At 38.9% G+C, this 57014-nt stretch carries 59 protein-coding genes and 1 pseudogene (2 of these 60 cut by a window edge); 27 read left to right on the forward strand and 33 right to left on the reverse strand.

Features of this window, described 5'->3' with window-relative positions; genetic code table 11:
* Positions 1–388: the 5' portion of a sensor histidine kinase gene (locus DSM03_RS04385; protein WP_128759782.1), read on the reverse strand. It extends 770 nt beyond the left edge of the window; the window shows 388 of its 1158 coding nt (coding positions 1–388); it begins with the start codon at positions 386–388; the stop codon falls past the left edge of the window.
* A 288-nt stretch (positions 389–676) separates the two neighbouring features.
* On the opposite strand from DSM03_RS04385, the gene DSM03_RS04390 reads away from it, so the two are divergent.
* The 3 genes from DSM03_RS04390 (at position 677) to aat (ending at position 2870) form a co-directional block, all read left to right on the forward strand.
* The gene (locus DSM03_RS04390) at positions 677–1558 is read left to right on the forward strand and encodes a flavin reductase family protein (RefSeq protein WP_128759783.1); all 882 of its coding nucleotides are present in this window, start codon (positions 677–679) and stop codon (positions 1556–1558) included.
* Between the two features lie 34 nt (positions 1559–1592).
* Positions 1593–1970 carry a DUF3127 domain-containing protein gene (locus tag DSM03_RS04395; RefSeq protein WP_128759784.1) on the forward strand — a complete coding sequence of 126 codons (378 nt, stop codon included), beginning with the start codon at positions 1593–1595 and terminating at the stop codon, positions 1968–1970.
* A gap of 261 nt (positions 1971–2231) precedes the next feature.
* Complete coding sequence (aat, locus tag DSM03_RS04400; RefSeq protein WP_128759785.1) at positions 2232–2870, forward strand: leucyl/phenylalanyl-tRNA--protein transferase; 639 nt, start codon at positions 2232–2234, stop codon at positions 2868–2870.
* Here the strand turns inward: aat and DSM03_RS04405 are convergent.
* The gene (locus DSM03_RS04405) at positions 2862–3437 is read right to left on the reverse strand and encodes a DNA-3-methyladenine glycosylase I (protein ID WP_128759786.1); all 576 of its coding nucleotides are present in this window, start codon (positions 3435–3437) and stop codon (positions 2862–2864) included. The genes aat and DSM03_RS04405 overlap by 9 nt on opposite strands.
* 93 nt (positions 3438–3530) lie before the next feature.
* Here DSM03_RS04405 and DSM03_RS04410 point away from each other — a divergent pair, with 93 nt between their 5' ends.
* On the forward strand, positions 3531–4169 hold the full coding sequence (locus DSM03_RS04410; RefSeq protein ID WP_128759787.1) for a thioredoxin family protein: 639 nt from the start codon (positions 3531–3533) through the stop codon (positions 4167–4169).
* Here DSM03_RS04410 and DSM03_RS04415 read toward each other — a convergent pair.
* The 5 genes from DSM03_RS04415 to DSM03_RS04435 form a co-directional block, all read right to left on the reverse strand.
* Positions 4147–4881 (reverse strand): hypothetical protein, encoded by a 735-nt coding sequence (locus DSM03_RS04415; protein WP_128759788.1) that lies wholly within the window; start codon positions 4879–4881, stop codon positions 4147–4149. The two genes, DSM03_RS04410 and DSM03_RS04415, sit on opposite strands and share 23 nt — an antisense overlap.
* A gap of 70 nt (positions 4882–4951) precedes the next feature.
* Positions 4952–5656: a tRNA pseudouridine(55) synthase TruB gene (gene truB, locus DSM03_RS04420; RefSeq protein ID WP_128759789.1), complete on the reverse strand. Its 705-nt coding sequence runs from the start codon at positions 5654–5656 to the stop codon at positions 4952–4954.
* Between the two features lie 40 nt (positions 5657–5696).
* Positions 5697–6494 carry an undecaprenyl-diphosphatase UppP gene (gene uppP, locus DSM03_RS04425; RefSeq protein WP_128759790.1) on the reverse strand — a complete coding sequence of 266 codons (798 nt, stop codon included), beginning with the start codon at positions 6492–6494 and terminating at the stop codon, positions 5697–5699.
* Positions 6495–6514: 20 nt separating this feature from the next.
* A complete protein-coding gene (locus tag DSM03_RS04430; protein WP_073096283.1) occupies positions 6515–6790 on the reverse strand; it encodes a DUF3098 domain-containing protein in 276 nt (91 codons plus the stop codon).
* A 46-nt stretch (positions 6791–6836) separates the two neighbouring features.
* Complete coding sequence (locus DSM03_RS04435) at positions 6837–7715, reverse strand: cell division protein FtsX (protein WP_128759791.1); 879 nt, start codon at positions 7713–7715, stop codon at positions 6837–6839.
* A gap of 173 nt (positions 7716–7888) precedes the next feature.
* On the opposite strand from DSM03_RS04435, the gene DSM03_RS04440 reads away from it, so the two are divergent.
* From DSM03_RS04440 to DSM03_RS04455, 4 genes are all read left to right on the forward strand, one after another.
* A complete protein-coding gene (locus DSM03_RS04440; RefSeq protein WP_128759792.1) occupies positions 7889–8815 on the forward strand; it encodes a ketopantoate reductase family protein in 927 nt (308 codons plus the stop codon).
* A 66-nt stretch (positions 8816–8881) separates the two neighbouring features.
* Entirely contained in the window at positions 8882–9412 is a 531-nt protein-coding gene (locus DSM03_RS04445) for a hypothetical protein (protein ID WP_128759793.1), read from the forward strand.
* 90 nt (positions 9413–9502) lie between these two features.
* Positions 9503–12499 (forward strand): leucine--tRNA ligase, encoded by a 2997-nt coding sequence (locus tag DSM03_RS04450; protein WP_128759794.1) that lies wholly within the window; start codon positions 9503–9505, stop codon positions 12497–12499.
* Between the two features lie 243 nt (positions 12500–12742).
* Positions 12743–13450 carry a zinc metallopeptidase gene (locus DSM03_RS04455; RefSeq protein ID WP_201740404.1) on the forward strand — a complete coding sequence of 236 codons (708 nt, stop codon included), beginning with the start codon at positions 12743–12745 and terminating at the stop codon, positions 13448–13450.
* A gap of 82 nt (positions 13451–13532) precedes the next feature.
* On the opposite strand, the gene tyrS is transcribed toward DSM03_RS04455, so the two are convergent.
* Positions 13533–14831 (reverse strand): tyrosine--tRNA ligase, encoded by a 1299-nt coding sequence (gene tyrS / locus DSM03_RS04460; protein WP_128759795.1) that lies wholly within the window; start codon positions 14829–14831, stop codon positions 13533–13535.
* A gap of 142 nt (positions 14832–14973) precedes the next feature.
* Between tyrS and DSM03_RS04465 the strand changes: the two genes are divergently transcribed.
* Complete coding sequence (locus tag DSM03_RS04465; RefSeq protein ID WP_236638706.1) at positions 14974–16035, forward strand: NAD-dependent epimerase/dehydratase family protein; 1062 nt, start codon at positions 14974–14976, stop codon at positions 16033–16035.
* Here DSM03_RS04465 and DSM03_RS04470 read toward each other — a convergent pair.
* The 3 genes from DSM03_RS04470 to DSM03_RS04480 are packed head-to-tail and all read right to left on the reverse strand — an operon-like array spanning position 16015 to position 18570.
* Complete coding sequence (locus DSM03_RS04470) at positions 16015–16500, reverse strand: DUF4296 domain-containing protein (protein ID WP_128759796.1); 486 nt, start codon at positions 16498–16500, stop codon at positions 16015–16017. The two genes, DSM03_RS04465 and DSM03_RS04470, sit on opposite strands and share 21 nt — an antisense overlap.
* The gene (locus DSM03_RS04475) at positions 16497–17837 is read right to left on the reverse strand and encodes a dihydroorotase (protein ID WP_128759797.1); all 1341 of its coding nucleotides are present in this window, start codon (positions 17835–17837) and stop codon (positions 16497–16499) included. The genes DSM03_RS04470 and DSM03_RS04475 overlap by 4 nt, the downstream gene beginning before the upstream one ends.
* A gap of 1 nt (position 17838) precedes the next feature.
* Positions 17839–18570: a polyprenol monophosphomannose synthase gene (locus DSM03_RS04480; RefSeq protein ID WP_128759798.1), complete on the reverse strand. Its 732-nt coding sequence runs from the start codon at positions 18568–18570 to the stop codon at positions 17839–17841.
* A 108-nt stretch (positions 18571–18678) separates the two neighbouring features.
* Between DSM03_RS04480 and DSM03_RS04485 the strand changes: the two genes are divergently transcribed.
* Positions 18679–19338 carry a DUF4271 domain-containing protein gene (locus DSM03_RS04485; protein ID WP_128759799.1) on the forward strand — a complete coding sequence of 220 codons (660 nt, stop codon included), beginning with the start codon at positions 18679–18681 and terminating at the stop codon, positions 19336–19338.
* 42 nt (positions 19339–19380) lie between these two features.
* The gene (locus DSM03_RS04490) at positions 19381–20127 is read left to right on the forward strand and encodes a uroporphyrinogen-III synthase (RefSeq protein ID WP_128759800.1); all 747 of its coding nucleotides are present in this window, start codon (positions 19381–19383) and stop codon (positions 20125–20127) included.
* 71 nt (positions 20128–20198) lie between these two features.
* Here the strand turns inward: DSM03_RS04490 and pckA are convergent, their stop codons facing one another.
* Together pckA and DSM03_RS04500 are read right to left on the reverse strand one after the other, a co-directional pair.
* Positions 20199–21809 (reverse strand): phosphoenolpyruvate carboxykinase (ATP), encoded by a 1611-nt coding sequence (gene pckA / locus DSM03_RS04495; RefSeq protein WP_128759801.1) that lies wholly within the window; start codon positions 21807–21809, stop codon positions 20199–20201.
* Between the two features lie 71 nt (positions 21810–21880).
* Entirely contained in the window at positions 21881–22267 is a 387-nt protein-coding gene (locus tag DSM03_RS04500) for a DUF423 domain-containing protein (protein WP_128759802.1), read from the reverse strand.
* Positions 22268–22330: 63 nt separating this feature from the next.
* Between DSM03_RS04500 and DSM03_RS04505 the strand changes: the two genes are divergently transcribed.
* Both DSM03_RS04505 and DSM03_RS04510 read left to right on the forward strand, forming a co-directional pair.
* Positions 22331–23695, forward strand: a complete 1365-nt coding sequence (locus DSM03_RS04505) for a saccharopine dehydrogenase family protein (RefSeq protein WP_128759803.1) — start codon at positions 22331–22333, stop codon at positions 23693–23695.
* A 183-nt stretch (positions 23696–23878) separates the two neighbouring features.
* A complete protein-coding gene (locus DSM03_RS04510) occupies positions 23879–24349 on the forward strand; it encodes an Lrp/AsnC ligand binding domain-containing protein (RefSeq protein WP_128759804.1) in 471 nt (156 codons plus the stop codon).
* A 154-nt stretch (positions 24350–24503) separates the two neighbouring features.
* Here the strand turns inward: DSM03_RS04510 and DSM03_RS04515 are convergent, their stop codons facing one another.
* Entirely contained in the window at positions 24504–25481 is a 978-nt protein-coding gene (locus DSM03_RS04515; protein WP_128759805.1) for a LuxE/PaaK family acyltransferase, read from the reverse strand.
* A 160-nt stretch (positions 25482–25641) separates the two neighbouring features.
* On the opposite strand from DSM03_RS04515, the gene DSM03_RS04520 reads away from it, so the two are divergent.
* Together DSM03_RS04520 and DSM03_RS04525 are read left to right on the forward strand one after the other, a co-directional pair.
* Positions 25642–26325 carry a response regulator transcription factor gene (locus DSM03_RS04520; protein ID WP_073096317.1) on the forward strand — a complete coding sequence of 228 codons (684 nt, stop codon included), beginning with the start codon at positions 25642–25644 and terminating at the stop codon, positions 26323–26325.
* On the forward strand, positions 26325–27410 hold the full coding sequence (locus DSM03_RS04525; protein ID WP_128759806.1) for a sensor histidine kinase: 1086 nt from the start codon (positions 26325–26327) through the stop codon (positions 27408–27410). The genes DSM03_RS04520 and DSM03_RS04525 overlap by 1 nt, the downstream gene beginning before the upstream one ends.
* 90 nt (positions 27411–27500) lie before the next feature.
* Here the strand turns inward: DSM03_RS04525 and DSM03_RS04530 are convergent.
* Positions 27501–28418, reverse strand: a pseudogene (locus DSM03_RS04530) (glycosyltransferase); the annotation flags it as partial.
* A gap of 316 nt (positions 28419–28734) precedes the next feature.
* Here DSM03_RS04530 and trmB point away from each other — a divergent pair.
* The 7 genes from trmB (at position 28735) to DSM03_RS04565 (ending at position 33447) form a co-directional block, all read left to right on the forward strand.
* Positions 28735–29409, forward strand: a complete 675-nt coding sequence (gene trmB / locus DSM03_RS04535; protein WP_128759807.1) for a tRNA (guanosine(46)-N7)-methyltransferase TrmB — start codon at positions 28735–28737, stop codon at positions 29407–29409.
* 6 nt (positions 29410–29415) lie between these two features.
* Entirely contained in the window at positions 29416–30048 is a 633-nt protein-coding gene (locus DSM03_RS04540) for a LysE family translocator (RefSeq protein WP_128759808.1), read from the forward strand.
* A complete protein-coding gene (locus DSM03_RS04545; protein WP_128759809.1) occupies positions 30035–30394 on the forward strand; it encodes an MGMT family protein in 360 nt (119 codons plus the stop codon). The genes DSM03_RS04540 and DSM03_RS04545 overlap by 14 nt, the downstream gene beginning before the upstream one ends.
* A gap of 135 nt (positions 30395–30529) precedes the next feature.
* Entirely contained in the window at positions 30530–31666 is a 1137-nt protein-coding gene (locus DSM03_RS04550; protein ID WP_128759810.1) for an Mrp/NBP35 family ATP-binding protein, read from the forward strand.
* Between the two features lie 3 nt (positions 31667–31669).
* Positions 31670–31915 (forward strand): NifU family protein, encoded by a 246-nt coding sequence (locus DSM03_RS04555; RefSeq protein WP_128759811.1) that lies wholly within the window; start codon positions 31670–31672, stop codon positions 31913–31915.
* Positions 31916–32132: 217 nt separating this feature from the next.
* Positions 32133–33044 (forward strand): hydroxypyruvate isomerase family protein, encoded by a 912-nt coding sequence (locus DSM03_RS04560; RefSeq protein ID WP_128759812.1) that lies wholly within the window; start codon positions 32133–32135, stop codon positions 33042–33044.
* 82 nt (positions 33045–33126) lie between these two features.
* A complete protein-coding gene (locus DSM03_RS04565; protein WP_128759813.1) occupies positions 33127–33447 on the forward strand; it encodes a 2Fe-2S iron-sulfur cluster-binding protein in 321 nt (106 codons plus the stop codon).
* Between the two features lie 46 nt (positions 33448–33493).
* Here DSM03_RS04565 and DSM03_RS04570 read toward each other — a convergent pair whose 3' ends face one another.
* The 8 genes from DSM03_RS04570 to DSM03_RS04605 form a co-directional block, all read right to left on the reverse strand.
* Positions 33494–34288 carry a GDSL-type esterase/lipase family protein gene (locus DSM03_RS04570; RefSeq protein ID WP_128759814.1) on the reverse strand — a complete coding sequence of 265 codons (795 nt, stop codon included), beginning with the start codon at positions 34286–34288 and terminating at the stop codon, positions 33494–33496.
* A gap of 9 nt (positions 34289–34297) precedes the next feature.
* Complete coding sequence (locus DSM03_RS04575; RefSeq protein WP_128759815.1) at positions 34298–35023, reverse strand: SGNH/GDSL hydrolase family protein; 726 nt, start codon at positions 35021–35023, stop codon at positions 34298–34300.
* A gap of 9 nt (positions 35024–35032) precedes the next feature.
* Positions 35033–35929 (reverse strand): metallophosphoesterase, encoded by an 897-nt coding sequence (locus DSM03_RS04580; protein WP_128759816.1) that lies wholly within the window; start codon positions 35927–35929, stop codon positions 35033–35035.
* A gap of 85 nt (positions 35930–36014) precedes the next feature.
* Positions 36015–36791 (reverse strand): DUF3050 domain-containing protein, encoded by a 777-nt coding sequence (locus DSM03_RS04585; RefSeq protein ID WP_128759817.1) that lies wholly within the window; start codon positions 36789–36791, stop codon positions 36015–36017.
* An 80-nt stretch (positions 36792–36871) separates the two neighbouring features.
* Positions 36872–38050, reverse strand: a complete 1179-nt coding sequence (locus tag DSM03_RS04590; RefSeq protein WP_128759818.1) for an acyl-CoA dehydrogenase family protein — start codon at positions 38048–38050, stop codon at positions 36872–36874.
* Between the two features lie 143 nt (positions 38051–38193).
* A complete protein-coding gene (locus DSM03_RS04595; RefSeq protein ID WP_236638708.1) occupies positions 38194–38922 on the reverse strand; it encodes a tRNA1(Val) (adenine(37)-N6)-methyltransferase in 729 nt (242 codons plus the stop codon).
* Positions 38923–39066: 144 nt separating this feature from the next.
* Positions 39067–39591, reverse strand: coding sequence for a ribosome maturation factor RimM (gene rimM, locus DSM03_RS04600; protein ID WP_128759819.1), 525 nt, complete (start codon positions 39589–39591; stop codon positions 39067–39069).
* An 11-nt stretch (positions 39592–39602) separates the two neighbouring features.
* On the reverse strand, positions 39603–40145 hold the full coding sequence (locus tag DSM03_RS04605; RefSeq protein ID WP_128759820.1) for a 30S ribosomal protein S16: 543 nt from the start codon (positions 40143–40145) through the stop codon (positions 39603–39605).
* Positions 40146–40321: 176 nt separating this feature from the next.
* Between DSM03_RS04605 and DSM03_RS04610 the strand changes: the two genes are divergently transcribed.
* Complete coding sequence (locus DSM03_RS04610; RefSeq protein ID WP_128759821.1) at positions 40322–41164, forward strand: DUF6252 domain-containing protein; 843 nt, start codon at positions 40322–40324, stop codon at positions 41162–41164.
* On the opposite strand, the gene DSM03_RS04615 is transcribed toward DSM03_RS04610, so the two are convergent.
* The 5 genes from DSM03_RS04615 to DSM03_RS04635 are packed head-to-tail and all read right to left on the reverse strand — an operon-like array spanning position 41151 to position 46454.
* Positions 41151–42710, reverse strand: coding sequence for a PepSY-associated TM helix domain-containing protein (locus tag DSM03_RS04615; RefSeq protein WP_128759822.1), 1560 nt, complete (start codon positions 42708–42710; stop codon positions 41151–41153). The genes DSM03_RS04610 and DSM03_RS04615 overlap by 14 nt on opposite strands.
* Before the next feature lie 3 nt (positions 42711–42713).
* A complete protein-coding gene (locus DSM03_RS04620; RefSeq protein ID WP_128759823.1) occupies positions 42714–43016 on the reverse strand; it encodes a hypothetical protein in 303 nt (100 codons plus the stop codon).
* Between the two features lie 3 nt (positions 43017–43019).
* Positions 43020–43301 carry a DUF3325 family protein gene (locus DSM03_RS04625; protein WP_128759824.1) on the reverse strand — a complete coding sequence of 94 codons (282 nt, stop codon included), beginning with the start codon at positions 43299–43301 and terminating at the stop codon, positions 43020–43022.
* Entirely contained in the window at positions 43298–44017 is a 720-nt protein-coding gene (locus tag DSM03_RS04630) for a DUF4198 domain-containing protein (RefSeq protein WP_128759825.1), read from the reverse strand. The genes DSM03_RS04625 and DSM03_RS04630 overlap by 4 nt, the downstream gene beginning before the upstream one ends.
* A 10-nt stretch (positions 44018–44027) precedes the next feature.
* Entirely contained in the window at positions 44028–46454 is a 2427-nt protein-coding gene (locus DSM03_RS04635; protein ID WP_128759826.1) for a TonB-dependent receptor, read from the reverse strand.
* 265 nt (positions 46455–46719) lie between these two features.
* On the opposite strand from DSM03_RS04635, the gene mgrA reads away from it, so the two are divergent.
* The 3 genes from mgrA to DSM03_RS04650 all read left to right on the forward strand — a co-directional run bounded on the left by mgrA (position 46720) and on the right by DSM03_RS04650 (position 49692).
* On the forward strand, positions 46720–47721 hold the full coding sequence (gene mgrA, locus DSM03_RS04640) for an L-glyceraldehyde 3-phosphate reductase (protein ID WP_128759827.1): 1002 nt from the start codon (positions 46720–46722) through the stop codon (positions 47719–47721).
* A 110-nt stretch (positions 47722–47831) separates the two neighbouring features.
* Entirely contained in the window at positions 47832–48707 is an 876-nt protein-coding gene (locus tag DSM03_RS04645) for a phosphatase PAP2 family protein (RefSeq protein WP_128759828.1), read from the forward strand.
* A gap of 187 nt (positions 48708–48894) precedes the next feature.
* Positions 48895–49692: a DUF1206 domain-containing protein gene (locus DSM03_RS04650; protein ID WP_128759829.1), complete on the forward strand. Its 798-nt coding sequence runs from the start codon at positions 48895–48897 to the stop codon at positions 49690–49692.
* Between the two features lie 41 nt (positions 49693–49733).
* On the opposite strand, the gene DSM03_RS04655 is transcribed toward DSM03_RS04650, so the two are convergent.
* A complete protein-coding gene (locus DSM03_RS04655; protein WP_128759830.1) occupies positions 49734–52106 on the reverse strand; it encodes a S9 family peptidase in 2373 nt (790 codons plus the stop codon).
* Between the two features lie 164 nt (positions 52107–52270).
* On the opposite strand from DSM03_RS04655, the gene DSM03_RS04660 reads away from it, so the two are divergent.
* On the forward strand, positions 52271–52882 hold the full coding sequence (locus DSM03_RS04660; protein ID WP_128759831.1) for a DEAD/DEAH box helicase: 612 nt from the start codon (positions 52271–52273) through the stop codon (positions 52880–52882).
* A gap of 208 nt (positions 52883–53090) precedes the next feature.
* Here DSM03_RS04660 and DSM03_RS04665 read toward each other — a convergent pair whose 3' ends face one another.
* From DSM03_RS04665 to bglX, 4 genes are all read right to left on the reverse strand, one after another.
* The gene (locus tag DSM03_RS04665) at positions 53091–53930 is read right to left on the reverse strand and encodes an endonuclease/exonuclease/phosphatase family protein (protein WP_128759832.1); all 840 of its coding nucleotides are present in this window, start codon (positions 53928–53930) and stop codon (positions 53091–53093) included.
* Positions 53931–54010: 80 nt separating this feature from the next.
* Positions 54011–55654, reverse strand: coding sequence for a sulfatase family protein (locus tag DSM03_RS04670; protein ID WP_128759833.1), 1644 nt, complete (start codon positions 55652–55654; stop codon positions 54011–54013).
* 3 nt (positions 55655–55657) lie between these two features.
* Positions 55658–56563, reverse strand: coding sequence for an alpha/beta hydrolase (locus DSM03_RS04675; RefSeq protein ID WP_128759834.1), 906 nt, complete (start codon positions 56561–56563; stop codon positions 55658–55660).
* Positions 56564–56574: 11 nt separating this feature from the next.
* Positions 56575–57014: the 3' end of a beta-glucosidase BglX gene (gene bglX, locus DSM03_RS04680; RefSeq protein WP_128759835.1), read on the reverse strand. Its footprint extends 1837 nt past the window's final position; the window shows 440 of its 2277 coding nt (coding positions 1838–2277); its start codon lies off the right edge, out of view; it ends in the stop codon at positions 56575–56577.

Genomic DNA, 57014 nt, shown 5'->3' on the forward strand with positions numbered 1-57014 from the left:
CATACCAAAGTTCTCCACCCAATATGTCAATGCGTATAGGATCGTTTTCTGCGGCCATTTCCATCAAAATTTCCTGGGATTGAACAGGATCGTCCAGAACGCCTTCAGGAATGTTGATGCTGTTTACAATGCTATCCTTATAATCGGTTATGATTATGGGTATATACTGATTTTTGGAGTTGATTTTCTGACTTAGTGCATAATACTGGTTGATGTCCTCGGTATTAAAAGCTTCCATTGATGAAGCCCATACTTCCATGCGGTCACGCTCTGCCTGTTTGAGTTGGTCAAAAAACAAGGAGACATTCCAGAGAATTAATGCAGTGATGACAACTGCCGCAAAAATGATAAACCAGCGTATAAAGCGCTGATCTGTATTAAAATTCATAGGAATATGTTCTTTTTACTCGATAATCGAGATTACAATCTTTCGAGGAATACCTCAAAGTTTAAAGTCATTACAGCATTTATTGTTACCACCAAAAGGGTTAAAACTCCGAGGCTTGTCGCGAAATTGAAAATTTGTTTCTAAAGAGTGCCTCGTTAGCTCGCCCAGAGGCAGTATACAATGGCCCCAAATTACAAAGTTGCCCCAATTTAAATATAAAGTATTTCTTAAAGAATTATTGTATTCAAAACGGTTTTAAGTATTGAAGTGGTTGACTACCTTTGCGACATGAGTACAGAAACCTTAAGTATAGACCCTAAAGTAACTGATAATTCGCAAATTTATAGCGTGTTATCTGGTTCTGTAGGGCCTAGACCCATTGCTTTTGCAAGCACTTTAGACGCTAAAGGTAGTCCTAATTTGGCGCCTTATAGTTTTTTTAATGTGTTTAGTTCTAATCCACCGGTTGTAGTTTTTTCTCCTGTAAGAAGAGGGAGAGACAATACTACAAAACACACGTTAGACAATATTTTAGAAACAAAGGAAGTGGTAATCAACATCGTTAATTATGCGATGGTACAACAGATGTCACTGGCAAGTACAGAATATGATGCCGGCGTAGACGAATTTATAAAAGCGGGTTTTACTAAAGAAACTTCAGAGCTGGTTAAGCCTTTTCGAGTAAAAGAATCCCCGGTTCAGTTAGAATGTAAAGTAAAAGATGTAGTGGCTTTGGGTACTGAAGGCGGTGCAGGAAATCTGGTGATTTGTGAGATCGTAAAAATTCATATTCAAAAAGCGGTGTTAACAGAAGTCAATACTTTAGACGAGCATAAACTAGACCTCGTTGCGCGTATGGGTGGTAACTGGTATACACGTGCAATAGATGGAATGTTTGAAGTGCCAAAGCCCTTGCGTAATTTAGGTGTAGGCGTTGATGCCTTGCCAGAAGCAATACGTATGAGTACCATTCTTACCGGAAATGACCTGGGACGTCTGGGAAATGTAGAACTAATGCCTGATGCTGATGCTGTGGCAAAATATTTAGATGAAAACTCATCGCTACAAAATTTGGTAACTAATGGTGATACGGTAGCTTTGCATAAAGAGATTCAAAAACTGATTCAGCAAGATAATACAGGCGATGCCTGGAAATTAATTTTAGCCTAAGAGAAAAGGCATATAAAACATCAAAACAACAGAAATGGAAGTACAGGGAAAAATTAAATTGATAGGAGAAACACAAACCTTTGGAAGCAATGGTTTTAGAAAGCGAGAGGTTGTTGTAATTACCGAAGAGCAGTACCCACAAACTATAATGGTTGAGTTTGTACAAGATAAAACAGACTTACTTAATAACTTTAATGTAGGTCAGAATGTAAAAATTAGCATCAATCTACGTGGAAGAGAATGGGTAAACCCACAAGGAGAGACTAAATATTTTAACAGCATCCAAGGTTGGAGAATAGAAAATCTTCAGGCGGGAGCTCCTGCAGCAGGTATGCCACCGGTTCCACCGGCAGACCAGTTTGAGCCTGCATCAGACTTTAGTGATGATGATCATGATGATCTGCCTTTCTAAAAAGCACGTTAAATACAGCGAATACCCCGGGTACTTTTTATAAGTTTCCGGGGTATTTTTTGTTATTAAAGTTTGTGAGTTTAGCTTTTGTAAAAAGAAAAAAGCTCTGGTTAAAGAGCTTTTTAATTGGTTTTAGGTTAACCTATTTAATAAACTAAAAAAGCAATGATGAACAAAAATATCGAATAGGTTGCTATAAATTTCCAAAAAAAACAGCAATTAAACAAAGTAATCTGCAATTTTTTATTAAAATCATAAATTATCATTTTCATAACTCCAGATCAGCCATTTCCAGATTACAGCCTTGCAGATGCAGACGGACTGCTGGCAGTGGGTGCAGATCTATCGGTAAAGCGTTTGGTTGATGCTTATTCTAAAGGAATCTTCCCGTGGTATAATGATGGTCAACCTGTTTTATGGTGGTCTCCAGATCCCCGAATGGTTCTGATTCCTGAAAATATTCACGTGTCTAAAACCATGCGAAAGGTCTTACGGGAAGAACGGTTTAAAGTGACTTTCAATACGGCTTTTTTAGATGTGATCTTAAATTGTAAGCGTATTGAACGCGATGGTCAGTACGGTACGTGGATTACTAATGAAATGGTTGATGCTTATCTAGAACTCTATAAACAAGGTTTCGCAGAATCTGTTGAGATATGGGAAAGCGGCACATTAGTAGGCGGTCTTTACGGAATCAATTTAAAAGAAAAGAAGGTCTTTTGTGGCGAAAGTATGTTTGCAAAAACCAGCAATGCTAGTAAAGTAGCTCTGATTACTTTGGCACAAAATCTTCAGAAAAACAATTACAAATTAATAGATTGCCAGGTTTATACAGAGCATCTTGAAAGTATGGGAGCAGCTGAGATATCCAGAGCAGAATTCTTATCTGTTTTAACCTAGTGCTTTCACTTCAGCATATCTAAAGCAATTCACCTCATGGTCGTTTACCATTCCGGTAGCTTGCATATGCGCATATATAACGGTAGAACCGGTAAACTTGAACCCTCTTTTTTTTAGATCTTTTGAAAGTGCATCGCTAATCGCTGTTGTTGCCGGTGCGTCTTTGTAATAGGCTACCAAATTTTGAACGGGTTTATTATTTACAAAACTCCAGATGTATTTTGAAAAACTACCAAATTCTTCCTGCGTTTTCATAAAAGCTTTGGCGTTAGAAACTGTTGCCTGAACCTTCAACTTATTTCTAATGATTCCGGGATTATTGAGCAGCTCTTCAAGTTTAGATTCAGAATAATTAGCGATCTTTTTATAATCAAAATTATCAAGCGCTTCGCGGAAGTTTTCGCGCTTGCGCAAAATAGTGATCCAACTCAACCCTGCCTGAAAGGTTTCTAAGATCAAGAATTCAAAAAGTCGTGCATCGTCATAAATCGGCACGCCCCATTCTGTATCATGATAGGCCTCATAGAGTTTGTCGCCCACGCACCAGCCACATCTGTGTTTTTCCATAAATTAAGTTTAAGACCTTAAAGATATTTAATCTTGCGCGAGTAGTTTATTTTAAGGTTGTAAGTTCACTAAAAAAACTGCGACTTTTTCTTTATGACTATAACTACCTTAGAAAAGCAAGATCTGGTAACCAAAGCATTTAAAAATGCGATGAACTATGCAGATTATCGCTTACTTGTTGAAAACCACGCAGAGTCGTTTACCAGCACCGGCCATACGCAAACTGAAGCTTTATCTAATTATACCGTTCTCAATTACCGCAGGATGAAACGTTGGGATAAGACTATGCGTTTTACTGAAGAGCAACAAAAGCTCATTACTGAATTAGACCGACCTTTAAATTGGTTAGTGATTACAGAAAGCTGGTGTGGTGATGCACCACCGGCAGTGGCAGTTATGCAGAAGATAGCAGAACTACAGCCGGCGATAAATTTAAAATTGGTTCTTCGGGATGAAAATCCACAGTTGATGGATGCTTTTTTGACTAACGGCTCTAAGTCTATACCCAAGCTTATTATACAAGACCCTAAAAATGATTCTGTTTTGATGAATTGGGGTTCGCGTTCTCAGGCGGCTCAAAAGCTGGTTGATGATTTTAAGGAAGAAAATGATGTGGTTACGGCAACTTTTAAAGAAAGTTTGCAACAGTGGTACAATCAAGATAAAGGAAAATCGGTTTTTAAAGAATTAGCCGAAATCTTACGCGTCCTCAACCTTGAAACTCGAATGTAATAGAGCCTAGCTGAGAATCTCGCTCACTTTTATTAAAAATAGCTTTCTCAGCATATTCTAAAGCTTGATCTACCAGACACCCGTTTGTTGTGGTTGATGCTGCTTTATTAAAATAAGCTTTCATAATTCCACCTACACCATTTACCTGAATGTTGATAACCACTTTTCCTGTGGCATCACAGGTATAAACAGGATTCGGAATTTGTATCGCATTTCGATCTTTAAGCTGATAGGTAACTGTGCTTCGTCGGTAACTTGAAGTATTTACCTTAGAAATCTTTTCTGTTTTTTCAGTATCCCCAGAAGATTGTTGCTGACTTCTTTTTTGACGCAATGCAGCAATTCGGGCTTGATAATCGGGATAATTCTCATCTTCTCCTTGATCATCTTCAGAGGCCGTTGTATTTTCTGAATCGGTTTTTAAAGCATTATCTACTTCACTTTGCTGACTAAAATATCGATTGGCTTCTCGTTTCAACCTGTTGCTGTTTTGAGCCTGATTAGTCATTTGCTGCGTTTGTTGTAACTCTTCTTCGTTAAGAAGTTCTGGGAGTTCTTCTTCTGGATCATCCTGAATTATGGGAATGGGAATAAATTCTTCTACCTGAGAAGTGTCGTAAGGTGCCACCGTAAGAAAGAGAAAAACAATCACAAAGATACTGGCACCGGTAAAGGTGATCAACATTGCTTTATCTTCAGGTGATAGTTTCATCGGTTCAAAAATACAAAAACACGGCGTGTGCAGCTGTTAAACAAAACGGAAGAAACACAGAGGAATTGTATTATGCTTCAGCCTGTTTTAAGGCTGTTTCAAAATTTTCTAAGGATATAGCGTTAGCGACATCAAAATCACCAATTTTTGTTCTGCGCAAAGCGGAAAGATGTCCGCCACTTTCTAAGGCTTTACCAAAGTCGTGCGCAAGTGATCTAATATACGTTCCCTTACTGCAGCGTACGCGGAAGTGAACTTCAGGAAGCTTAATTCGGGTAATTTCAAATTCTGAAATTTGCACTTCTCTACTAGGAATCTCAACTTCTTCACCAGCTCTCGCAAATTCATACAGACGTTTTCCTTCTTTTTTTAAAGCAGAAAAAACAGGTGGTTTCTGCTGTATAGTTCCAGTGAATTGCGCAGTTGCATTTTGGATCAAATCATCATGGAGGTGTTCTGTTGGGAAGGTCGCGTCAATTTCGGTTTCTAAGTCGTAAGAGGGTGTTGTGGCTCCTAGAACAATAGTGCCTGTATATTCTTTTTCCTGACCCATAAATTCTTCTATGCGCTTGGTGAACTTACCGGTGCAGATGATTAACAAGCCAGTTGCTAATGGATCTAAGGTGCCGGCGTGACCTACCTTAATCTTTTTGATCTTATAGGCCTTGCGAATGAGCCAGCGTACTTTGTTTACCAACTGAAAAGAGGTCCAATTGAGCGGTTTGTCAAATAACAAAACCTGACCCTCTTTAAATTGTTCTTCGGTAAACTGCATACGTATTTCTATTAATGATTTTTATTCAGGTGAAAGTTGGTTATAAATTATAGTAACCAAAACTTACTGCAATGATTCCTACGATCAGACAATAAACTGCAAACCAAGAAAGCTTACTCTTTTTAACCAATTTGATCATCCAGGTACAGGCGATAAGACCACTTACAAAAGCAGCTACAAAACCTATAGAAAGTGCGGTGAAGTTACCCGATTCAGTAGTGATCTCACCACCTAAAATATCTTTAGCGATTTTTCCAAAAATTAACGGAACCACCATTAAGAATGAAAACCGAGCAGCTTTACTTTTATCATTTCCTAATAAAACCGAGGTTGAAATTGTAGCACCGCTACGAGAAATTCCGGGAAGCATAGCGATAGCCTGAGCTATACCGATTACAAAAGCATTGCGATAGGTTACCGGTTTTTGAGTGTCTTTTGCTTTATCTGCTAACCAAAGCAATAAGGCGGTAATGATGAGCATCATTCCAACTAAAAGAATATTTCCGCCGAAAAGTGATTCGAGTTGCTCTTCAAAAAAGAGTCCTATAAACACCGCAGGGATCATCGAGATAATGATTTTTAAAGAAAATTGTGTTTCTTCATTCCATTTAAACTGAAACAAACCTGTTATGATTTTAAGGATGTCTTTCCTAAAAACGACCAGCGTACTCAAGGCAGTTGCAAAATGAAGTACTACGGTAAAGAGTAAACTTTCTTCCGGTAAGGTGCTGTCTCCTAAAATCGCTTTTCCCAGCTCGAGGTGACCACTTGACGATACCGGTAAAAATTCGGTAAGTCCTTGAATAATACCCAGTATTATTGCGTCAATTATATCCATTTAAAAAGGTTGAAAGGAGGTTAGTTGGCGTTTTTATTCTTATCAGGATTCAGCAATATCGCATACACTTCAATCCCAAACCCTATTAAGACCAAAGCAGGAGCCAGGCGTATGCGTCTCCAGTTGTAAATCTCCGGGTTAAAAACATTAGGATCATCGCTGCCGCCACCAGACATTAAAATAAAGCCAAGTGCAATAACACCTAGACCTATCAACATCACTTTATAATTTTTCTTTTTAAAAATAAAACTACTGCGGTGCAGTTCGTTTTGCTTTTTACGCTTTTGTTCTCCCATTTTTAAAGGGTTAAATGTTATGATTTAAAAGACACGATGTCTTTACCTAATAGTATAATTCGTCTGTTCTTAAATTTAAGAAACGCTGTGTGGCTAAAAACGTACTGAACCACGTTATAATAACGCTTGCCATAAACACACCCACAAATAAAATAGCGAGAATTACAGGATCAGCAAGTAGTTCAAGTTCAGGAAAGGTCTGGTTTAAATAATATAAAACCGCAGCCATCCCTGCCAGAGCAATTAATGCGCCTACCATTCCCAGTTTCATACTCAGCCAGATAAACGGGCGGCGAATAAAACCTTTTGTAGCGCCTACCATTTGCATGGTTTTTATGGTAAATCGTTTAGAGTAAACTGAAAGTCGTATCGCAGAGTTGATGAGCAAAACAGCGATGAGCGTAAATACGCCGCTGATGATCACAATCCACAAACTTATTTTTTTGATATTATCGTTGAGTAAAGAGATCAAGGGTTGATCGTAGTTTACTTCTTCCACAAAATCTTTTGCGAGTAAATTGTCGGCAAATTCTTTTACCTGAGCGGCATCTACAAAGTCAGCTTTGAGGTAAACGTCAATAGAGTTCTGCAGTGGATTGTACCCCAGAAAATCCATAAAATTCTCTCCTATTTCTTTGCTGTGTTCTTCTGCGGCATCTTCCTTAGAAACAAACTGAGTCGATTTTGTATAATCTGCTAGTGCCAGTGTTTTTTCAAGTTGTTTGATCTCAACATCTTTGGCGTCATCTTTTAGATAGATCGTAAGCGCGATTTGCTCCTTAAAATGATCAGCAACTTTTTTAGAATTCAGTACCAGAAGTCCCAGCAGACCGAGCAAGAAGAGCACCAACGCAATACTTAAAATCACCGAAAAATAAGATGAGATCAATCTGCGACGTTGAAACTTTTCAAAAGATGATGACATATTGCTGCTTAAAATTTAGATACCACTAGTGGGCAAAAATACTAAAGTTCGTGCTTCTTAAACGTACGCTTTTCGCATTTTGTATTTTTATATCAAAGCTTTCGCTACTTTCAGTGTTTATAACGGTTGAAAGACCTTATAATTAAAAGCTTAACCCTTAAAATGATAAACTAATGAACATTTTAATATACGGAGTAGGAGGAGTAGGCGGCTATTTTGGTGGAAAATTAACTAAAACCAATAATCATATAACTTTTATCGCTCGCGGAAAGCATCTGGAAGCGATTAAACAAAATGGATTGCAGGTAACTAGTTATAAAGGCGATTTTGTAGCGGAACCCGATCTGGCTACTGATGATCTCGGCGAAATTCCTACTCCGGATTTAGTGATTCTTGGTGTGAAATCTTGGCAAGTTCCTGAGAGTATTAAAGCTTTAAAACCGTATGTAAAATCTGAAACCGTGTTTTTACCCTTGCAAAATGGTGCTGCAAATGCAGAGAAAATTCTCGAGGTTTTGCCCAATGCTCAGGTTTTAGGAGGATTGTGCAGAATTGTAGCTTTTAAAGACGGTCCCGGTAAAATAAAACATCCTACGTTTGAGCCAATTATAATATTTGGAGAACTCAACGGCAGTCTTACTGACCGCATAAAAGCCCTTCAGGAATTGTTTCAGGAAGCTGGTTTTGTGAGTGATTCAGTAGAAAACATTCAGGTTGAGATCTGGAAGAAATTTTTATTCATCTGTACGATAAGCGGTATTGGCGGATTAACCCGCGTGCCTATGGGTAAAATACGTTCTAGCGAATACCTGTTCCAGATGATGAAAGATACTGCCCGAGAGATTTTTAAAGTAGCAAAAGCCAAAGGAATAAATCTAACAGAAGCCCATATGGATTCGGTTTTTGAAGTGATTCAAAATCAAGATGCAGAGGTTACTGCTTCCACCCAACGGGATATTATGGAAGGCAAACCCAGTGAACTCGACAATTTTAATGGGTATATCGTTCGTGAAGGGAAACGGTTGGGCGTGCCAGTGCCAGTAAACGAACTCATTTATGAGTGCTTATTACCTATGGAAAAAGAGGCTCGAAAGTTGTAGTGATTTTTTGCTCATCACTTATTTTCCATTATGATTCGATTCAGCATTATTCTTTGTCTTTTTTTAATGCATTTGAATGTATTTAGTCAAAAACAAGAAAGAGATTCTCTGGAATTGTGGACCATGTTTACAATTGGGAATTTGGTGAATACAAAAGCGCATGAATTTGTGGCTCAGGGTTTACCAATTAAAATCATGCACAAAACTGGCGATGTTTTTTGGGAAACGGAAGATGAGGATGCTGTATTTAAAACAGAAATAGAATTCATCGAGGCGCATAACGATTCCGTTTGGACAGCATTAGAAAAACAAGGTTTCAAATTTCCAGAAGAACGCTACAATGAGAATTTTCAGATTGAACGAACTAATTTGGAGCTAGCTCTAAAACTTTTCAATGAAAGTCCGCTGATTAAAACCTATTATGAGAATCGCCCCAGGAATAGATTTCCAAATGTTGGTATTAAAAAGATTACGGCTGGTGTTTATGGAATAACGGTCGGGTCATTTGACGTTGAAAATCCTGTAAATACCTATAAGGACGAATTTCTAGGTAAAATAGATATCAAGACCAGACAAACCTCCATTCAGAAACTTTAGCATAGGAGTTTAATAATCGTAAATTTGCCGCTTCTAAAAAGACTTCGCAGGTTTTGAAAACCTGTGAGGTCCGGAAAAAATGAACTCACGATGAATTACGATTTTAACGCGATTGAAAAGAAGTGGCAACAGTTTTGGAAAGAACACAAAACCTTTGAAGCCCAAAACAACATCGATAAGCCTAAATATTATGTGCTTGATATGTTTCCCTATCCCTCGGGAGCGGGCTTGCACGTGGGGCATCCGCTGGGATATATCGCCAGTGACATTTACGCGCGTTACAAGCGTCATCAGGGGTTTAATGTCTTGCATCCACAGGGATATGACTCGTTTGGACTTCCGGCGGAACAATATGCGATTCAAACCGGGCAACACCCGGCAATCACTACCGAAACCAATATTGCCCGTTACCGCGAGCAACTGGATAAAATCGGTTTTTCGTTTGACTGGAGTCGCGAGGTACGCACGTCTAACTCTGAATATTACAAGTGGACGCAGTGGATTTTTATTCAGCTTTTTGAAAGTTGGTACAACAACGACAGCAACAAAGCGGAACACATCGATACACTAATCGCCAAATTTGAAGCTGAAGGAAGTGCTTCGGTAAATGCCGTGTGTGATGAAGATGTAGAAGCTTTTACTGCTGAAGATTGGAATAACGCTTCTGCGAAAGCGAAACAAGAAATACTACTTAAGTACCGCTTAACCTACCTCGCAGAAACCGAAGTGAACTGGTGTCCGGCTTTGGGTACCGTATTGGCAAACGATGAGATTGTTAACGGCGTTTCAGAACGTGGCGGGCATCCCGTAGTGCGTAAAAAAATGACGCAGTGGAGTATGCGCATCAGCGCCTACGCGCAACGTTTATTAGACGGTTTGCAAAATATAGACTGGCCGCAGCCGCTTAAAGATTCACAAACCAACTGGATTGGTAGAAGTAAAGGAGCTTCTGTGAAATTTAATGTCACTTCGAGCGCAGTCGAGAAGTCTTACGAAGTTGAAGTCTTCACCACCCGTCCCGACACCATTTTTGGGGTGACTTTTATGACTCTGGCACCGGAGTTAGACCTGGTGCAGGAGGTTACCACACCTGAGCAAAAAGCGGAGGTTGATGACTATATTGAGGCGACGGCTAAACGTAGCGAGCGCGAGCGTATGGCTGATGTCAAGACCATTTCGGGGGCATTTACCGGGGCTTATGCTGAGCATCCATTTACAAAAGAGCCCATCCCGATCTGGATAGGGGATTATGTGCTGGCCGGTTACGGTACTGGTGCGGTGATGGCCGTGCCTTGCGGGGATCAGCGGGACTGGGATTTTGCCAAGCATTTCAATATTCCCATTAAGAATATTTTTGACGGAGTTGATATCAGTGAGCAGGCTTACGCCGAAAAAGACAATACACCACTTAAAGATTCTGACTTTTTAAACGGACTTTCGTACAAGCAGGCGCTTCCTAAAGCGATTGAAGAATTGGAGAAAATTGATGCCGGTAAGGGAAAAGTCAATTATCGTCTGCGTGATGCGGTGTTTAGCCGTCAACGCTATTGGGGCGAACCCTTCCCGGTTTATTATGTGGACGGTATGCCGCAAATGATTGATGCGAAATACCTGCCATTAGAACTACCCGAAGTAGAAAAATACTTACCCACCGAAGAAGGGGAGCCGCCACTAGGCCGCGCTGATGTTTGGGCCTGGGACACCAACCAACATAAGGTGATAAGCAACGATAAAGTTGATAACGAAACCATTTTTCCTCTTGAACTAAACACCATGCCCGGCTGGGCAGGAAGCAGCTGGTATTTCTTCAGATATATGGAGAAAGCCTTGCGTGACGAGACTTTTGCCTCAAAAGAAGCGATGGACTATTGGCAGGATGTAGATTTATACATTGGCGGTAGTGAACACGCGACAGGTCATTTACTATACAGCCGCTTCTGGGTGAAATTTTTAAAAGACCGCAGTTTTGCACCGGTTGAAGAACCTTTTAAAAAGCTGATCAATCAGGGAATGATTTTGGGAGAGAGTGCTTTTGCACAGTTTTATCTTTTGAATTGTTATAATATTTCAGATGGAGATGTTTCAAAAGATGTTCCAAGGCCTGAACTATATTTCTTATCAAAGGAAGAATATCAAGAAGGTCTCAATGGCACTGTTCCCCAAAAGATATACGAATTACTTGAAAAGAAAAATGGACCTAAAGAATCTTGGACTTTTGATGTTAAAATTGGAGCTTCTGATTGTCTAAGAAGACATATTGATATAAGTTTATTAATAGGTACTTCTGATAAATTGGATTTAGAATTGTTCCGAAAGGATAAGCGATACAAAGACCTTAAGGATTCAATTTTATTAGAAGATAATTACGAAACTTCAAGAGAGGTCGAAAAAATGTCTAAATCCAAATACAACGTGGTGAATCCCGATGATATTTGTGAAGAATACGGGGCTGATACGTTGCGTATGTATGAGATGTTTTTAGGTCCGTTGGAGCAGGCAAAACCCTGGAATACGGCTGGAATCACCGGCGTACATAACTTCCTGAAGAAATTGTGGAAACTATACCATCAGGTGGACAAAGCAGGAAATCTGGGCGAATTTGAAGTTTCAGATGCGCCGGCTTCTAAAGAGGCGATGAAAGTGCTTCATAAAACCATCAAAAAGGTACAGGAAGATATTGAGAACTTCAGTTTTAATACTTCAGTATCTACGTTTATGATCGCGGTTAATGAGCTTTCGGCGTTAAAATGCAACAACCGCGAAGTGCTGGAACCTTTGGCGGTTTTGATTTCGCCTTATGCGCCGCACATCGCAGAAGAATTGTGGAGTTTATTGGGTCACGAAGGTTCGATTGCAACGGCTCCGTTTCCGGAGTTTGACGCCAAGCATTTGGTAGAAAGCAGCAAAGAATACCCGATTTCGTTTAACGGTAAAATGCGATTTACGATGGAGCTTCCACTAGGTCTTTCTAAAGAAGAAATCGAGAAAGCAGTACGTGCTCACGAGAAAACTCAGGAATATCTGGGCGGTCGCGAACCTAATAAAGTCATTGTGGTTCCCGGGAAGATCGTGAATTTTGTAGGCTAGCCCCTTAACCCCAAAGGGGGAGTTGAAATAGGAAATGCAAAATTTGAAATACGAGGTTTCAGATTTCTGGAATTCTCAGTGTCACATCGAGCGCAGTCGAGATGCTGCCTTTAAACGTGCCGGTCTCTGAGTGGCGCGACGAAAGGAGCGGTGTATCGAAGTGACCGTCAAAAAGACAGCCCTTATTTTCGGCTTATTTTTTGCTAATTATTGATTAGTTTTAATACACTAAAATTTAAAATTATGTTTGGAGGATATATGGGTTACTACATTCTGGTGGGTATTATCGCACTGGTAAGTTGGGCCGTAAGTAATAAATTAAAAAGCAAGTTTAAAGAATACTCACAGATTCACTTGCAAAATGGGATGAGCGGTGCTGAGATTGCCCGCAAGATGCTTAGTGATAACGGGATTAATGACGTAAAAGTCATTTCGGTACAGGGTCAGTTGACCGACCATTACAATCCCGCCAATAAAACGGTAAACCTGAGTGAACCGGTGTACAATCAGCGTAATGCCGCTGCGGCTGCGGTAGCAGCACACGAATGTGGCCACGCCGTGCAACATGCAAAAGCCTACAGTTGGTTAACCATGCGTTCTAAATTGGTACCTGTAGTTAGCGTGGCTTCGCGGATGTCTATGTTTGTAATTATAGGTGGTGTGGTGTTGATGTCAATTATTGGCTCTGGCCTTGGGATGACGGTAGCGCTTATCGGTTTAGGGCTTTTTGCAATGGGTACGATCTTCGCGTTTATTACGCTTCCGGTAGAATATGATGCCAGTAACCGTGCTTTGGCCTGGTTAGAGTCTTCAAATATGTTGACGCGTCAGGAACACGACGGCGCAAAAGACGCGCTTAAGTGGGCGGCACGTACGTATGTGGTGGCTGCGATCGGTTCGCTGGCAACCTTATTGTACTTCGCGTTGCAGATTTTTGGCGGAAGACGCTAGTGCTTAAAAGCACATCATAAAAAAAGAAAAACCCCATCAACAGGATTTTGTTGATGGGGTTTTTTATTGCAATTATTTTAGATTAATCCAGTATCCGGATTACAAAATAATTTTTCTTACCGCGTTGTAAAAGTACAAAGCGTTTGTTTATTAAGTCATCGGTAGTGATCGTATGACCATCTACTACTTTTTCCTGATTTACAGAAATCGAGTTTTGTTTTATAGCACGACGTGCTTCTCCGTTAGAAGAAAGGAAACCGGTTTTTTCGGCTAATGCGACTACAATATCCAGTCCGGCTTCAATCTCGCCGCGACTTACTTCCGCTTGCGGCACTCCTTCAAAAACATCTAAAAAGGTCTTTTCATTAAGCGCCTTAAGGTTTGCAGCAGTAGACTTTCCGAAGAGAATTTCTGAAGCTTTAACCGCATTCTCATAATTTTCAAGACCGTGCGTGCTTATGGTCACTTCTTCGGCCAGACGTTTTTGCAAACCACGTTGGTGTGCCGCTTCCTGATGCTCAGCGATAAGACTTTCAATTTCTTCTTTTCCTAAAAAGGTGAAGATTTTGATGTATTTAGCTGCATCTTCATCGCTTGTGTTCAACCAATATTGATAGAATTTGTAAGGCGAAGTGCGTTCTGCATCTAACCAGATATTGCCACCGGCAGTTTTTCCAAATTTGGTTCCGTCTGCTTTGGTTATGAGCGGGCAAGTCATAGCATACGCCTTGCCGCCACCTATTCTGCGCACCAATTCAGTTCCCGTGGTGATGTTACCCCACTGGTCGCTTCCGCCCATTTGCAGTGTCAGATCTTTCTCGCGGTAAAGGTGTAAAAAGTCATAACCCTGAACAAGCTGGTAGGTAAACTCCGTAAAACTCATGCCTTCAGCAGATTCTGCAGACAAGCGTTTTTTAACCGAATCTTTAGCCATCATATAGTTTACGGTGATGTGTTTACCCACATCACGTATAAACTCGAGAAAGCTAAAATCTTTCATCCAGTCGTAATTGTTAACCAGGACGGCTGCATTTTCTTCATCAGAATCAAAATCTAAGAAGCGTGACAGTTGTTCTTTTATAGCTTCCTGATTGTGACGCAAGGTTTCTTCATCAAGCAGATTACGTTCATCAGATTTCCCTGAAGGATCACCAATCATACCCGTGGCACCACCAACAAGAGCAATAGGTCTGTGGCCACTTGCCTGAAAATGTTTGAGCATCATAACTCCTACAAGGTGACCTATGTGAAGCGAGTCTGCAGTAGGGTCGATCCCTACATATGCCGAACGCATTTGTTCCATCAGGTGTTCTTCGGTGCCCGGCATCACATCGTGAATCATACCGCGCCATTTTAGCTCTTCTACAAAATTACTTATCATAATTGCTGTTTTCTGCGTCTTTACTTGATATCGAGATTTAAATACTTTCATTTCAATAGCTATTAAACTGAAATCGAGTTCTGATTTAATACCTATTCTACTTGTCCTAAAGACAATTTACTAGCTGGCAAATATAAATATAATGCGCAAGCCACCACGACAAGAAAGTAAGAATATCACTAACTTCGCAGCTATGATTTTAGTAACGGGAGGTACTGGTTTAGTGGGTTCGCATTTGCTGTGGGAATTACTTGCACAAGGCGAAAGAAATATTCGTGCTATTTACAGAACCCAAGAAAAAATTGATCCGGTCAAATCGCTTTTTAAGTGGAAAAATGAGCAGTCAGAATCAGCTGCAGATTTTTCTAAGATCGAATGGATACAAGGAGATGTTACCGATATTGCTGCTTTAACCGAAGCATTTTCGGGAATTACATACGTTTATCATTGTGCGGCGCTGGTGTCATTCAATCCAAAACGTTTTGATACACTTCAAAAAATCAATGTAGAAGGCACTGCAAATGTGGTAAACCTTTGTCTTAATCATAAAATTGAAAAACTTTGTTATGTGAGTTCGGTGGCGGCATTAGGAGACAGTCAAAAAGCAGTTACTGAAGAGACTCATTGGGAAGCTAAAAAAGAAAATAGTGTTTACAGCATTTCTAAATTTGCTTCAGAGATGGAAGTCTGGCGTGGTACTCAGGAAGATCTTGATGCTGTAATCGTAAATCCGGGAGTAATTTTGGGAGAAGGTTTTTATAAAGGAGGAAGCGGAGCACTTTTCACTAGGGTACACAAGGGATTGAAGTATTCGGTTCCCGGTTCTACTGGATTTGTAGATGTTGAAGATGTTGTGCGAGCTATGATTCTATTGATGCAAGCTTCGGTCAAAAACAAACGATTTATTCTGGTGGGCCATAATCTGAAATTCAAAATAATTTTAGATCAAATAGCTAAAGCTTTAGGTGTGGCGCTTCCGAATATGGAATTAAAAAAATGGCAGTTAGATCTGGCCTGGAAGTTAGACTGGTTCGCGAGTCTTTTTGGGAAACGCCGCAAGTTAACTAAAAGCACTGCAAGATCAGCATATACAGAAAGTGTATACGATAATTCTAAGCTTAAAAAAGAGTTGGGTTTTGAATATCGTGATATAGAATCTACAATAAGTCGTGTTGCGAAGCATTTAACTGCTCACGGGAGCTAATATAGAGTCGTTAGCAGGAGTATTAGATGATTTTTCTTTTAGTTTTTTAAATTTTGCAGCGCGCTCTATAGAGTCTCTTTTTGATTTACTCTCTTGTAATCTAATGCTGTCTAATTCATTTTGTTTGAACTGCAACGCATCCCGTTGGGCGGTTAACCGCTCACCTACTTCTTCCCAAATTGCAGTATATTCATTAAAATTCACTGAATAATAATCAATACTTTTTGCAAGCTGCAGACTGTCAATATCATATTTCTTATAGATGTATGAATCTGGCTGAAGGCCTAAAGCAAGCATATCATTTACACTATACGTTTTAAGCGCTCGCATCAATGAGATATCATACAAGATATCTGTCATTTTATCTTTATTGATAAAATCATCAGGTTTTTTAGGAGTTTTAACTTCGTTACAACTCAAAATGAAAACCAAACTAAACAGCGCTAAAACTACTCTTTGTATCATCTATTAAAGGTTAAACGCTGTGCGTGACGCTCATCGTATACTTTAAAGTTTTTATAGGCTAAACGGCCGTTTACAAACGTATGTGAAATGCGTGATTTAAAAGTGCTACCTTCAAAAGGAGACCATTTGCATTTGTATAAAATATTATCTGTAGTAACCGTCCACGGATTATTGAGATCTACTAAAACAAGATCTGCATAATATCCGGGTTTGATGTAACCTCTCTTTTCCACTTCAAAAAGTATCGCAGGGTTGTGACACATTTTTTCTACAATCTTCTCCAGGCTTATTCTACCCTCGTGATACATCTCTAGCATTGCAGGTAGTGCGTGTTGTACGAGCGGGCCGCCACTGGGAGCTTTAGTGTATACGTTTTGTTTTTCTTCTAAAGTATGCGGCGCGTGGTCTGTTGCGATCACATCAAGGCGGTCATCCAGTAAGGCTTCCCAGAGGGCATCCTGATCTTTTTGTGTTTTTACAGCAGGATTCCATTTTATGAGCGTTTGTTTTTCGTCATAATCTGCATCAGAAAACCACAAATGGTGAATACAAACTTCTGCTGTGATCTTTTTATCTTTTAACGGAGTCTTTTTATCAAAAAGCTCCATTTCTTTAGCTGTTGAAAGGTGAAAAACATGCAAGCGAGCACCAGTTTCTTTAGCTAATGCGATTGCGCGTGAAGAAGATAAATAGCAAGCTTCGTCACTACGAATTATAGGGTGCATGTTAATAGGGATATCATCACCGTAGCGCTCTTTGTAAATTTCAAGGTTTTTGCGAATGGTCTCTTCATCCTCGCAATGCACCGAAATAAGAAGGTCTGTACTTTTAAAAATCTCACGCAAAACAGCCTCATCATCTACAAGCATATTTCCTGTAGAACTACCTAAAAATAATTTGAGCCCCGCTACTTTAGTTTTATCAACTTTTTTAATCTCCTCAAGATTATCGTTTGTGCCGCCAAACATAAAGGAGTAATTCGCATAAGAGGTCTCAGCAGCTCTGCTGAATTTCTCCTCAAGTTTTTCGATTGTAGTGGTCTGTGGGATGGTGTTAGGCATTTCTATAAAAGAAGTAATACCTCCGGCCACAGCAGCACGTGATTCTGATTCTATGGTTGCTTTATGGGTAAGTCCCGGTTCTCTAAAATGAACCTGATCATCAATCACGCCCGGTAAAAGGTGTTTCCCTTCCGCATCAAATACATGCACATCAGGTCCTTTAACGCTGAGATTTTGACTTATCTCTTGTATAATTCCATTTTCGATATAAACATCACCACGCATGATGGTGCCTTCGTTTACAATATGTGCATCTTTGATAAGTACCTTTTCCATCTTAAATTTCGTAACTTTTAAAAAGACTTTTAATTTTCATTCCTAGAACGCCAAAAACAGCTTCGCTGAATATACCGGTGCTCATTTTACTGGTTCCCTTTGTACGATCTACAAAGATCACGGGCACTTCGATGATGTTAAAGCCTAATAAATGAGCTTTAAACTTCATCTCTATCTGAAACGCATACCCTACAAATTTTATCTTGTTGAGTGTGATCTGCTCCAAAACCTCGCGTTTATAGCAAATAAAACCTGCGGTGGTATCTGCAATATCTAAGCCAGTTATAAATCTAACATATTTTGACGCTATATATGACATTAGGACACGACCCATTGGCCAGTTTACCACATTAACTCCGGTCTTATATCTTGAGCCTATTGCCAGATCTGCTCCTCCTTTTGAACAGGCATTGTAAAGGCGTATCAAATCATTAGGGGCGTGGGAAAAATCTGCATCCATCTCAAAAATATAAGCGTAATCTCGCTTTAAAGCCCATTTAAAACCTGCAATATAGGCGGTGCCCAGACCATTTTTACCGGGACGCTCCAGCAGGTGTAGCTGTCCTATAAATTCTTGCTGCAGGCTTTTTACCAAAGCAGCCGTTTTGTCTGGAGAATTATCATCTACGACCAGAACATCAAATGCGCGTTGTTGCGCAAAAATGTTGCGCACCAGCTTTTCAATATTCTCTGCTTCGTTATAGGTGGGGATTATGACGAGCGAACTAGCCATCGTAAGTGATTTAATCGCAAATGTAATTATTTTGGGCGTTAATTGTTGGGCACTTTTCTCTAAACTCTTGTAATTATAGTAATTTTAACCTCTCAAAAAAGTTAGAATTTGCAAGCCTTAGAACGAAGTGTTACAAGTAATGACTGGATTACTCTGGTGTTTGTGGCATGTTTAATACTTATTACTATCGCAAAAGTCGCTTACGAGTCTCGTTTTATAGATTTTGCAGAGTTACTTATAAATGAAAAATACCTGCTTAAGGCCGGTAAAGATATTCAATTTGAGAATCCTTTTAATCTGATTCTTTTTACTTCGCAGTTTCTTTCTATTTCTCTCTTTATCTACCTCGCTTTTATACAATTTGATGTTAACTCAGATGTCACCTCTTTTTTATTGTATCTGCGTATTGTGCTGGCATATGTTGTTTTTGTCTCTTTAAAGTTTTTTATAGAGCGTATGCTGGGTGTTTTATTTAATGGGGAGCAACAGCTCAATGCCTACCAATTGTCAAAACTAAGTTACCGCAGTTATTTTGCATTGATCCTGTTACCGGTAAATGCAATATTTGTTTATGCAGTACACCCTAATATGCTTGTGATCCAGATTGTGGTGGGAATATTTGTGATTTTTAATATAATTAGTCTTTTCAACACCTATAGAAGGTATGAAAAGTTGATTTACAATAATCTGTTTTATTTTATTTTGTACCTTTGCGCTCTTGAAATCGCGCCCTACTTCATTTTATATAAGGTGTTTAGTTTTATATAGGTAGTTAAAGTGGTGTGAGTTAAACACAAATTTAGAATGTCTATGAAAGTGAAGACTATTTTGGTTTCGCAACCAGAACCAAAAGTTGAGAATTCTCCCTATTTTGAATTACAGGAAAAGAAGAAAGTAAAAGTTGACTTTATCCCGTTTATACACGTAGAAGGTGTACCTGGCAAAGAGGTTAGACATCAAAAAATCGACTTAAGCAAATACACGGCTATTATTTTAACCAGTCGAAATGCAGTTGATAATTTTTTCCGCATAGCGGAAGAAATGCGTTTTAAAGTGCCAGACAGTTTAAAGTATTTTTGTCAGAGTGAGGCAGTAGCCTATTATCTGCAAAAATATGTGGTATACCGAAAGCGTAAGATTTATGTGGGTAAACGTACGTTTACAGAAATGTCACCCATTCTGAAAAAGTACAAAAGTGAGAAATTCTTATTGCCTTCTTCAGATTCTTTAAAGCCTGAAGTACCTAACGTACTAAACGACCTAAAACTTTCTTGGGATCGAGGTATATTTTACCGTACTGTAGTAAGTGACTTGTCACATTTAAAAGATGTGACGTATGATATTTTAGTTTTCTTTAGCCCCAGCGGAATCAAATCTCTGTTTGAGAACTTTCCAGATTTTAAACAAAACGATACGCGTATTGCTGTGTTTGGAAATTCAACGGTAAGAGCAGTAGAAGAAGCCGGACTTAAAGTTAACATTATGGCGCCTACACCAGAGACACCATCGATGACGATGGCTCTGGAAAAGTATATTGATGATGTAAATAAGAAATAACCTTAGACATCGTATTAAAGAAAAAAGGCTCCATTGAGGAGCCTTTTCTTGTTTAGCGCTTTTCGTTCTATTTAACCTAAAGGTGGTTGCCCATTCAGTATTGCTTCACTTGCATATGCTTCATATTTTTTAAAATTTGCTTTAAAAGCTGTAGCCAGTTTGTGAGCCGTTTTATAATAACCTTCATCGTTGTTCCAGGTTTGTCGAGGGCTCAACACGCTATCAGGAACACCAGGACAGGTGCGCGGTTGGGCAACTCCAAAAACAGAGTGAATATGATAGTCTTCGTGGTTGATTTCTCCTAACTTATTATCGAGTGCTGCATTAATCATCGCCCGGGTATATTTTAGAGCCATTCGTTTTCCTATTCCATAAGGGCCACCCGTCCACCCAGTATTGATGAGCCATACATTAACGCCGGTTTCTTGCATTTTAGCAATAAGCATTTCAGCATAGCGTGTAGGATGTAATGGCATAAATGGCGCTCCAAAGCAAGCCGAAAAAGAAGGTATAGGTTCGGTAATACCTGCTTCGGTACCTGCAATTTTTGCTGTGTAACCACTAATAAAATGATAAGCAGCTTGTCCCGGAGTGAGTTTTGAGATAGGAGGCAAAACCCCAAAAGCATCTGCTGTTAAAAAGAAAATGTTTGTAGGCTTTTTACCTGTTGAAGGAATCTGAATATTATTAATATGATGTATCGGATAGCTTACGCGGGTATTTTGGGTAATAGATGTGTTTGTATAATCTACTTCTTGATTTTCGGCTACACTAACATTTTCTAGCAATGCGCCTTTTTGAATCGCCCCAAAAATATCCGGTTCCTGTTCTTCAGAAAGATTGATAACCTTGGCATAACAACCTCCTTCAAAATTGAATATTGTATTGTCTGGTGTCCATCCATGCTCATCATCACCTATGAGTTTTCGGGAGGGATCTGCACTCAAGGTTGTTTTACCTGTACCAGAAAGTCCAAAGAAAATAGCTGTTTCTCCATTTTCTCCTACGTTAGCAGAACAGTGCATAGGTAGCGTACTCTTCTGGGTGGGAAGTAGAAAGTTCAATACCGAAAAAATTCCTTTCTTGATCTCGCCTGTGTATCCCGTGCCGCCTATTAAAATTGTTTTTTCTTCAAAACTGATGATCGCAAAATTTTCTTGTCGCGTACCGTCAATTTCAGGATTAGCCTTAAATCCAGGTGCATTGAGAATGAGCCAGTCTTCCTTAAAGTTCTCTAAATCTTCTTTACTAGGTCGCAAAAACATATTATGAGCAAATAAATTTGACCATGCGTGCTCGTTGATCACGCGTATTCCCAGACGATATCGGGGATCGGCACAGGCAAAGGCGTCTCTTACAAAAAGTTTTTTGTCAGAAAGATAGGTCTGTATTTTTTCGCGCAGGCGATTAAATTTGAGTTTATCAAACGGGATATTGATATCTCCCCACCATACTTCATCGCGTGTAAGCTCGTCAATAACAATAAATCGATCTTTAGGAGACCGTCCGGTAAATTTCCCGGTATTTATTGCGAGAGCTCCAGAAGCTGTTGTTTTACCCTGGCCATTTTCTACACAGATCTGGTGCAGCTCTTGAGGGTCTAATTGATACTGAACTGTTGCATTTTTGATTCCGTATTTTGATAACGAAATCGTTTTCGTAAATAAGGCAGTTGAAGCCATAAAATTGAATTTTTAGTAAATACGCGATAAAATTAATGCTTTAATTTTATCAATAAGTACAAAACAATTGATTATTTTACATATTTAATAAAATTATATGTAATTAGAATCCAGGCTGAAATCAGTAAAGCACCGCCTATTGGAGTAATCCAGGCAATTGCCGAAATATCAATTCCCGTAAGAGGTTTTGTGGTGAGTAAATAAATAGAACCGCTGAATAAAAGCACGCCTAAAAGAATCAGATAAAATGTGCTTTTTTGGGCTTTTTCAGTTAAGGGTAAAGCAGTACCGGTTAATAGCAGTAAGAATGCATGGTACATTTGGTAACGCACACCGGTTTCAAATGAATTTACAGCTTCGGGAGTTAAACTCTCCTTCAGCCCGTGGGCTCCAAAAGCTCCCAGAATGACTGCTGTTAAACCTAAAAGCGAACCGGTGATGAGAAGCATTCTTTTCATAATACGTGTTTTAATGCGCGATCAAATGATTAAATTCAACTGGAGTAAAAATACCATTTTATTATGCGAAATGTCTTAATTATAGGAGCAGGAAAATCTACTGCACAGCTTATAAAATATTTAGCCGAAAATGCTATCACCGAAGACTTACGTTTAATTGTTGCTGATAAGGAGTTCATTAATGCAACTAGACTGGCAAAAGATTGGGCGTGTATAAAAGCTGTTCAATTAGCTATAGCAGATGCTGAGGCGAGACAACAACTAATTAAAAATGCTGCTATTGTAATTAGTATGTTGCCCGCACAGTTGCATATCGAAATAGCACGAGATTGTTTACGCTTCAAAAAAAATATGGTAACGGCTTCTTATATCAGCGAGGAGATGGAAGCCTTAAATAAAGAGGTAACCGCAAACGGACTTATTTTTATGAACGAAATAGGTCTGGATCCCGGTATTGATCATATGAGCGCAATGCGGGTGATTGACCGCATTAGAGACCAGGGAGGTAAACTACTTTTGTTTGAATCGTTTTGTGGCGGATTAGTTGCTCCTGAAAGTGATGATAATCTCTGGAATTATAAATTTACCTGGAACCCTAGAAATGTGGTTTTAGCCGGGCAAGGTGGTGCAGCAGAGTTTATTCAGGAAGGAACCTACAAATACATTCCTTATCAAAGACTTTTCAGAAGAACAGAATTTCTTGATGTGGAAGGTTACGGGCGATTTGAGGCGTATGCAAACCGTAATTCATTAAAATACCGAAGCATCTACGGTCTTGAAGATGTGCTTACGTTATATAGAGGGACCATGCGTAGAGTAGGTTTTTCACGAGCATGGAATCTTTTTGTACAACTCGGGATGACAGATGATAGTTATGTTTTGCAGGATACAGAAACGATGAGCTACCGCGAGTTTACAAACTTATTTTTGCCATATTCTCCTACAGATTCTGTACAGTTAAAATTACGCCATATGCTCAAGATTGATCAGGATGATTTGCTGTGGGATAAACTCTTAGAATTGAATTTATTTGATAAAACTAAAAAAATTGAGCTTCGGCAAGCAACTCCTGCTCAATGCCTGCAACGCATTCTTGAAGATAAATGGACGCTTGATCACAATGATAAAGATATGATCGTTATGTATCATAAGTTTGGTTATGAACTCAATGGCGAGCAAAAACAAATAGATTCAACTATGGTAAGTGTGGGCGAGAATCAAACCTATACCGCAATGGCAAAAACGGTGGGTTTACCGGTGGGTATAGCAGCTTTAAAGATTTTAAACGGTGTTATTACCAATCCGGGAGTGCAATTGCCAGTCTCAAAAGAGGTTTACAACCCTATTCTTGATGAGTTAGAAACTCACGGAATTATTTTTAAAGAATACGAAGTACCTTATTTGGGCTATAACCCACATCACGAATAAACTTAATTTAGTTTACTCGGTAATCAAGATTAAAATACTTCAAAACGCAAAGCAAAGTCAAAAGCTTTTTCCTGATAATAAATTGCGGATTTACCGGAGAATAGTTTACGATTATAACTTTTATTCAGTTAGAGCTTGTGTGAAGTAAGTTTATTGCTACATTTAGGTGACAAATTATAGGTTATGAAAATCGTAAACGAACAAATAGCAATAGACGGAATAGATAAAATCATTTTACGTCAGTTGATGGATGATGCACGGAAACCCATTTTAGAGATTGCCAGACAAGTAGGGATCTCGGGTGCTGCTATTCACCAGCGCCTGCGCAAATTGGAAAAATCAGGTTTAATTACCGGTTCAAAATTTACAGTAGATCCTAAAGTTTTAGGATATAATACCATGGCTTTTATAGGGATTTATCTCGACCGGGCAATGAGCAATCCTAAAGCGGTTAAACAACTTGAAGAAATCCCTGAGGTTTTAGAGTGTCATTATACCACCGGAAACTGGTCAATTTTCATTAAAATACTCTGTAAAAATAACGAGCACCTGATGCACTTACTCAACAAAAAAGTACAGGCTATTGACGGTGTTTCGCGAACAGAAACTTTTATTTCCTTAAATCAACAAATAGAAAGGCAGATTCAGATTTAGGTTGAAAACCAAAAATGGTTTTGATTGAACCAATAAAAAACCCGGTACTTTTGAATATCAAGTAACCGGGTTTTCCAACTTAACTAACCAACCAATTATGAACAGTTATTAAGTCGATTATAATGCAAATAACTTACAGTAATTTAAAAAAAAATTACAAAACCATAAGATTGCAACCGCGTATATCTGAGGTGTCAAATCTGCCCAGAATTTCAAAGTGTTTGTCATCTATTTTCTTACCTAAATCTTGAGTGGCGATAAACGGACATGAGTAGTGATTGGCAAGATCGATGACGTTGATTCCACCAGTTTTCCCCGGTTCAACCAATTGTAAGGCATCTTCGGTATCTCGCATAAATACTTGCACCCAAGGCGGTAACGTGAAAATACCTTTGCCGTTAGAATATCCCTGAGAAAGTAATTCGGTCATGCCATATTCGCTGTGAATTTCGGCTACGCCAAAACCTTTTTTAAGAATTTGATGCAGCTCTTCGCGAATGAGTTCTTTACGACGACCTTTCATGCCGCCGGTTTCCATTACAATAGTGTTTTGAAGCTCAAAATTAAACTGCTCTACCAGATCAAGTAATGCAAAAGAAACACCAATTAATAAAACTTTTTCTCCTCCTGCATCCAGGCGTTTTAGCGTTTTGCTCAAGCCGTTATAATCGTTTAAGTAAAAGCCACTTTCAGGCTTTTTACTGTCTTTGATCAGACAGTCTACCATATAAATTAAAGAAGATCCATTGCGCTCGAGATAAGAAGGTAAGAGCGCAAGTACTGTATATTCTTCGATGTTACCGTAATGTAAATTAAAGCTTTCGCGAAAGCTATATTCATACAAACTCAGGTCTGTGACGTGGTGTTTACTAGTGACGCTTCCGGTGGTGCCACTGCTTGTAAATGTAGTTTGAATAGCATCTGTTGAAGCTAAAACGTTAAACTCCTTAAAAAACTGAATAGGAAGAAAAGGTATTTTTTCAACCTGATTGATTGCTGAAGGAATAACAGCTAAAAGATCACAGAATTTACGGTAGACCGCATTGTGTTCCCACTGAAACTGAAAAGATGCAAGTGCGCAGGATTCAAATTCTGAAGTATTAGAAATTTTAAAAATAAATTCTGGGAGCATAGCTAGTTTTAGAGTTGCAAAGGTATTTAAAATGAAAAAGCAGCAGAACATTTATTAATTTTAAAGCAAGTATACTTTATCTAAATGTTACTAATGCTTTTGGTATTATTGTGCCAAGATTTAAACAGTATCTTTACGATTACATTAAATTTTTAGCCTTATGAAGAAAAAAGAGATTAAAATTTTGCTGGTTGATGATGAGCCGGATATTCTGGAAATTGTAGGGTATAACCTTAGTAATGAAGGCTATCAGGTGATTACGGCTTCTAATGGTAAAGAAGGAGTTAAGGCCGCAAAAAAAAATAATCCACATCTTATAATCCTAGATGTTATGATGCCTGAAATGGACGGTATTGAGGCTTGTGAGCAGATTAGAAAATTACCGGGGCATGAAGAAACCATTATCACTTTTTTAACGGCCCGTGGTGAAGACTACTCTCAGGTTGCCGGTTATGATGCTGGTGCAGATGATTATATTACAAAGCCTATAAAACCTAAGGTACTGGTAAGTAAAGTAAAGGCTCTTTTACGTCGTCTTAAAGAAGAGGAGGAAGGTGATGCTTCTGTAAAGATTGGAGATTTAGTAATCAACCGTGAGGAGTATAAAATCATTAAGGATAAAAAAGAAATGGTACTCCCCAGAAAAGAATTTGAATTGCTTTCGCTTCTTGCTTCAAAGCCGGGAAAGGTCTTTAAACGAGAAGATATTTTAGATAAAGTTTGGGGTAACGAGGTTGTTGTAGGCGGAAGAACCATAGACGTACACATTAGAAAACTACGCGAAAAAATAGGAGATAAAAAGTTTAAAACCATTAAAGGTGTGGGGTATAAATTTGTGGTTTAATGGCAGCCAAGTTTAAAAAATCATATCGCTTTGCGGTGTTTTCATCTTCGATGATCACTGTTGCACTAACGCTCTTTGTGAGCGTTTTTTTCTATCTTAAAAATACCTTTGACTGGTCGTTTACGCTGCTGTTCTTTGTAGTGTGCTTTGCGTTTTCTTTTGTGCTGATACAGGTGCGGGTTGAGCGTTTTATCTACAAACGTGTGAAGAAAATTTATGATGATGTATCGCTTCTTGATGTTACGACCTTAAGGCGCGGGCAAGTGACTACAGATATGAATACGCTCACTAAAGAAGTTGAGCGTTTTGCAGCCAGTAAGAAATTAGAGATCGAATCGCTTAAGATACGCGAAGAGTATAGAAAAGAGTTTATGGGTAATGTGGCACATGAACTTAAAACACCTTTATTCACTACGCAGGGATATATTCTAACGCTTCTTGACGGGGCGATGAAAGATAAAACCGTACGTAAAAAATACCTGAAACGAGCAGCAGCAGCAGTAGAGCGCTTGGTTTATCTTGTGAGTGATCTGGATATGATTTCTAAACTAGAGGTGGGGGATTTGAATTTACGGTATGAATATTTTGATATGGTCTTGCTGGTAAAAGACACGTTCGAGCTGTTAGAGATGAAAGCATCTAAAAAGAATATTACGCTGACTACAGATATGGATTACAATGAGCCGGTCTATGTAAATGCAGACCGGGAGCGTATTCAGCAGTTACTTACCAATCTTATTGTAAACTCTATAAAATATGGGAAGCAAGACGGCACAACAGAAATTTCTATTGAAAATCTAATTCAGAATAAAGTCATCGTGCGTGTGACTGATAATGGAGAAGGAATCGCTAAGGAACACATTCCACGACTATTTGAGCGGTTCTATCGCGTAGACAAAAGTGGTTCACGCAGAGAAGGAGGGTCAGGCCTTGGTCTCTCTATCGTCAAGCATATTATTGAAGCCCATGACGAAAAGATTTATATTGAAAGCGACTTTGGAGTGGGATCTGAATTTTCGTTCACTCTTGAAAAGGCCGAAGAGCTCCCCAAAACCAGTGCTGTTGAAGCTTCCCTCGTTGAGTAAGGGTTTAAAACCACTATAAACTTTAGCCTTGCTCAGTGCTTTTAAGCTGAAATTCTCTTGTTCTTTAAACGGTATAATGCCTTTGTTTTGCAAACGTTTTGCAAGATATTCTTGTTCGGTTTGACCGGGTGTTGGTATAAAAAAGGCTTTTTTACCCAGTTTGTACAGATCCATTACTGTGGTGTAGCCAGAGCGACTAATGATAAGGTCGCTAGAGCAAATGGCTTTTTGTAAATCTTCAGTTTCCATAAAGTTTACAATTTTTACCTGCTCTTTACGGGTAATGCTTTGTTGTTCTTCAATTACACCGCGTACAAAAAGCACCTGACCTTTATAATGCTTCAGTTCGTGCATTAAAAGTTCTTCAAGCTCTGTACGTTGAGGTTCTGGGCCGCTTAACAACACCATGATGTCGTAATGCGATTCAGTCTCAACAGGCTCTAAGCGGGACAAAGCTCCAATATATTTTACTGGGATTTCAAACTTTTTAGGATGACCTAGTTTTCCGCTTAGATTGGTTTTTCCAGAAAAATCAGGAACCCAGCACTCGTCAAAGCGTTTAATATAATTGCGGTGCATAGCAGAAGTCAAACGGGTGGTGCTTCCGCTTAAGACCTGTAATTGGTGTGTCACAAAAACGGTAGGTATATCGTTGTGGTAAAGACCTAAACGGTTGTCAGAAATAACACCGTCTATTTTTTTGTTTTTAACCAGTTTCTTAAGTAATTCTCGTTCTTGCCGGATCGCCTTAAGCACTTTAGGACTGCGCAAAAGCATTTTCCATTTAAAACGTTTTCCGTTTTTAGCGTATTCTATTTTATAAGAAAAAAATTCTAAAAACTCAAGCTGCGGAAACTCTTTTTGAAGTAGTTGCAACGCAGGACCGTCACTACCTATGATAACCTGAAAACCTTCAGCCAAAAGCGCATGGATAATGGGTATGCTGCGTGTAGCATGACCCAGTCCCCAGTTAAGCGGTGCGACTAATATGTTTTTTGGTTTATTCATCAATACAAAGATGTAACATAGCTGGTAATTAAACGTTTCCGCTAGATTATCAAACTATTAAAAATACCGTTTAGTATACGATTTGAAAAATCATAGGTTGCTTGTAATGCTTTAAATATCAATATGTTGTGTGTTTTTAATTGTGTTATCAAAAGGTTAGTGTGTTTTATAGCTTGATTATAGAAGCGCATGTGAAGGAGTACCCGTATATTTGACGCGAATTTTTACAGAGGCATATTTTACGAGAGTAAAAGCTTCAGTGATTTTAAGTTTTTAAAGCATTAACGTCCGCTTGCGGGATTAGAGATCATCAGATTTGGGAAGTAAAAATAAATTGAGACGCTTTCGCGAAAACGAAACATTTAGCAACGTAATTCAGCCAAAACGAGAAGATTTGACTGATCAGGAATTTCCTTTAAAAGGAAACTGGAATCGTGATTTCTTTAAAAACGACAAGCCTATTGTTTTAGAATTAGGTTGTGGAAAAGGAGAATATACCGTGGGTCTGGCGCAACGCTATCCCGATAAAAATTTCTTGGGAATAGACATAAAAGGTGCGCGTTTTTGGCGTGGTGCAAAAACGGCTTTAGAAGAGAATATCACTAATGCCGGCTTTATGCGTACTCAGATCGAGTTGGTTGATAAGGCTTTTGCAGAAAATGAGATTTCTGAGATTTGGATCACATTCCCAGATCCGCAGATCAAGTATAAACGCACCAAGCACAGGATGACCAATCCTGATTTTCTTGCACGTTATAAAACCATTTTGAAATCAGATGGTGTGATGCATTTAAAAACAGACAGTGAGTTTATGCATGGTTATACATTGGGACTTCTTGAAGGAATGGGGTACGAGATTTTGTATGCACATCACAATGTGTATATCAATCATTTAGCACCAGAAGAAGTGATAGGTATACAGACTTTTTATGAAAAACAGTATCTTGAAAAAGGTAAAGCGATAACTTATATCAAATTCAAGATCAACTAATTACTTTTGGAAATAACGAAGCTCTTTTTTATAACTTATTTTGCGGCTTTTCTGGGCGTACTTCCTCCCGGTCTTGTTAATATGTCGGTCGCAAAGACCTGTGTGCATCGCGGCATGCGTAACGGAGTTCTGGTTGCTATTGGAGCTTCAATCGTAGTTTTAATTCAGGCGTTTGTTGCTATTTTACTAGCACGTTATATTTTTAGTCATCCAGTTGTGCGGAACACGCTTTTACGCACAGGCATTGTAATTTTTGGAATACTGGCAGTATACTTTTTTATTGCTGCTAAAAAAAATAAGGTTAAAGAGGTTAAAATTCCTAAACACTCAGGGCGTCGCAGTTTTGCAAAAGGTGTTTTTGTGGCGGTGATCAACGTGTTGCCTATCCCGTATTTTTGTGCGCTTAGTGCAGCATTTAATGTGACTAGTGTGAGCAATAACGGTTGGATTGAAGTGGCTTTATTTACGCTAGCTGCGGCATCTGGGACATTCACGGCACTGTATTTATATGTAGTAGGTTTTAATCGCATTCAGCACGAGCCCCGCAATTTTGCAAAGTATTCTAATTATTTTATGGCAGCTTTGATGATAGTCTTAGTCGTGCTTACACTCATTCGTATGCTTTATGGCAAAGCCTGAAACCCTCAATTTTTTTGAACGAGTTTATGATGTTGCAAGGCAAATTCCTTATGGAAAAGTAACTTCTTATGGTGCTATTGCCAGATGTCTGGGTGCTGCAAAAAGTGCAAGAATGGTAGGGTATGCTATGAATGGAGCTTCAGAAAAAGAGGATGTGCCGGCACACCGTGTTTTAAACCGAAACGGAGTTCTTACCGGTAAACATCATTTTCCCGGTACAGATCTTATGCAACAATTACTAGAGAACGAAGGTCATATTATAAAAAATGACCAGATCCAGGATTTTAAAAAACACTTTTGGGATCCGGTTGTTGTGATAGGTTTCTACGCGCAAGACGACCAATAACTCAAACTCAGTTTAAGGTGATTATGTATACCGGAAACCATTCAGTTTTCTGCCAATAGATAGGCAATAACTCTTTCGAGTTCTGAAGTTTTCGGCCTATATTTGCACCTTTAGAATCAATCCAAGTAAGACAACGTGAAGTTAGAGAAACAAGCAATATTTAACGCGCTAAAAACCATAAGTGTACCCGGAGAAGGTGAAGATATGGTAACCAGTGGAGCTGTTACAAATGTGGTGACTTTTGGAGATGAAGTAATCGTAGATATCACGATTAAAAATCCCAGTTTACAAGCCAAGAAAAAAGCTGAAGTTGAGATTATGAAGGCTATTCATGCTGAAGTTCATATGAAAGCTCAGGTTAAGGTAAATGTTAGGGTTGATGCTCCCGAAAAAGCGCCTAAAAACGAAATTAAAGGAAAGCCCATTCCGGGAATTCAAAATATTATTGCAGTAGCTTCTGGTAAAGGAGGCGTAGGTAAATCTACAATAACTGCAAATCTTGCCGTGAGCCTGCAAAAGATGGGTTTTAAAGTGGGTATTCTTGATGCTGATATTTATGGGCCATCTATTCCCATTATGTTTGATGTGCAAGATGAAAAACCACTTTCTGTAAAAGTTGATGGTAAACAAAAGATGAAACCTGTAGAAAGTTATGGGGTTAAGATTTTGTCAATTGGGTTTTTTACAAAACCAGATCAGGCAGTTGTGTGGCGTGGGCCTATGGCTTCAAAGGCATTGAATCAAATGATTTTTGATGCAGCCTGGGGAGAATTAGATTTTCTTTTGGTTGACCTGCCTCCGGGAACAGGGGATATTCACTTGAGTATTGTGCAGGCCATGCCATTAACAGGGGCAGTTGTCGTGAGTACACCGCAAAATGTTGCTTTAGCAGATGCTAAAAAAGGTGTTGCGATGTTTCAGCAAGACAGTATAAACGTGCCAGTATTAGGTATTGTAGAAAATATGGCATGGTTTACTCCAGAAGAATTACCAGAGAATAAATATTATATTTTCGGTAAAGAAGGTGCTAGTAATTTAGCTGAAGATTTAGGGGTACGTTTATTGGCTCAGATTCCGTTAGTGCAAAGCATTCGCGAAGGTGGTGATGTAGGACACCCTGCTGCTTTACAAAAAGATACTATATTAGCAGAAGCTTTTGAGACTATGACCCGTAATAGTGTTGAAGAATTAGTGAAGCGTAACGATAGTTTGCCTCCTACAGAAGCTGTAAAAATTACTACAATGGCAGGTTGTGCCGCTGTTAAAAAATAAGTTATGACAGATACAGAATTAAAAAGTAAGGTCGAAGCAGCATTAGAAGAAATTCGCCCGTTTTTACAAAGCGACGGTGGTGATATTGCCTTATTGAGTATAGAAGATGGTACTACGGTAAAGGTACAACTAGAAGGTGCTTGCGTGGGCTGTAGTGTAAACCAAATGACTTTGAAGAGCGGTGTTGAGATGACTATTAAAAAACACGCTCCACAGATAGAACATGTAATCAATGTGATGCCTAATTAAAAGGTTTTTTTTTACTTGATAATCGAGATTTAAATAATCAGAGACTTTTCTCGTTCTAAAAATGCATTGTTCCGTACTACTTCACGGGCTTGCCCCGAAGTGGTTTTCTATATAAGCCGGTAGAGAACATTCTTTACCGGTCTTTTTATTTTATTATTTTAAATGTAAGAGTTACAGTTAATTCTTATATTTAACAAATTTTCTATACAATACTATTATGAGTCATTCTAAAGGTCGAAGGTCTGCAATTCGCAATATTGCTTTAACTACTTCAGGTATTGGGCTGGGTTTTTCGGCAATAAGCTGTAAAACAGAATCTGATAATGCAACCGAAGAAACACCGATAGCCGAAACCGAGCAACCTTTAAAGGGAAATATAAATCATTCTGCGTGTTACTGGTGCTATAACAGTATTCCGCTAGATGATTTTGCAAAAAGCGCCGCAGATTTAGGGCTGAAAGGAATAGATCTTCTAACGCCTGAAGAGTGGGAAACCGTAGAAAAATACGGACTCAAATGTGCGGTAGCGACAGATACTTTTGCAAGCATTACAGATGGTTTTAACGACCCTGCAAATCATAAAGATTTACAAGAGAAATATAAAGGTCTTATAGGTAAAGCAAGCGCTCAAGGCATAAAGAACGTTATTGTCTTTTCTGGTAATCAAAGGGATCTGACAGAAGAACAAGGTCTTGCAAATTGTACAGAAGGTCTTGCGCCTCTTGCAAAATATGCCGAAGAAAAAAATGTGGTGCTCATTATGGAACTGCTCAACAGTAAAATAGATCATAACGACTATCAATGTGATACTACACCGTGGGGTGTGAAATTGTGTGAGCGTCTGGGTTCTGAAAATTTTAAGTTGCTGTACGATATTTATCATATGCAAATTATGGAAGGTGATGTGATTCGCACCATAAGCGATTATCATCAATATATTGCGCATTACCATACAGGTGGTGTTCCCGGTAGAAATGAGATTACAGATGTTCAGGAGCTCAACTATCCGGCGATTATGAAAGCTATTTTGGCAACCGGTTATGAGGGCTTTGTAGCACAAGAATTCATACCTACTTATGAAGATAAAATTGCGGCTTTAGATGAGGCTATTAAAATCTGTGACGTTTAGCTTTAACCCTACTATTTTACTAGGTTTTAAGGTATTAAAAAAAGGATTTTTCTTAATTTAGCGGGCTCTAATACTAGCTATTATGCAAGATGTAACTATAACCGTGATCGACCGGGACGGAGTGGCTCACGCACTTGAGGCGCCAACTGATATGAATTTAAACCTGATGGAAGTTTGTAAGATGTATGAACTACCCGTAGAAGGTACCTGTGGCGGTATGGCTATGTGTGCATCTTGCCAGTGTTATGTGATTTCTGACCACAAACTAAATGAGATGGGCTACGATGAAGAAGCGATGCTTTCTGAAGCTTTTAATGTGGAAGAAAACAGTCGTTTGGGATGTCAGATACCCATCACACCAGATCTTAACGGACTTGAAGTGAAGTTAGCTCCTGAGAGTTAAGAACACTAAACTATATAAAAGAGCCGAGCCTTAAAAGTATATGTTTTTAAGGCTCTTTTACTTTCAATACGTTTTCAATAAAAGGTTTAATCCTGTTTACAATTTCTGTATTTGCTTTTTTAGAAAGATGTAAACCATCTTTGGCAATAAGGGTAGGTTCTGAAAGTCCACGTTTTGCTATTGTCGTAATATCTAAAAAAAAGACTTCGCGCTGTTTTGCTACTTCCTCAATAAAAGAATTATAGGCGTTTACTTTCTTTGATATCCGTTTGGTATTGTTTTCTTTTTGTCCAAATGGAGTATACGCATAATCTGGTATTGAAATTACAAACACACCTTCAGCATTATTTTTAGTGTGATTAATGGCAAATTCCAGAAGTTGTATAAATTCGGTTTTAAATTGACTGAATGCTTTACGCTGGTACAAATTATTACTTCCTATGAGTAAGGTTGTAAAATCAAAATCTGAAGAAATATTTTTCAGTTTTAATGTATTGATCAAATCATCGGTACGCCAGCCGGCTTCAGCATAGCGGGTAAGTTGTACATCACGAGACTTGTTTTCATTTAAAAGATAAGCAAGTTGTACCGGAAAAGCACATTTATAGCAAACACTAGTTCCGGCAGTATAACTATCTCCCAATGCCAGATAAGTGATTTTATTTGCAACGTCAAAGGGTTTAATACTCTGGGTCTTGTCGTGAAATTGAAAATTTGTTTCAAACGAATGAATTATGGGCTTGCCCAGAGGTAGTTTGATTTTCTCTTGATTTTGGGCAAAAATGTTCCCGGATAGAAGAAAGCCTAAAGCAAGAATATAAACAACAAATTTACCCGGCATAGTCTCGCTTTAATCTTTAATGATGGTGTTGACGATAGGAAGCAGTCGGTCTACAAACTCCGCATAAGCATCTTCAGAGGGGTGCAATCCATCTGAAGCTACGAGGTTAGGCTCAGCTATTCCCCTGCGGGTTATGTCTGTGATATTTAAAAATTTTACGCCGCGCTTTTCTGCAACTTCTTTTGCATGAGCATTGTATTTATCCAATTCATCAGAAATCTGCTGCGGATTTGAAGTGGTCTGACCATAAGGGGTAAACGCATAATCTGGTATAGAAACAATTATAACGCGCTCTTTTTTGCCCTGAGCAAGAGTTATTGCAGTCGTTAAAAGTTGCGGGAATTCACTTTCATACACACTAAAAGGTGTTCTCTGAAATTGGTTATTAACCCCAATAAGTAAGGTGACAAAGTCATAAGTCTTATCAGGATTCTGATCTTCAATAGCTTTTATCAGATTATCTGTGCGCCATCCTGTTGTGGCGATTATATCTGTATGCACACTTTTATTAGTTAATTGCTCTAAGGCATTTTCTAATTGAATGGGAAATCTACAGGTATTGCAAACGCTTTCCCCTATGGTATAACTGTCACCCAAAGCCAGGTAGCTGTAATCTGAGTTTTCTTCCGCTATAGGAAGTTCTTCTATTGTACTGGTAGTTTCTTCAGTGACGCCACATCCTAGTAGAATGAGAATAGTAACTGCATTTAATATGTATAGTGTGTAATTTTTCATTTTAGCTTTTTATTCGGTTTGATAATCGCTGAGCTTTTGAGGCCCTTCTAATAAAATCCTCACGATTTTAAGAACGCCCTCATCGTTAGTGGCAATCTGCCATTTTATAAGCGAGATTGCTCCATTTTCGATTTCTAAACCGGTTATGCTGCGTGGATGCACACAGCTTCCATCATTAAAATAGGCAATATCTCCCGGTTCTGGAAATCTGGGGCGATGGGTATGCCCGGTAACCGTAAATTGATTGTCTCGCTGCGTGATCCATTTTTTGGTACGCCGCTCTACCTTAATAAGTTCGTGATAGTTTTTTGCAGGACTGGTAGGATCTAAAATACCTGCTCCCTGTAGCGGTCGCCATAATACGCGTACCATAAAACGATTAAAACGCCATGCGATATAATTCATCCAATCTGCCTGATGCCCGTGACAGAGAAACAATTCCTGTCCGGTTTCAGTATGCTTTAATATAAGAGCTTCGTTTACTGTTATCCCGGGAAAAAGCGGTTTGTCTGTGGCTGTTTTGCGGTCAAAAAAACTAAACAGATTTTTCTCAACATGGAGTTTATTCTTGTAAACCATGTCATGGTTTCCCCACAACAGATGCAATCTGTTTTCATTAAAAAATAGTTGCATCAAACCATAGACATTTTGATGCGATTCAAAAATAGTCGTGAAGTTTATATTCTCCCAAAGTTCATCACCGTCACCCAGCTCGCAATAAGTAAACCCATTTTTATAGTAGTGTTTTAAAGCGTGATAATAGATGTTACGATTATTGGCAAAGTCGTCTGCGCTACTGTTATCTCCTCTGTGGCAATCGCTAAACAAGATAAACTTGCTAGAGTCTGAAAACGGAATTACCGGTGCATTTTTAAACGCTCGGTCAAAACGAGATATAAACGACATAGAGCTTTTTAAGCTAAAGATACAAATAACGCCAGAAGCGAAAGCGTTCTTCGTGTCTTAAACAGCCCTGAAATTAATCTGAAAATTAGGCTGAAACCTTGTCGTTGATTTCTTGCTCGATACCACTCCAGAGTACAATGCGTCGCTTTAAGGCTTCAATAGCAGTATGCTTTACTTCTTCCCATTTGAGGGAGTCTGTACCGCAAAGTTCATCGACCATTTGTAACGCCATCGGACCGTGCTCGTCTCCATCTAATTCAATGTGACGGTCAAAGTAATATTTAAAATGTGTCAAATCTTGTTTGGGGAAATTCTTCTGTATCTCAGTGATGATTTTACCAAACATATCCGGTATAAGATCTTCACGGCCAAAAGTGAAAGCTGCGGCTATTTTATGCGGTTTACCTTCAGCAATAATCTCAAAAGTAAATCGTAAAAATTCTTTTACACTTTCAGGGATGTCGCTTACTGCAATAACCAGAAAGATATCGGTGCCGTGTGTGATATGATTTAAAAAGGTATTGATCTGCTCTAAAGAGGCATCAGACTTTTTCATCGCGTCCAGATACATTTCAAAATGGCTTTGGCGTTTACCTTCCATATTGATATCTGTTTCTTCTGCGAGAACAATCTCATTAATCAGGTATCTAATTTCAGGGTTCCCTATAGGATACCACGGAGTAGAAACTTTAGTGAGGTCAAATTGTAATGCTTTGAGTAAAGACATAAAGTCCCATACCGCAAAAACATGATGCTGCATGAATGCTTGTAAATCTGCCGGAGTGCGTAGATTTTTATATAGGCTGTGATTTAAAAGCTCATCTTGGTATGGAGCGATAGCTTTATAGATGTACTTACTCATGCAAAAATAATTTTCTGCAAAATTAGAAAATTCAATTTGACTATATGCTATTTTAACCCTTGATTTCGCTATTAAAACTATTATTTAAATGCATTTAATCCGGTGATATCCATACCGGTTATGAGTAAATGAATATCATGGGTTCCTTCGTAAGTGATAACGCTTTCTAAATTCATCATATGACGCATAATACTGTACTCACCAGTGATGCCCATTCCTCCCAGAATTTGACGAGATTCCCGAGCTATCTTTAATGCCATTTCAACGTTATTTCGCTTAGCCATAGATATTTGTGAGGAGGTTGCTTTGTCTTCATTTCTTAGCGATCCCAAACGCCAAGCAAGAAGTTGAGCTTTGGTAATTTCGGTGATCATCTCTGCAAGCTTTTTTTGTTGAAGTTGAAATGCTCCGATGGGTTTTCCAAACTGATGCCTTTCTTTTGCATAGCGTAAAGCCGTGTCATAACAGTCCATCGCTGCGCCTATAGCACCCCAGGCAATTCCAAAACGAGCCGAGTCTAAGCACATCAATGGAGCGCCCAGACCAGATTTATTCGGAAGCAGATTTTCTTTCGGAATTTTTACATTGTCAAAGATCAGCTCACCAGTGGCACTAGCTCTTAAAGACCATTTGTTATGGGTTGTGGGGGTAGAAAAACCTTCCATCCCACGTTCTACTAATAAACCGTGTATGCGACCACTTTCATCTTTTGCCCATACTACAGCGACATCAGCGAAGGGCGCATTAGAAATCCACATTTTTGCCCCGTTAAGTAAGTAATGATCGCCTTTGTCTTTAAAATTGGTAACCATCCCTCCCGGATTAGAACCATGATCAGGCTCGGTAAGGCCAAAACATCCAATGAACTCTCCACTGGCGAGTTTTGGTAAAAACTTTTTACGCTGTTCTTCAGAGCCAAATTTATAAATAGGATACATCACCAGAGAAGATTGTACTGAAGCTGTAGAACGCACGCCGCTATCCCCGCGCTCAATCTCTTGCATAATCAACCCATAACTGATTTGATCTAAACCGGCACCGCCATATTCTTCAGGGATGTAGGGACCAAAGGCACCAATTTCAGCAAGACCTTTAATGATTTCTTTAGGAAATTCTGCTTTTTGAGCGGCTTCTTCAATAATGGGAGAGACGTCACGCTTTACCCAATCCCGGGCAGCGGTACGCACGAGTTTGTGTTCTTCGGTTAAAAGATCGTCTAAGTTGTAATAATCAGGAGCTTCAAAAAGATCAGGTTTCATAAGGTGCTTGTTGAAAATGATAACATTTAGCGTTACGATTACTAATGCGTTAATGAATGTATCTCGTAACTATCTAAATTTAGCATTTTGCTAATGCAACAGAAACAATTCTTTTGATTTTTCAATAAGAAATTAAAAACAGATTACATTTTTATATAAAAATCTTCAACAAGATCAATGTATTCTTGGGTGTACTGATGCCTTGTTGTTTCAATTATGAGTTCGTCTTTATTGATTGAATTTTGCTTGCGGGAGAATTCTATTATAGAACGCTTTGATACAACTTCAGGATTACCTTTTACGTGTGTGATGTGGCTGGGATATAAATTAGCTTGAGCAGCAATTTTTATAAATTCTTCTTCACGCATTCGCGGAATAATTACTGAAAAAATTCCTTCAGGATTTAAAAGTTGGTTTACCGAAGCAACAAGTAAGTCAAAAGGCATCGACTCTTCAAAGCGGGCATTCACTCGAGCTTTTGAGTTAGTTTGCTCTTCTTGTAAGGCAACAGAGCCTTCAAAAAAAGGTGGATTACATACGATTAGGTCATATGTGTCTTCTATTTCTGTGGCAAACTCATACAAATGTGCGTGATAGCAAAATAGGCGGTCACCCCAGGGCGATTGTTCAAAGTTTTCTACAGCCTGCTCATACGCATCCTCATCAAGTTCTAAAGCGTCAACAAGGTCAGCGCTGCAGCGTTGTGCAAGCATCAGCGCAATAACTCCTGTGCCCGTACCGATATCTAGAATAGAATCGGGTTTCTGATCAATACGAGTCCAGGCTCCCAGTAATACACCGTCTGTACCTATTTTCATTGCACAGCGATCTTGCTCTATCTTAAATTGTTTGAATTGAAAGGGTTTTGACACAAATAAAAACTTTAAAATAAGAGGGTGTTTAATGTTTTTGGCATGACCCTGTCGGGTCGGGCTATCCGCTTCAAGTCCTCGGCATGCTATTGCTTGCCTGTGGGCTTTACATTGCTATCCCTCACGCAGATAAGACCAATAGGATTACAAATAAATAGCGATCAATCCTTCCGGCGTATCGAGGGTAATGGTTTTTGTAGTCCGGTCAACCTTCTTGATAAAATCGTCATTTACAGGGATAAGAACCTCTTTTCCGTTATGATCAATTTCAAAAAGAGCTTGAGCCGTATTATCATTAACACCGGTGATCGTGCCTACTTCTCCAAAGTAAATATCATTTACTTTAAAACCTATGATCTCGTGGTAATAAAACTGATTGCCCTCTAATTGCGGAAGCATAGACAGCGGTAAATACAATTCTGCATTGATGAGGTCATCTGCATCTTCTTCGGTATTTACATCTTCAAAATCTATGCGAAGTAAAGTAGACTTGTGCAACTGGCTTGCACGTATAAAAAAAGGAACCAGATTGCCGTTAAAATCGACAAATACTGATTCCAGTTCTTCATACATTTCGGGTTCGTCTGTGTCTAGCTTTGCTAGTAACTCACCCTTAAAGCTAAATTTTCGCACGATTTTGCCCAGATAGAAACATTCTTCTTTGCGCATCGTGAATAGATTTATTTAGCTTCTTCTTCGTTGTTTTCTTCAGCAGCAGGAGCTTCTTCTGTTGCAGCTTCTGCTTCAGGAGCAGCCTCTTCAGCTACTTCTTCTTCAGGTTGTGCAGCAGCGATACGAGCTTCATTAACTGCTTTTTCAGCAGCTAAAGCCTCTTTACGAGCTTTTTCCTGAGCCTTAGTAAGACCTTCTTTTTTAGCTTCAACTTGAGAAGCTTTTTCTTCAACCCAAGCATTAAATTTCTCTTCTGCTTGCTCTTCTGTTAAAGCACCTTTACGTACACCACCAGCAAGGTGATTTTTAAGTAAAGCTCCTTTGTAAGAAAGTAAACGTTTTGCAGTTTCGGTAGGCTGTGCCCCGTTTTGCAACCATTTTACTGAAGAATCCACGTCTAATTCAATAGTCGCAGGGTTTGTGTTTGGATTGTAGATACCTAGTTTTTCTAAGAATTTACCATCACGTTTAGCACGCGTGTCTGCGGCTACTACCCAGTAAAAAGGTTTTCCTTTTTTACCGTGTCTTTGCAATCTGATTTTTACTGGCATAAAAATTAATTTTTGGGGTACCCGACCCCGGTTATAATTTATAAGTTACTATCTGATAACTTGGTGTCGCAGATAGCTTCTCTAAATGAGGGCGCAAATATACTACAATTTTCTGGCTGTCAAGATGTTTTTAGCCTATAAAATTATAAATTTGAGTTCTTAATTGAAGTAAAGTTATGAGAAAGTACATTTTGGTTCTAATATGCCTACTAACAGTGCTTTCGTGTTCTGATGACATTACTTTTAACTCCCCGGCTTTACAAGGTATAAGAGATACTGTATTATTTAGATCAAATGTGCAGCGTGTAGAGTTGTTGCAAGGTTCTCCTTTAACAAATTCAGTAAGTACCGTTAAATTATCTGGGACTCTTGGTGAGGAGTCTGTGCAATTCAACTTACCGGTTTATGGTGAAGGTGTTTTTGATCTGGAACCCAATGCGCCGGCATCTGCTATTTATATCAACTCAGCCGGAAAAATTTTTAATACAGACTTTGATGGTGAAGGCCAGATAATTGTATCGCGTGTTGAAGACAGTACGTATACTGGTACATTTAGCTTTAGAGCGGTGAGCGTTATAGACACTACAGAAGTTTATTTTACAAAAGGAGTATTTTATGAGGTGCCTTTTTTTACTGCTGAAGTTCCAATAGTCGAAGATGATGTGGTTGCAACTTCTTTCTTCTGTAGAATTAATGGGAATCCCTTTTCACCACCAAGTGTAAGTGCTTCTGCAGGTTCGCAATTTATAACAGGCACAGGTGCTAACAATACTGCAAATATTCGTTTGCGTTTTCCTAAGGATATTGAGCCGGGCACTTATGAACTTACCGGTTTTGGCAATAGCGACTATCAGGTAGATTATTTTAGTGGTTTCCCAACTACTATTGTGACGGGAACGCTTACCATCACTTCTCACAATTTTACAAGCGGTTCTGTAGGAGGTACTTTTTCTTTTACGGCTCAGGGAAATTCAACTATTCAAGTAACCAGCGGAACTTTTGGTTTCAATTACCTTTAATCTTTTTAGTCGAAGATTTTGATTTTGTGAATGCAAAAAGGCTCAGCAAAGCAAGAACTAGCCAAAAGATGTCTATAAATGCAATCTGTACGTGACCTATTGCAAATTGTTCCCAGAACCAGCAGTCGCTAAAAATACCATTCGCTAATGGGATTAAAAAGCCGATAATACTACCGCTTAGCAAACAGAAATTGCTCATAAATTTGAGGTCTTTCTTAAATATTAAGAAAATGCTTAAGAATAACCACGAGCCGAAATATACCCAGTATAAAAAAGACTGTCCCGCAGGTTGGATAACTTTTACAGCAATAAAGGTAAGTGCTGTAACCGGATACATACTGAGACAAATCGCCATATATATGCGGGCTACTCTATTGTAAAAAAGGCGTTTGTTCTCGGGAAGGTTTTTGCGATCCCGGGCAACAAGCCAAATAAGTACTCCCGAGATAATTACGATACAAGAGAGGATACCCAGAATGAACGAAACAATGCGTAGAAAATAACCGCCATAATCACCAAAATGCAATCTAAACATAACATTCTTTACACTATCTAAATAAGACGCGGGTTTGTAAGGGTCTTTTAAAATTGTGGTTTCGCTTGTTTCAGGTTTAAAAGTTATGCTTCCGGGGGCATTGAATTTTTCGGTATAATCTAAAAATCCATTTAAGGTTACCTGCATATTGGCATCCCCATAATTGCTTATGGAGATTTCATTCAGATTAAAATGATTCCACTTGGCTAAGGTTTGTGTGGTATAAGTTTCAATATTAGGAAGTGCGTTCAGTTTTTGGTTTGAAAATGCATAAGTAGCTTTATTAAATTCTAAATCTTCATACAATTGATCTTGATTTCCGTCATAAAGCGCCATAACGCTAGGCGCAATTAAAAGGGCTTTCAGCATAAAAAAAGCACCGGTGACTGCAAGAATAAATTGAAAAGGCAAACCTAAAATACCCAGAGCTGTATGCGCATCTGTCCATATGGTTTTAAGTTTTGCCCAAGGGCGAAAGGTATAAAAATTAGGTACGATCTTTTTCCAATGAATCAGAACTCCGGTGATGATGGCAAATAGAAAAAAGAACGCAACAAAACCGGAAAGATAATAACCTACAGGATAATAAATCTGAGCAAAGAAGTGAAGCCGATATAAGAATTCTCCTAAAGAATACGACTCAACGTATGACTGCTCTTCAAAATTCACAGGGTCTAAATAAAAGAAAGCTCCTTGTTTTGCTTTATCTGAAACCAAGCTGTCTTTTGAAGGCGTTAGATTAACGGCAATGGCACGTTCTGCGTAATAAGTCTTTAGGTTGATATCTCGTCCGTCTAAACCATAAGAGTCGTCAATATATTCTAAAATCTCATTGATATTGGGAGGCAGGTAATCTTCTTTAACGGCTTCTTCACTGCGTTCCCAGGCGACAATATCATCTCTAAAAAAAGAAAACGAACCTGTGAAAAATATCACATAAAGAGCGACACTAATAACGATGCCACTTACGGTATGCAGATTAAACAGAATATTATAAATACGTTTTCCCATAATTTATGCCGGTAAGGGATGAAGAGGAGGAGCTAAATAAATTAAAATTGAAAGAACGATAGAGATACCTAAATAAATACCCCAAACTTTCCATGCGTTTTTTGCTAAAAAAGCGCAGATTAACAAAGCTGCCCAAATGATAAAAAGGCTGAATGTTGAGGTGATTAGAATTACAATGTGACTGGTGTAAGCTGCCACAGCGAGGTGCAAAGTCTGTGCAACAAAATACCCGCCCAGAATACCCGCTGTAATTTTACCAAAGCGCTGCCATCTAGATTGTGTGAGGTATTTAGAATTTGCAGGCATAAATTATCTCTTTAAAAGATTTAATGGAGTTAATAAAACCAGAAGACTGCCTAAAGTCATCAGGCAAACCAGACCTGAAAATATACCTGCCGCCCAACCTAGCGCAATAACAAATACTGAAAATGCCAAAATCAACAGGACAAGCCCGCAGATTTTGACAAGTTGATTACTGTATTTAAACAAACCATTATCTATGAGTTTTTTCTTTTTGCTTTGCATTTTATCTGATGTAGAATACAGTGCATAAAAACCAACAAATAAAAGAACAATAGCTAATAAAATCATAGGTTACAAAAGGTTGCGCAATGCCAGATAAATTCATAATCTGTATCCTTAAATTTACCAGGCACATCTTCGTTATGCGTTATTTCAAGAATGTACTTGGTTTCAAAAGGCTTATTGAAACTCAAATAACCGTCTTTGTCTGTAGTTAATTTTTTAGTCCATAAATCTTTCATAGAAAGTGTTGCCTCTCCTTCTGCTAAAGGTGTTCCCTTATAAAATACCTGAAGCTTTACAGTTTCAGCAGTATTAGAAATTTCTTTGATTAGTAGACCTTCAGAATACTTTTCCACTGCAACGGGAGCTTCAGTATCTACAAGAATTTGCTGAAAAGCCTGATATTCGGGTTTAAAGATTCCAAAATCATATTCTGTATAATCTAAAACGTTTATGTTTCGATTTTCAAGAAATACAAGGTAGCCTCCTTGTTCTTTCGGTATGAATTCTGCTGAATAATAATCTTTATGAGCATTTGTCTTTAAAGCGGTCTTTTCTCCAGAAGGAGCAACTAACCATAAGGTAAAGTCATCAACGCCTGCAAAAGCATCACCGCTCACTTCTTCAATAACTCCGTAAGCATACTCACCAAAATAGACCTTGACCTCTTGTTTTTGATGTCGTGTTCCGGTAGCCTTTGTTTCTATCCATAAGTAATGGGCAAACGCAGTCTTTGATATAAAAAGGAATAGAAACAGACCTAGGTATTTTATGTTTTTCATAATATGATTTTTAAAAATTATAGGTGAAGTTGGCTAATAAAGAGCGCTTGTTTTGCGGGCTGATGGTTGACCAGCCTTTAAAATATTCTTTGTTTGCGATATTGTCTAGTTTTAAGCTGATGCGGAAATCTGGTGTACCGTAAAATACCGAAGCATTAAAGATTGTATATTCAGGAAGAGTAAAGGTTCCGCCCAGATTTCGGTTGAAGATCTTGTTTTCGCTGGCATAGTTACCACCAAAACCTAGACCAAAGCCTTCAAGCTTTCCAGAAGTTAGTTGATAACTCGCCCATAAATTAGCTAGATTTTCAGGTCCTGCGCTTTCTGGTCGTAAGCCTACAAAATCTGCATCACCTTCTGTAAGCTCACTATCATTATAGCTATAACCGGCAACAATGTTAAACCCATCTACAGGATTGGCTACAAAACTCGCTTCAAAACCTTTGCTCTCCTGAGTCCCGTCTTGTGTGTAGAAATAATTGTTAGCATCTACATCTATACGTAAAGCACGGTCTTTAACCTTAATGTCATAATAACTCAAGGTCGCGCTAAGTCTGCCTTTTAGAAGATTGAATTTTGTACCTGCTTCAAATTGATTGGCATGCTCAGGATCAAGAGCTCTGTTGCTAATAACCCCATCAGTTAATTCATCAACTGGCGCAACATTGCTAAAGCCGTTCATATAATTGACAAATACCGAAACCTTATTCAATATAGGCTGATACACCAAACCGAATTTAGGCGAAAGTGCAGTCTGTGTATGGTCTGCGTTACTAAAGTGGTCTATGCGCAAGCTTGCCATTGCAGAAAGTTCTGGCAACAGATTGATTACATCTGATGCATAAGCGCTAAATATTTCCTGTTCGGTTTTTGATGGATTGATGGTGCTGTTTGCGAGTAAGGCATCTGTGCCAGCCTGAGTTAAAACCCCAGAATCGTCGGTATAGTTGGTAGCATCTGTGATTCCTAGAACTTCCTCATTAAACTCTTGTAAATTAGTGCCAATATAAATGTTTCCATTTGTGATATAAGGCGAGCTGTTGTTAATCACGTTTGTGTGTAAATAATCAAGACCTACAACCATTCGGTTTCTAAGCGAACCTATTCTAAAATCACCTATAAAATTCTGTTGTATATCTGTTGCAATAGTTTCAGAGTTTTGTTTGCTGATATAGCGTGCTAAAAGAATACCTTCCTCTAGTGTAGTAAATTGTGTCCCTTCATATAAATACGAGTAATATCCATCAGATTTTGAATTAGAGCGAGAGAATGCTGTTTGTGAAGTCCAATTATTACTCAACTGATAATTCATTTGACCTTGAAAGGTATAAGTGGGAGTTTCAATATAAAGATCGTTGCTCGTATAAGAACGGCTGATGTCATAGCCCAACTCGTCAATCGTATTCACGCGTAATGGAGCGCTACGATCTAAAAACAGCATCGTTTGGTTTGTGCTTTTTCCTTTATAGAATTCTGTATTTATAAAAAATGAAAGGCGGTCATTAACTGTATACGATAAAGAAGGCGCAAAGAAGAAAGATTTTCTGAATCCTGCATCTTGATAGCTGTTCTGGGTATGATATGCTGTATTTATACGTAAAGCAATATTTTTTTTATCACTTAAATTTGTATTTACATCTGCAGTCACGCGGTTTAAACCGTAGCTTCCTGAAGTATAAGCAACAGAACCTCCAAAACCGTAATACGGTTTTTTTGTAGTGATGTTAATTAAACCTCCGTAAGAAATCAGGCTGCTTCCGTACAGCGTCCCAGAAGGGCCTTTTATAACCTCAATACGTTCCATGTTTGCCGGGTCAGGACTGCCGTTGGTAAGTGCAGGAAGTCCGTTAACCAAATTAGGCTGTACAGCAAAACCACGTAAAGCAAAATAGCCGGCTCCGTCGCTTCCTCTGCCTGTAGATTCCCAGAGCTTATCAATTCCGGGAGCATTTTTTAAAGCATCATCAAAATTCGTGACAATTTGTTCTTCAAGTAAACTAGAGGTAATTGTATTGTAAACCTGAGGATTTTCTATGTCAGCAAGTGGCATTTTAGAAACACTTACGCTTTTTTCTCTGGTGAACTTATTGTGCCTTTTACCATTTATACTTACAACGCCTAACTGCTCCTGGTTTTGTTGAAGTTTGAAATTACCAAGGTTTTGAGTTGTGTTTTTAGATGCTGTTATATCAACAGTTTTGTTTATAAAACCAACGTATGAAATAATTAGTTTATGACTTCCGGCGGGGATATTACTCAACGTGAAACTACCAGAGCTATCTGTAGTGGTACCTAAAGTCGTATTTGAGAGTTCTATAGTTGCTCCAGATAAAGGTTGGTTGTAATAATCTGCTACAGAGCCGGTCACTTTTATATTCTGAGCGGATAGACTTAGTGAAAAGCCCAGTAAAATTAATACGCTTATTAAAATACGCATCGTTATTTAGATTAAATTAAAATAGATATTTTTTGCAAATGTACATGGGGAGTTTAAAAGAACAAAGGTTATTTAGACTTAATTTAGATAATGACTTTAAATGTGTTGACTGATAATTTTTTACGAGCCCACTTTAACGTTTTATTATGAATTGATTTGTATTGTGGTTGATGTGAATCAACAGTCTTTAAATTTTAGATTACGTTAAGTATAGAATAAGAAGAACTGCATTAATAGTATATTTAAACATTACTAAATATAGGTTATGAATATTCAAGAAACATTTACCGCTGATCCTAATCGTTATGAATCTATGCAATATCGGCGTTGTGGAAATAGTGGTGTAAAACTACCCATGATTTCTTTGGGTTTATGGCACAACTTTGGGGATGCAGCAGATCTAACTAACGGAAGATCTATTCTAAGAACAGCCTTTGACAGCGGTATAACGCATTTTGACCTTGCTAATAATTATGGGCCTCCTTATGGTTCAGCAGAAACTAACTTTGGACGAATTTTTAAAGAAGATTTTAAACCGTATCGGGATGAGCTTTTTATTTCTTCAAAAGCAGGTTATGATATGTGGCTGGGCCCTTATGGTAATTTTGGCTCTAGAAAATATCTAATTGCAAGCTGTGATCAGTCACTTAAACGCATGGGCTTAGATTATGTAGATGTTTTTTATCATCACCGTCCAGACCCCGAAACTCCTCTGGAAGAAACTATGGGAGCATTAGATCATCTGGTGCGTTCAGGTAAAGCTTTATATGTGGGTATTTCTAATTATGATGCGCAACGTACCCGTGAATCTTCTGCGATTTTAAAAGATCTGGGAACTCCATTTCTTGTACATCAGCCCCGTTATAATATGTTTGATCGCTGGGTAGAAGGGGGCTTGCTCAATGCGTTAGAAGATAACGGCATGGGTAGTGTGGTTTTTTCACCTTTACAGCAAGGTTTACTTACTAATAAATATCTCAAGGGGATTCCTGAAAATTCTCGTGCTGCGAATTCTATTTATTTGTCTGAAGATCGAATTACACCTGAAATTTTAAATAAGGTTGAGAAGCTTAATGCTTTTGCTGAAGAGCGTGAGCAAAGTTTGGCTCAAATGGCGATTGCCTGGCTTCTTAAAGATAAAAGGGTGACCTCTGTGCTTGTTGGAGTAAGCCGGGTATCTCAATTACAAGATAATATTGATGCATTAAATAACCTTGAATTTTCTGAGCAAGAACTAGTTGCTATCGAAGAAATCCTACAAAGTTGATTTTTATATTTTGTGTAATGCACTTTTGTAATACTATCTTATTTCTACCGACTCTAAGCTTAACTATTTTTTGATAAAAGTTCAGTTTATTAATACATCAACGCATTCCTATGCTTAGAATTATCTTTTCAATTTGCTTTATAAGTATTTTAAGTGTCTTTACCGCCAACGCTCAAGATGACTTGTTTGAGAAACCAGAAGCACCTTCAGAGAAAAATATCTGGAACTATTTTACCTATGATATGGGTAATGTTTTTGGGGGTGTGGGTTATGCATACTCCAGACCTTTGCACTGGCAAGGGAACGATTTTTTAAGATTGGGAGGTGTTGCTGTGGGAACTACCGGCTTATTTTTATTAGATGATGAAATACGTCAAAACTTTTTGAGTCATAAAGATGATGTACCAGATGTTTTATTGGATTATGGGCGTTATGCGGGCGCTCCTCAAAATAATTACGGAATTACAGGTGCGGTTTATCTTACCGGTCTAATCACTAAAAATGAAAAATTACGTCGCACGGGAGTTCTGATGATTTCTGCTGCTACGGCTGCAGGTTTTATTCAACAATTGAGTAAAACATTAGTTGGTCGAGCACGTCCCGGAGCAGGTTTTGGCAATCATCATTTTAAGCCGAATGGAGGTTCTGCAGCATACCGTTCGTTTCCTTCTGGGCACGCGGTTTTGACATTTACAACTGCTTATACCATTTCAAAACAGTTTGATAACAAATGGGTAAAAGGTGGTGTCATCGCAGTTGGATTGATCCCCGGCCTTAGTAGAATTTACGAAGAAGCACACTGGGCCAGTGATGTTGCTTTAAGTTGGGCAATGAGTGCTTTTATTGTTGAAGCGATTGATAGGTATCTGGATAAAAAATACGACAAGAAGTACAATGAAGATACAGGAATGGCTGCTGCAAGATCAGATTTTGAATGGAATCTTACTTTTGGCGGAAACCAGCTAGGTGTAGTTTTTCAATTCTAAATTTATTAGCACTACCATAGGATTTAATGAACCGAAGTTCGCTTCGAAATAGAAAATTTGTTTTTAACGAATGCCTTGTAGACTTGCCTCGAGGTATTTTACCTAATTAAATAACAGCTTTTTAGCACTCAGCTCAGTTAGTCTTTAGTACTTTTAAACCCAATCAGTTTTAATCTTCCCTACCAACTTGAGCTCAAAACGAAATATATACGCCCGTTCGGGACTGTTTGCTAAGGCTATACTTTTTCTGGCAATTGGCATTGTGACCGCTATGGAAGCCTTTGGTCTTGGTGGCTTTAAAGCCGGGAGTTTTACATTGATGAATGTTCTTGCTAAGCATGAGTTTGGCAAAGCCATTCTCATTCTTTGGGCCGCTGGTCTTTTAGGTTATTTATTTTGGAGGGTGTATGAGACTTTTGCAGATAATGAAGGTTACGGAACAAGTATAATCGGGATTGGACAGCGCATCGGTTTTTGTTTTGGCGGTCTTGTTTATGGCTTTTTAGCTTTCAAAGCCATACAAGTTGCGTTTTTTTCTGATGGAATAGACTGGATTACCAATTCTAAATTTCAAGATTTATTGCATACGAGACTTGCTCAGATTGCTGTAGTAGGTGTGGGATTAGGAATGCTTGGAGCTACACTAAATGAATTTTACATCTCAATTTCCGGAATATTTAAAAAGACGATAGAATACGATAAAATTCCGGTTGAATATCAAAAATGGGTGGTAGCTTGTGGTAGAATTGGGTATGCTGTAAGAGGCGTTACAGTTGGGATTGCAGCATTATTGCTTATGGATACGGCGTATACCAATCAGGATATTTCCAGCGCTAATAAAGAAGCTGCATTCTCTTTTATGCAATATGCATTTGGTAGTTTTATTTTAGGAATGATCGCTATAGGTTTTATCATCTACTCGTTTTATGTTTTTATCGAAGTGCGCTATCGGCGCATAGATATGGCACAAAATAAAACCCGATAGCTTTACACCATCGGGTTATGATTATCTGATTAAAAGCTGAATTATTTATCCAGCAGACTTTCATTAAACAATTTTAAAATACGTTTGTATTCATCAGTCCAGCTGCTCGGCTCTACAAAACCGTGGCTTTCTACCGGATAGACTGCAAGCTCCCAATTGTCTTTACCCAGCTCAATTAAGCGTTGTGTTAGCCGCACCACATCTTGAAAATGTACATTAGTATCTACCATGCCGTGCTCAATTAATAGATCTCCTTTTAATCCTTCGGCGAAATAAATAGGCGAAGAACGTTTGTAAGCAATAGGATCTTGAGTAGGTTCGTTAAGAATATTTGCAGTATAGCCATGGTTGTAATGCGCCCAGTCTGTCACCGAGCGTAAAGCAGCTCCTGCTTTAAAAGTTTCCGGTTCATTGAATAAGGCCATAAGTGTGATAAAACCCCCATAGCTTCCGCCATAAACGCCTACTTTTTCCGGATCTATACCATAGTTTTCGATTAAATATTCTACTCCGTCAACCTGATCAGAAAGATCTTTTCCACCCATATGGCGGTAAATACCGGTTCTCCAATCTCTACCATAACCTGAGCTTGCCCGGTAATCAATGTCAATTACTGTATAACCCAGATCAGTCAACATGTTATTAAACATATATTCTCTAAAATAGGTTGACCACCACTTATGCGCATTTTGCAGATAACCGGCACCGTGAACAAAAACCACGGCTGCATTATTTTTTACCGAAGCTTCGGGTACATACAATCGCGCCGGAACCATAGCCCCATCATCTGCTTTAAAAGTTATGTTTTTGGGTACACGCCAGTCATAGGCTTTAAATGCTTCAGATTGTCCTGAAGTAAGTTGCTGTGCGTCACTTTTTGAACCGGTTTTCTTAAAATACAATTCCCAGGGCTTATTGCTGAAAGAGTTACGAATAGCCATATATTTCTCGTCTGGTGAAAGGCTTACTTCATTTTTTCCAGGGAGATTAGTAAGTTTTTGCATTTTGCCCCCCATAAGCGGCATTTTGTAAAAATGACGTTCGCCGGGATCAACTTCTGAAGTTGTTAAAAACCAGGATTTTTTATCCTTAGACAAAAACGGATCAAAGACTTCATACTCACCTTCGGTTAAAGCTTTTTTTGTTCCGTTGTTTACATCTAAAACATATAAATGGGAGTAACCACTTGCCTCAGACTGAAAGTAAATATGCTTGTTATCAGGTAACCAGCCGAGTGTTCCGCCACCAAAAGACCAACCAATTCCCGGGCCGGCAATCCAGGCCTCGTCCCGTTGACGGTCTAAGGTTTTAAGACTTCCGTCTTCTAGATTTAATAGGGCGATCCAGCGATCTTTGTTGTCTTTTGATCTGATATTTACAAGGGCTTTGCTGCCATCATCTGAGAAGGTAGCTTGAGAAACAATAACCTCACGCTCTTTTTCTTCCCATTCTTTATCCGGATAATCTTTTGTATAATCGGGTAAATCTTTAATTCCCGGTAGCTTTGACGTATCTACATAATAAGCCGTATCTTTTTTGATGTTGTAAACCGCGAGAGTCACTTCGGTTTTGTCATCACCTACTTTACTGCGCGCCCGCAGATCTTCAGTATATCCGCTGGCGTCAACATAGTTAGGTACATTGGTGCTTTCACCACGATCACGTTTCATCAGCACCAGCGTTACAAAATCTGCTTTTGGAGCAACTTGTAAACCACCTACAGACCAATCTCCTGCATAAAACGTATAGGGTTCAGGATCTGCAGTCATCTTCCGATATGCTTTAGAAAGAGAATCTTGTTCTTCACGCTTGCGTACTATTTGTAAAAGGCTAAGGTTTTCTTCCTTTAACCACTTGTCTTTTTCAGAGCTTTTTTTCTCGCGTTCCTCCGGTGCTTTTTCTTCTTTGATTTTAGTTAGTTTTTCAATATTTCCGTCTTCAGTATCAAAGACATAAGCATTATTTTCAAATTCAAAAGCGATTTGATTTTCATTAGCTAAAAAAGTAGGGTTCCCTAAACGTCCCCCTAGATCGATCAGTTGTTGCGACCGATCTTTTTTTAGATCGTACACATAAAGCGCTCCGTCTTCGGTATATAATTTTTTAGTGTGATCTGCATTCCAGGTGCCATAAGGGCCGGTCATATTTTTGCGTTCTGCAAGGCTTACCTTTTCAATGTTGTCCAGATTGTTTACACTTATTTTATACAAACTATCTGAAGGATTTTTGTCAGGATTATAATCAAAGTAAATGGTTTTACTCTGTGAACCCCAGTTAATGCGCTCCGGAAAAGTCCCCATCCACTTGGGGTCTTGCATTATTTTTTCTACAGATAATGAGCTGGTCTGGGCAAAGAGGGCACAGTTACTCAGTACAAAAAAAGCGATGAGCATTAGGTGTAAAGGTCTGTTCATAAAGGTGTCATTGAAATTTAAAAATCATCGGTAAGTTACAGAATTGTTATAGAATCTATTGATCACGATAATTTAAAAATGAGGCGTATAATTTATAAACTTGCTAATGGGTAAGCACCCTTTTTATTTCGACTATATTTGCGCTCATTCAGGAATTACAAGCTATGTCGTTTAAAAAATTAATAGAGCCTTTAAAAGATGCTGTACAGCGCAAAGGTTTTACAGCTCCACTACCTTTTCAGAAAAAGATCTTATCAAAAATAAAAGGAGGCATAAGCATGTTTGCGATCGCTCCAGAAGGTTCTGGTAAGACCACTACAATTGTTATCAGCACGATTCAGAAATTAAAAGGGAAGGCTTTTGAAGATGCGCCGCGCGTTCTCATTTTTGTAAAAGACAAGCAAGCAGCTTTAGATCTTGAATCTGAATTTCACGGGTATACACAAGGGACTGATCTGCGTGTTTATTGTGCTTATGATGAAAAGAATATAGACGATCAGCGGGATGAGATTTATAACGGTACAGATATCGTTATTGCGACTCCAAAACGACTGAATAAGATTTTTTACTTAAACGGAATCAACCTGAATAAACTGCAAATGTGTATTATAGAAGATGCAGGATTCATTTTTAGAGACAGTAACCTAGCCGAAGTTACACGCACTCCAGAAAGTATAGGTAAATGCCAGTATCTCATTTTTGCAGAAAAATTTGATAAGCGTTATGAGCGGTGGTTAGATAGTTTTATGTTTAACGCAGAGATCATTAAATCGTAAAATTTATTTTTTAATATTCTCTAAAAACAAAAAAGCCTCACCAGTAAAGGTAAAGCTTCTCAAAGGTTTCACTACAAAACCAGTTTCCGAATCACTTCGGAAACAACACAACTTCTTTATAAAGATACAGCTGAAAGCTGCGGTTATTTCTTAATGATTAGACAAAAATAGCATTAGTTTTTTGATTTTGATTATATAATTCAAAAATTTAAGGCTTCAAGTCTATCAAAGCGTAAACCGGTAAATGGTCTGAAGCGTAATGTAAATCTTTAGAATCGCTCAGCGTTGCGTGCTTAAGGACTTTAGAAGAATTTGTTTTTTTCTGAAAAATATAATCTATTCTTTTGGTAACCGGTTCATTGAATTTGAAGCCATTAAAAGTACCCGTTGGACCAAAAGATCCGTTAGGGGCAAGTTCAAAAGTATCATCTAATTCGGCTTTTAAAACAGCGATAGGAGTACTGTCTGGTTCTAGATTTAAGTCTCCCATTACAAATGCCGAATAGTTTTTAGGATTGAGTTCGTTTATTTTTTTAAGAATGAGCGCAGCTGCATTTTTACGCGCTTCAATACCTACGTGGTCAAAATGCGTGTTGAAAACATAAAACTTTTCACCAGATTTTTTATCCTTAAAAAGAGCATAAGTGCAAATACGCGGTAATGCAGCATCCCATCCGGTTGATATTTTTTCTGGTGTTTCAGATAACCAGAATGTATCGTGATCTAATTCTTTTACTGTTGAAGCATTGTAAAAAATCGCAGAAAACTCCCCTTTGTTCTTACCTTCTCTACCCACACCCACGTGTTTATAACCGGTAAGATTATTAGTTAAATAATCCATTTGTTCAGGTAAAGCCTCTTGTACTCCCATTACATCTGGAGCATAAAATAAAACCTGATCGGTTAAAAATTCTTTGCGCTTACTCCACGCGTCAGCACCGTCAGATTCGGTAGCCATTCTGATGTTGTAGGTCATTAAACCCAACTCTTGTGCGTTTAGTAAATTCAGGCAAAAAAGCAGACTTAATAAGGAGAGAAATGATTTCATATTTTAGATTGTATTTATAGCGAAATTAGAACAAATGTCATCATTAAACTGAGAAGTACAAGTTATGAGAATATTAAATACTACTCCATAGGTGTGCCTCGCAAGCGATCAAAGTTTCTATAGGCCTGATCTACTTGTTTTTTAGGAGCTTGCTCAAATTCTTTTTCAGTAACACCATAAGCTTCCTGAATTGAGTCCAGCTTTTGATGCAAGTCCGCAATGATATCAGTATAGGCGGGATCGTTAATTTTATTTTGAGCTTCCTGCGGATCGCTTTCCAAATCGTAAAACTCCCAGGTATCAATATCGTCGTAAAAATGCATCAGTTTATAACGTCTGGTACTTATTCCGTAGTGTTTCTTAACCATATGAAATGCCGGAAAATCGTAATAATGGTAGTAGAGTACATCCCTAAAATCGGTGTCGGCTATTTGTTGCTCGAGAACTGGTCTTAACGATTGCCCCTGCATATCAATCGCCAGAGAATCCCCTTCAGAATAATCTAAAAAGGTTTGTGCAAAATCAAGGTTTTGTATTAAAGCGTCGCTGTGGCTTCCGGCTTTGATGGCTTTGGGGTATTTAATCAGAAGAGGCGTTCGGTATGACTCTTCATACATAAAACGCTTATCGAAAAATCCTTTTTCGCCCAGATAAAATCCCTGATCTGAGGTGTACACTACAATGGTATTTTCATCCAGATTGTGAGCTTCCAGATAATCAAGAATCTGGCCTACGCCCTCATCTACCGCTGCAATAGTTGCCATATAATCGCGCAAATACCGCTGGCCTTTCCATTCATCAAGGGCTCTGCCGTGTAAATCAGCTTTATGAAAAGTATCATTTTTAGGTTGGTAGGCTTTGTCCCAGGCTTCGCGTTGCGCAGGAGTCATTCGGTTAAAATCGGTAGTCCATGGATTATGCGCCAACTCCGGGCTACCTATTTTTTTGGTCATCTTCAGATCGTACCCCTCATACATATCTTTATAAACCGTTTGCAATTGCTCTTTGGAAGCAAGTGAACTAGCGTGATCTGTAAAATAGGTGTCCGGCAAAGGGAACGTGACCGAATCGTATTTGGTTGTATGTCGTAAAGCCGGCATCCAATTGCGATGTGGTGCCTTATGATGCACCATCATAAAAAAGGGCTTTGTGGTATCGCGTTGCTTGCTCAGCCATTGCAGAGCATCTTCGGTAATGATATCTGTCGCATAGCCCTCTATGCGTGTGGTGTCTCCTTCTTTAATAAAATCGGGATTGTAGTAATTCCCCTGATCTTTGATGATGTTCCAGTAATCAAAGCCTTGTGGATAGCCGTGTAAATGCCATTTTCCCAGCATTGCTGTGGTGTAACCCAATTCTTTTAGCTTTTTAGGAAGCGTAGGTTGATCGCCATCAAAGCGATCGCCATTTTGCCGGAAACCGTTGATGTGACTGTGCTTACCCGTTAAGATTACCGCCCGGCTGGGACCGCAAATAGAGTTGGTTACATAGGCCCGATTCATACGCATACCCTGATCTGCAATGCGATCAATGTTAGGGGTAGGAGCCAGTTGACTTACAGGATGATTATATGCACTTATTGCCTGAAATGCGTGATCATCAGACATGATAAAGATAATATTGGGCTTTTTAGGTTGAGCTTCGGCAACCTCCTGTTTTTTTTGGGCTTCCTTACAGCAAACTAGCGTGAACGCCAGGAATAGAGCAGAAAGAACAGTTTTCATACATTAATTTTTTGTGACGTTTTCCGCGTTTTGAATCAGTTGCGTCTGGTTGACCACAGCATTTATAAAAGCTGCAATCTCATCAGTGTATTTATAGCCAATACCTGCCCAGTCGTGATTGCCGCCGGGTGCGGTAAGTAGGCTATAGGAAGCGTCTAGCTCTTTCAGTTTTGCCGCGATAAAAGCATCGCCGTCAAGGGGTAAAAAACCAGCACTCAAGTATGGACAAAAATGATGCGGAGCACTCGAGTAGGGAACCAAATTATCAGCATCACCATGAATAAAAAAACCGGGAATCGCATTTTCTACAGTGATGTAGCGGGCATCAACCACAGCTCCTGCAAACGAGATTACTGCAGCAATTTTTGGGTAATCACCCAGATTTTTAAAATCGGGATGTTGCGCCATATAGGCGGTGTTTAAAATACCTTCTGCACCGGCGCTGCTGCCTGCTAAAATGATCTTGTTGTGATCAAAGCTGAAATCCGAATTGGACTCCAGGTAACGTAACGCATCAAGAATATCTGCGGTAGTTTGTTTAAAAGTCTCCATTTTTTCGGCAGCGGGGCAATCACAACCAAAACCGGTTGGTTTACCCTTTCGCGTAAGATGATAGCTTATAGAAGCTACTGCATAACCCTTGGAAGCCATAGTTTCCGAGAACTTTGTTTCTTCTGGGTTATCGCGTTTCCCTCCTGAAAATCCACCACCGTGAACCAGAATTATTAGTGGTCTGGAGACGTCTGCTTTATTTTCCTGCGCAGTGTAGAAATCCAGCTTCAGCGTGTCTGTATAGGTGTGCGTGGATTTTACCAAATCTGCATAGACCTGACCTATATATTTTTGCTGTGCTCCCAGGGAAAAGACTGAAAAAACAAGAGTCGCGAATATGCAGATTTGACGTATCATCCTGGTTAATTTTAGTTTAAAGTAAAAGTTCCTTTTAGGGAAGCGTTGCTGTTTCCGCCCACAAAGATTTCAAATTCACCCGGTTCAGCAACAAAATCGAGCGCGCCATTGTAGAATTTGAGATCATCTGCTTCTAAAGTTAGGGTAACTGTTTTAGTTTCTCCTTTCTTTAAAAACACTTTTTCAAATCCTTTAAGTGTGCGCACCGGCGGGGTAATACTGCGTACTATATCGTGCAGGTACAACTGCACCACCTCTTCGCCGTCTCGGTCACCGGTATTGGTCACGTCAACCTGTACTTCCAGAGATTCACCCTGGTTAATTTCTTTTTTGGCTAGCGAAAGATTTCCATACTCAAATGAAGTATAGCTTAGTCCGTAACCAAACGGAAGCAAAGGTGCATTAGGGGAGTCCAGATATTGAGATTTGAATTTTTCAAACTCTGGACCCG

Source organism: Leeuwenhoekiella aestuarii, assembly GCF_004104055.1.
Lineage (GTDB): Bacteria > Bacteroidota > Bacteroidia > Flavobacteriales > Flavobacteriaceae > Leeuwenhoekiella > Leeuwenhoekiella aestuarii.

Excerpts from the sequence above, each read along its gene's own strand:
- DSM03_RS04390 (WP_128759783.1), top strand. The coding sequence starts at position 677 with ATGAGTACAGAAACCTTAAGTATAGACCCTAAAGTAACTGATAATTCG.
- DSM03_RS04395 (WP_128759784.1), top strand. The coding sequence starts at position 1,593 with ATGGAAGTACAGGGAAAAATTAAATTGATAGGAGAAACACAAACCTTT.
- DSM03_RS04405 (WP_128759786.1), bottom strand. The coding sequence starts at position 3,437 with ATGGAAAAACACAGATGTGGCTGGTGCGTGGGCGACAAACTCTATGAG.
- DSM03_RS04410 (WP_128759787.1), top strand. The coding sequence starts at position 3,531 with ATGACTATAACTACCTTAGAAAAGCAAGATCTGGTAACCAAAGCATTT.
- DSM03_RS04415 (WP_128759788.1), bottom strand. The coding sequence starts at position 4,881 with ATGAAACTATCACCTGAAGATAAAGCAATGTTGATCACCTTTACCGGT.
- truB (WP_128759789.1), bottom strand. The coding sequence starts at position 5,656 with ATGCAGTTTACCGAAGAACAATTTAAAGAGGGTCAGGTTTTGTTATTT.
- uppP (WP_128759790.1), bottom strand. The coding sequence starts at position 6,494 with ATGGATATAATTGACGCAATAATACTGGGTATTATTCAAGGACTTACC.
- DSM03_RS04430 (WP_073096283.1), bottom strand. The coding sequence starts at position 6,790 with ATGGGAGAACAAAAGCGTAAAAAGCAAAACGAACTGCACCGCAGTAGT.
- DSM03_RS04435 (WP_128759791.1), bottom strand. The coding sequence starts at position 7,715 with ATGTCATCATCTTTTGAAAAGTTTCAACGTCGCAGATTGATCTCATCT.
- DSM03_RS04440 (WP_128759792.1), top strand. The coding sequence starts at position 7,889 with ATGAACATTTTAATATACGGAGTAGGAGGAGTAGGCGGCTATTTTGGT.
- DSM03_RS04445 (WP_128759793.1), top strand. The coding sequence starts at position 8,882 with ATGCATTTGAATGTATTTAGTCAAAAACAAGAAAGAGATTCTCTGGAA.
- DSM03_RS04450 (WP_128759794.1), top strand. The coding sequence starts at position 9,503 with ATGAATTACGATTTTAACGCGATTGAAAAGAAGTGGCAACAGTTTTGG.
- DSM03_RS04455 (WP_201740404.1), top strand. The coding sequence starts at position 12,743 with ATGTTTGGAGGATATATGGGTTACTACATTCTGGTGGGTATTATCGCA.
- tyrS (WP_128759795.1), bottom strand. The coding sequence starts at position 14,831 with ATGATAAGTAATTTTGTAGAAGAGCTAAAATGGCGCGGTATGATTCAC.
- DSM03_RS04465 (WP_236638706.1), top strand. The coding sequence starts at position 14,974 with ATGCGCAAGCCACCACGACAAGAAAGTAAGAATATCACTAACTTCGCA.
- DSM03_RS04470 (WP_128759796.1), bottom strand. The coding sequence starts at position 16,500 with ATGATACAAAGAGTAGTTTTAGCGCTGTTTAGTTTGGTTTTCATTTTG.
- DSM03_RS04475 (WP_128759797.1), bottom strand. The coding sequence starts at position 17,837 with ATGGAAAAGGTACTTATCAAAGATGCACATATTGTAAACGAAGGCACC.
- DSM03_RS04480 (WP_128759798.1), bottom strand. The coding sequence starts at position 18,570 with ATGGCTAGTTCGCTCGTCATAATCCCCACCTATAACGAAGCAGAGAAT.
- DSM03_RS04490 (WP_128759800.1), top strand. The coding sequence starts at position 19,381 with ATGAAAGTGAAGACTATTTTGGTTTCGCAACCAGAACCAAAAGTTGAG.
- pckA (WP_128759801.1), bottom strand. The coding sequence starts at position 21,809 with ATGGCTTCAACTGCCTTATTTACGAAAACGATTTCGTTATCAAAATAC.
- DSM03_RS04500 (WP_128759802.1), bottom strand. The coding sequence starts at position 22,267 with ATGAAAAGAATGCTTCTCATCACCGGTTCGCTTTTAGGTTTAACAGCA.
- DSM03_RS04505 (WP_128759803.1), top strand. The coding sequence starts at position 22,331 with ATGCGAAATGTCTTAATTATAGGAGCAGGAAAATCTACTGCACAGCTT.
- DSM03_RS04510 (WP_128759804.1), top strand. The coding sequence starts at position 23,879 with ATGAAAATCGTAAACGAACAAATAGCAATAGACGGAATAGATAAAATC.
- DSM03_RS04515 (WP_128759805.1), bottom strand. The coding sequence starts at position 25,481 with ATGCTCCCAGAATTTATTTTTAAAATTTCTAATACTTCAGAATTTGAA.
- DSM03_RS04520 (WP_073096317.1), top strand. The coding sequence starts at position 25,642 with ATGAAGAAAAAAGAGATTAAAATTTTGCTGGTTGATGATGAGCCGGAT.
- DSM03_RS04525 (WP_128759806.1), top strand. The coding sequence starts at position 26,325 with ATGGCAGCCAAGTTTAAAAAATCATATCGCTTTGCGGTGTTTTCATCT.
- DSM03_RS04545 (WP_128759809.1), top strand. The coding sequence starts at position 30,035 with ATGGCAAAGCCTGAAACCCTCAATTTTTTTGAACGAGTTTATGATGTT.
- DSM03_RS04555 (WP_128759811.1), top strand. The coding sequence starts at position 31,670 with ATGACAGATACAGAATTAAAAAGTAAGGTCGAAGCAGCATTAGAAGAA.
- DSM03_RS04560 (WP_128759812.1), top strand. The coding sequence starts at position 32,133 with ATGAGTCATTCTAAAGGTCGAAGGTCTGCAATTCGCAATATTGCTTTA.
- DSM03_RS04565 (WP_128759813.1), top strand. The coding sequence starts at position 33,127 with ATGCAAGATGTAACTATAACCGTGATCGACCGGGACGGAGTGGCTCAC.
- DSM03_RS04570 (WP_128759814.1), bottom strand. The coding sequence starts at position 34,288 with ATGCCGGGTAAATTTGTTGTTTATATTCTTGCTTTAGGCTTTCTTCTA.
- DSM03_RS04575 (WP_128759815.1), bottom strand. The coding sequence starts at position 35,023 with ATGAAAAATTACACACTATACATATTAAATGCAGTTACTATTCTCATT.
- DSM03_RS04580 (WP_128759816.1), bottom strand. The coding sequence starts at position 35,929 with ATGTCGTTTATATCTCGTTTTGACCGAGCGTTTAAAAATGCACCGGTA.
- DSM03_RS04585 (WP_128759817.1), bottom strand. The coding sequence starts at position 36,791 with ATGAGTAAGTACATCTATAAAGCTATCGCTCCATACCAAGATGAGCTT.
- DSM03_RS04590 (WP_128759818.1), bottom strand. The coding sequence starts at position 38,050 with ATGAAACCTGATCTTTTTGAAGCTCCTGATTATTACAACTTAGACGAT.
- rimM (WP_128759819.1), bottom strand. The coding sequence starts at position 39,591 with ATGCGCAAAGAAGAATGTTTCTATCTGGGCAAAATCGTGCGAAAATTT.
- DSM03_RS04605 (WP_128759820.1), bottom strand. The coding sequence starts at position 40,145 with ATGCCAGTAAAAATCAGATTGCAAAGACACGGTAAAAAAGGAAAACCT.
- DSM03_RS04610 (WP_128759821.1), top strand. The coding sequence starts at position 40,322 with ATGAGAAAGTACATTTTGGTTCTAATATGCCTACTAACAGTGCTTTCG.
- DSM03_RS04615 (WP_128759822.1), bottom strand. The coding sequence starts at position 42,710 with ATGGGAAAACGTATTTATAATATTCTGTTTAATCTGCATACCGTAAGT.
- DSM03_RS04620 (WP_128759823.1), bottom strand. The coding sequence starts at position 43,016 with ATGCCTGCAAATTCTAAATACCTCACACAATCTAGATGGCAGCGCTTT.
- DSM03_RS04625 (WP_128759824.1), bottom strand. The coding sequence starts at position 43,301 with ATGATTTTATTAGCTATTGTTCTTTTATTTGTTGGTTTTTATGCACTG.
- DSM03_RS04630 (WP_128759825.1), bottom strand. The coding sequence starts at position 44,017 with ATGAAAAACATAAAATACCTAGGTCTGTTTCTATTCCTTTTTATATCA.
- DSM03_RS04635 (WP_128759826.1), bottom strand. The coding sequence starts at position 46,454 with ATGCGTATTTTAATAAGCGTATTAATTTTACTGGGCTTTTCACTAAGT.
- mgrA (WP_128759827.1), top strand. The coding sequence starts at position 46,720 with ATGAATATTCAAGAAACATTTACCGCTGATCCTAATCGTTATGAATCT.
- DSM03_RS04645 (WP_128759828.1), top strand. The coding sequence starts at position 47,832 with ATGCTTAGAATTATCTTTTCAATTTGCTTTATAAGTATTTTAAGTGTC.
- DSM03_RS04655 (WP_128759830.1), bottom strand. The coding sequence starts at position 52,106 with ATGAACAGACCTTTACACCTAATGCTCATCGCTTTTTTTGTACTGAGT.
- DSM03_RS04660 (WP_128759831.1), top strand. The coding sequence starts at position 52,271 with ATGTCGTTTAAAAAATTAATAGAGCCTTTAAAAGATGCTGTACAGCGC.
- DSM03_RS04665 (WP_128759832.1), bottom strand. The coding sequence starts at position 53,930 with ATGAAATCATTTCTCTCCTTATTAAGTCTGCTTTTTTGCCTGAATTTA.
- DSM03_RS04670 (WP_128759833.1), bottom strand. The coding sequence starts at position 55,654 with ATGAAAACTGTTCTTTCTGCTCTATTCCTGGCGTTCACGCTAGTTTGC.
- DSM03_RS04675 (WP_128759834.1), bottom strand. The coding sequence starts at position 56,563 with ATGATACGTCAAATCTGCATATTCGCGACTCTTGTTTTTTCAGTCTTT.